Genomic DNA, 57,110 nt, shown 5'->3' on the forward strand with positions numbered 1-57,110 from the left:
CGTTGCCGGCGGTGTCGAGAATCAACGCATCGCCATAACCGAACAGACCCACGATCTGGTGGAAGAAGCTGTCGTAGCGAGCGGCTGCGGCGGCCCAGGCGCTGGTGTCTGGAGATGGAGGGGGCGACCCGGGCGGTTGTGCGGCTGCGACCGTGTAACGGGCTTGGAGGTACTTCGCCGCATTCGAGGTCGGTAAGAGCACGTCGAGATTGAGTTTGGCTCCGGTAGTTCGTTCAATCGGCGTGATCAGGTTGTCGGTGTAGTAGTTGACGAGCGCCCGTTGCTGGTCGGGATCGACCGGGACGGCATTCAATTCGTTGAATGCGAGGGTGAAGGTCTGCAGCGCATCGGACATCGCTGGTCCGCTGGTGTAGACCAGCAGCGCCTTCTTCAAGTCGGCGATTTGGGCCGTCAACTGTCGCGACTGCGTCTCGCGAATCTGGGTCAGCCGGTCGAAGGCTGCGTTGCGCAAAGACGTTCGTCCAGATTGGTACCCGATGAGCCCGATAATCCCGGCCGAGATGATGCTGGCGGCCAAGAGCATCGCGATGAGCTTCGATTGGATGCTGAACCGGCCGCGCACCCGTCGCCGTACCGGCGCTTCGGGCTCTGGTGTATCGCTTGCCTCAGGCCGGCTATCGGTAGATGTCGTCATGACCGTTCCTCGGGTGCAGGGTGAAGCGTGGGCTTCGAGCCGTCGGTTAGTACACCACGACAAGCCACGTCCGACACGGCATCGCGGCTGGCTTGCCTTCCACGCGTGTGCTGCTCACTGCTGCCCAACCCATCGCGGTCGGCGCCGATGGACTTGCGGCAGCCGAAGCCTGCATCCCCGAAGCGCTGAGTACCGCCGGTGCCAGCACCGACGGTCTACGAGAAACCGTGGCGGCGAGCCTGTTCACCACCGGATCCACGGGACTTCGGTAGCCGAACGGTATATAAGTATACGTATACGTTTACTTATTGTGGCGGGCCCGACAGTTGACCCGCGCCCACCGAGGAGGAGCAAATGAGTTCAGCGATCGAGCGGCTGATGGCGCTCAACGGGGCGACGGACTGCTACGACATCGCGCCCGGCGACCTGTTGGCTGATCAGATTGCCGCGGCGGGTGAACGGCTGGAAAGCCAGGCGAGTTCGATTGGACTGCTGCGCAACCGGATCGAATCCGGAGGCATCAGCGCGATCACCACACCTGCTGATCTGGTGCCGTTGCTTTTCGCTCACACCACGTACAAGAGCTATTCGGAAGGTTGGCTCACCGGCGAGGACTGGGCGCGGATGGGCCGCTGGCTCAACACCGTGTCGACCCGACCGGTGGAGGACATCAGCTATGCGGGAGTGTCGAGTTTGGACGGCTGGATCGACCGAGTGCAGAGCATCGGGCACTACCTGTCTTGCTCGAGCGGTACCACCGGCAAGCCGGCCATCCTCAGCGGAACCGAAGGCGATATCGACTTCTCCGCCAAAGCCAATGCCGCGGCCATCGTTTGGGCACTGGGCCTCAAGCCCGATCCGGAGCGCAAGTTCTTCGGCGTCGGCCCGCAGTTCGCCGCGCCACGGGAGAACGCGATCAAGGACGCGCTGATCGCCGCCATCGCCCCGGACGTGCCGGCGTACCAGTTCGGTTCGGCGCCCATCACTGTCGGCGGCATGGTCGAGATGATCGTGTTGCGCCGCAAGATCTCCGACGGCACAGCCAAACCGTCGGAGATCGCCGAATTCGAGAAGATCGCCGCCGAGCGCGGCGCGGAGATGACTGCGGCCTCCGACGACACGATCAACGCGCTGATCGAGGCCCGCAACCGCCCGATCATGGTCAGCGGGATGTTCGGTCAGCTCCATCCGATCGCCGAGGGTGTACGGGCAAAAGGATTCAGCGGCAACGATTTTGCTGCGGGCAACTCCATGTTCGTCGCCGGCGGCCTCAAAGGTGCTGTGCTACCTGAGAATTACCGCGAGTACATCCTGGAGACGTTCAACGTCACCGAGGAACGGATGGCGCACATCTACAGCATGCGGGAGATCAACTCCACGTTCCCGCTCTGTGAAGCGGGCCGCTACCACGTCTCGCCGTGGGTGATCGCGCTACCGCTCGATGTCAGCGGAGAACAACTTCTCGACGCCGGAAGCGGTGAGATCGAAGCCCGCGCCGCATTCATGGACCTCTCGATCGAGGGCCGCTGGGGCGGAATCATCAGCGGCGACAAGGTCGGCATCAGCTTCGGCAAATGCGCCTGCGGGCACCAGGGGCCGACGGTGGCGCGGGACATTCTGCGCTTCGCCGACCTTCCCGACGGCGACAAGATCAGCTGCGCCGGAAGCATCGACGCCTACGTGCGGGGTGTGTCATGAGTTCTGCTGCTGAACAGACCTTTTCGGCGCCGCACTTCATCCGGGGGCACCTGGTCGAAGGGGATCAGGTTCGACACCGGTCACGCGATCTGGGTGCGGATTTCACCACGCCGGCCATGGATCTGGATGCCATCGTGACACCGCGTTCACAGCTGCCGCCGCTTCTGGACACCAAGCTCGACGAGATCATCGACTTCCTCGTCGAGGTCGGCGAACGCCTGCACCTGGACTGCAATCCCTATCTGCAGGAATGTCTCGAGCGCATCGCCGCCACCAACCCGTTGCCGCGCCGCGTGGTGGAGAACCTCTACCGCGAAGCACCGCTTTACCTGAGTCGCCCACTGTTGGAGAGCATGGTGGAGTCCAACTTCGCCAACCGCGACGCGCTCGACGGCTGGGTCCAGAAAACCGACCTGTTCGGTAGCAAGCTGGCCATCCGCGCCTTCCCACCGCGGATCGTGCACATGCTCGCCGGTAACGCCCCGGCCGGTTGCGTGGCGTCGATAGCTCAGGGTGCAATCATCAAGGCAGTCAACCTGTTCAAGATGCCCTCGAGCGACCCATTCACCACGGTCGCGGTGCTGCGCACCATGGCCGACATCGATCCGGCGCACCCGCTGGTGCAGTCGATGACGGCGGTGTACTGGCAGGGCGGCGATGAAGCCATCGAGCGCACGCTCTACCGGCCGCAGTATTTCGACAAGATCGTCGCCTGGGGCGGCGGTCCAGCGATCAACAATGTCATCCGCTACCTCGGACCGGGCATCCAACTGGTGTCATTCGACCCGAAGTCCTCCATCTCCATGATCGGGCGCGAGGCGTTCGTATCGGAACAAACCATGGACGAAGTCGCCGAGAAGTTGGCCCTGGATACCACGGTGTTCAACCAGGAAGCCTGTCTGGCAAGCCGATTCGTGTTCGCCGAAGGCGACCGCGCCCAACTGGAGGCGTTCTGCGCGAAGCTTGTGCAACGCCTTGGCGTTGACCGCACCTACGCGTCGGCCAAAGCGATGCCGCTGCCGGCCGAGGTTCGCGACGAAGTCGAAATCATGTCGGCCATGGGCGAACTCAAATCCTGGGGCACCTTCGACGGTAAGGGATTGGTGATCCTGTCTGAGGAGCCGGTCAACTTCCACCCGTCCAACAAGACCTCCAACGTCGTGATGGTCGACTCCCTCGAGGACGCGGTCAAGTACGTCAACGTGGCGACCCAAACCGTCGGCGTGTACCCGTATGAGCGCAAGGCGCTATTGCGCGACCGGATGGCAGCCGCCGGCGCCCAACGCCTGTGCCGCCTGGGGACCGCCAACGCCCACGCGCTCGGCAGTCCGCACGATGCGATGTATCCGCTGCAGCGCCTGGTGCATTGGATGGCCGATGATGACGTGGACCTCGATCGACCGGCGGGTCCGTGACGACCCGACGTGGCCGGCCGACACAGGCCGAAGCGAAGAAGCTCGACCTTGCCGTGCGCAAGGCCGCGGTTGCGACGTTCGTCGAGCACGGCTACGACGGTGCCACGATGGAAGCCATCGCAACGGCCGCCGGGATCACCAAACGCTCGCTGTATGCCCGCTACCCGGACAAACGATCGGTCTTCGTCGACGTGATCCCTTGGGCGCTATCGCGTTTCGAAGACGACGGGTCGTCGACGATTTTGGAGGAGGAGGACCTGCAGACGGCGCTGTTCGCCGTCGGCCGGGTGTCACTGAAGCGGGCGGTCGATCCACAAGCGGTGCGGCTCAAGCGGATTGCGATGAACGAGATCGGCCGCTTCCCGGAGTTCTCGGTCACCTCCGAGTCGATGATGTGGTCGGGTCGTCAGCGCATGCTGACCGAGCTGCTACGCCGCCACGAAGCCAAAGGCGCCATCAAGGTCGATGACATCGAGTTGGCCGCAGAGCATTTCCTGGCGATGGTCGAGGCGATGCCCGGCCGGTTCGCTGACTTCGCTATCTACCGCAGCGCCAAAGAGAACGAGCGCCACTTGCAACAGGCTGTCAAGCTCTTCTTGAATGGCATACTCGTTCGCTGACGCCGGTGGCCGCAGTGGGCGCCTAGGAGCGGCCGTCGACGATGACCCCGGCGGCCGATTCGATCGGTTTGATCACTGTGGTGAAATCCGATTCAGCGCCTTGTTCACGCAGCGTCGTCTCCCATTGTTCGGCAATGGCTGCGGCGATGGGACTCGGCGTCTGCAACCGCATGGCTTCGTCGAGATAGAGCCGGACGTCTTTGACCATCAGTCCGGTGGCGAAGCCGTAGTCGAAAGTCCTTGGCAGCACAGCGCGAGGGAACTTGTCCCGACTGGCGTGGGTACCACCGGAGCCCGCGTTGAGCACGTCGATCATCACCTGGGGGTCCAGGCCCGCCTTGACGCCCATCACGACGACTTCGGCGGTCGCCGCCAGCGCTGTCGCCGCCATGAGGTTATTGACCAGCTTCATGGTCTGACCGGCACCAGGCTTGTCGCTGACATAGAAGGGACGGCCCAGCGTTTCCAGTATGGGCTCGACCGTGTCGAAGTCGGCCTGGGGTCCCGACACCATGATGGCCAGGGTGCCGTTGGTCGCTCCGGTGACGCCGCCGCTGACCGGAGCGTCCCAGGTCGCGATACCCTGGCTGGTCAGCGCGGCGTTGATACGTTGCGCCACTTCACTTCCCACGGTGGACAGGTCGATGAACCGCTGCACCCGACTGCCCTCGACAACGCCGTGTTCACCGGTGGCAACGTCGATGGACGCCTGCAGCGACGGCAGGCTGGCGAGCACCGTTTCCGCCCGGTCGGCGACATCCTTGGCCGACGTCGCCGCGTGTGCCCCCAACTCGATGGCCTGCTCGACGACGTCCGGGCGGGTGTCAAAGACGGTCACCTCGAAACCGGCATCGATGAGCCGTGCGGCCATGGGAAACCCCATGTGCCCGAGGCCGATGAAACCGATCGTCACGGTGCATCCTGTCCGAGGGCGCCGGCTTCGGTGAGGGTCTCGCGGGCGATGCGGAAACTGTCTACCGCGGCGGGTATTCCGGCATACACACCGACCTGAAGCAGGACTTCGCGGATCTCCTCAACACTGACGCCATTGTTTAGTGCACCGCGCAAGTGCGTGCGTAATTCGTTGGGCCGGTTGAGAACCGAGAGCATTGCGATGTTGAGCATGCTGCGTGTCTTGAGTGGCAGTTCCTCCCGGCCCCACACTGCACCCCAGCAGTACTCGGTGACCAAGTCCTGCAGTGGCTGATTGAAATCATCAACGTTGGCCGTAGCCTTCGCCACGTACTGTTCGCCGAGGACCGTAGTGCGGATCTGCCGGCCCTTGTCGTATGTCTGTTGATCCATGGCTTCTTCCGTATGTTCTTTAACCGCTTGATTTCATTGGAATCCCGTTGGCATCAGTGTGGGCTATCACGGTCTGCCTTTCCGGTCCATTGGCGAAGTGGTTGCTTGGTCGGCCGCGGTCGCGACTAGAGGGCCACCACGACGGTCTTGGTCGCGGTGACGGCATCGAGGGCCTCATAACCCTTTTCGCGGCCATAGCCTGATTTCTTGAACCCGCCGAAGGGCAATTCGACGCCGCCGCCCGCGCCGTAGGTGTTCACATAGACCTGCCCGGCGACAAGGTCCGCAGCCAGTCGGTGGGCGCGGGACAGGTCGCGCGTCCACACCGCGGCCAGCAGCGCGTAGTCGGTGCCGTTGGCCAGCGCGAGAGCCTCGTCTTCATCGTCGAAGGTGTTGACGGTGATCACCGGCCCGAAGATTTCTTCCTGCGCGATCGGTGCGGTCGGATCGACCCCATTGATGAGAGTAGGGGAGAAGTAGCTGCCGCCGGCCAGCTTGTCATCGACGGGTACTGTTCCACCACAGAGGATTTCACCACTCGTGCAGTCATGTAGGAACTGTTGCACCCGGGCCTGTTGTTTGTGGGAGATCAGCGGTCCAAGATCGAGATCGTCGAGGCCGGGACCGATGCGAACCCGGCTGAACCGGTCGATGACCATTGCGACGAGTTCGTCGTGGACAGCCGCATGCACCAGCAGGCGCGAACCTGCAGAGCACGTCTGCCCGGCGTTCTGCAGGATTGCTTTGCAGATGAAATCCGCCGCGCGGGTCAGGTCTGCATCTGGAAAGACGAGCTGGGGTGACTTGCCGCCCAACTCCAACACGGCCGGTACCACGCGGTCGGCCGCCGCGTGCGCGATTTGTGAACCGACCTGGGTGGAGCCGACGAAACCGATGGCGGCCACACCCTGATGTGCCGCCAGCGCCGCGCCGGCTTCGGCGCCGATGCCGGTTACCACGTTGAACACCCCGGCCGGTAAGCCGGCGTCGACCGCTAATCGGGCGAATTCCACTGCGGTGCGCGGTGTTTCATCGGCAGGTTTGACCACGGTGGCGTTGCCGGTGGCGATTGCCGGTGCTACCGCGCGCGACAGCAACTGCATCGGATAGTTCCACGCGACAACGTGACCGGTGACCCCCAGCGGCTCGCGCCGCGTGTACACATGCAAGTCAGGGGTAAGCGGGATCGACTGCCCGTAATAGGTGTCGATCGCGTGGGCGTAGAAACGGAAATACCGGGCCGCGACGACGGCGTCGCTGCGGGCCTGGCTCAAGGGCTTGCCGGTGTCCTCGGATTCCAGCCGGGCAAGGTGTTCGCGGTGCTGGTCGATCCGGTCGGCGATCGCGCTCAGAATGGTCGAGCGCTCAGCCGGCGCGGTCCGCTGCCAGCCGCGCAGGGCCGCCTGTGCGGCCTGCGCCGCCTGGTCGACCTCGTCGGCACCGCCGCGACCGACCGGGCCCAACGTCTCACCAGTCGACGGGTTGATGTTGTCGTAGCTCGATGGCGAGGTGACGGTATGCCCGTCGATGTACGACTGGGTTACCGCCACGGCGACTCCACGTTGGAGGTATGTCGCTGGATGACATCGATTCTCCGAGAGACGATCTCGCCCTCCTTCGGATCAGATGCATGGGCAACGGGGCGCATTTGCGGATGCGTCCACCACCTCATAAGTACCCCTGAACGTATACTTTGTCAAAGCTCCCTCTGCCGCAGCGTCGCCACGGCCCGCATCAGTAGTTCACATGTGGGCCACCCAGTCGACTTTGGAGGCTGCTCAACGAGCCGCACACGTCGGGATTCGGCGGTAGCCTTAGGCCCGACGCGTCGAGGACAGGATGACCATGGTGGTAGCCACATTGCACGCACGTCTTTTCGCGGTCGGCGCGCTGTGCGCGGTGGCATTGACGAGTGGAGCTCCAGCGGCGTTGGCGGACAACACGATCGTGTGCGAACCGGGGCAGATTGTCATTGACGGTCAGTGCTCCTCTCCGCCCCAGCAGGGCAGCGGACATTCGGCCGATACGGGTGGTAGCGGTGCTGGGGCGGGTGGCCAAAGCGGTGGCGCCGGCCACGGGCACTGAACGAGTGCATCTTTCAGCGAACTCCCAGTCGCCTTCGGGCGCTGATCGGGCAATCCCGGTTCAGTCGAAGTTTGACCCCCGGTTACCGACATAGGCACTCAGCGTTGCGTCGTCGGAGCGCAGTACATCGACCTGTTCACCGCCGTCGCACTGGAACAGTCCGATGGTCACGTCGTGCCCGCGGCGCCCGATGACCCGCCACAAGCCGCCCGCTAGCTCCCAGCGTCGCAGGACTTCGATCGGATCGTCGGCCACACAACGATTGTTCCGGATGTTGGTGGGGTGCTTGATGCCGTGCGGTAACGCAATTGGCGGCCGTCAGGTCAGCACCGGAAAGCCCGGGCCGACCCGACGGCCGCCAATATTGTTGAACGCCAGTCGAATCAGATGGTCGAGGCGTCGATCACAAACCGGTACCGCACATCACTGGCGACCACCCGCTCATACGCCTCATTGACGTAGGAGGCTTCGATGACCTCGATCTCCGGGGTCACGTCATGCTCGGCGCAGAAGTCCAGCATCTCCTGGGTCTCCGGGATGCCGCCGATCATGGAGCCCGAGATGCTGCGGCGCCCGCCGGCCAACGGGAAGGCCGGAACCTCGAGCGGGTGCTCGGGGATGCCCAGCTCGACCAGGGTGCCGTCGACCTTCAGCAGTCCCAGATAGGCGCCCATCGGGAGGTTGGCTGAGACGGTGTTGAGGATCAGGTCGAACTTGCCCGCGAGCTTGGTGAAGGTGTCCCGGTCGGAGGTGGCGTAGTACTCGTCTGCGCCGAGGCTCAGGCCGTCTTCCATCTTTTTCAGCGACTGGCTCAGCACCGTGACATGTGCACCCATCGCGTGGGCCAGCTTGACGCCCATGTGGCCGAGCCCGCCCAGGCCGATGATCGCGACCTGCTTGCCGGGGCCGGCGTTCCAGTGCCGCAGCGGCGAGAACAGGGTGATGCCGGCGCACAGCAGGGGAGCGGCCTTGTCCAGCGGGATGCTGTCCGGGATGCGCAGCACGTAGTTCTCGTCGACGACGATGGCGGTGCTGTAACCGCCGAAGGTCGGGGTGCCATCGCGTTCGGTGGAGTTGTAGGTGCCGTGCATGCCGAAGTCGCCGGTGCAGTACTGCTGCAGACCGGCCTGGCAGTTGTCGCATTCGCGGCAGGAGTCGATGAAGCAGCCCACGCCGACGTGGTCGCCGACCTTGTACTTGGTCACCTCCGAGCCGACCGCGGTGACCACACCGGCGATCTCATGGCCGGGTACTACGGGGTAGTTGGCGGGACCCCACTCGGACTTGACGGTGTGGATGTCGGAATGACAGATACCTGCGAACTTGATGTTGAAGGCGACGTCATGCGGACCGACCTCGCGGCGCTCGATGGTGGTCTTGGTCAGCGGGCTGGTCGCTGACGTCGCGGCGTAGGCGGAAACGGTGGTCGTCATAGCTTTGGTGTCCTCTTGGTTCTCTTCTTGCGTGGAGAATTGCGCGTTCGCTCGCCAAAAACATTAGCGAAGTTAATGAACTGGGCGCGACGTTGCCCGTGAACAATCAACAGCGAATCGGCCCGAACTAGTCCCGGGTTCCGTTGTGACTGGCTGTGAAGTGGCTCCGATTCAGCTCACAGGCCGGCAGCACGGAAACCGGCGTTGAAGCTGACCCGCTGGTAGCTGGCCACCCCGGCTGCAACGTACGGATCGCTCGCGGTCAGCGCGTCGGCCTCCGCAACGGACATGTCCGAGGCGATGAGCACCGCGCCGCCCTGCGATTCCAACCGGCCGGCCAGCAGAATCCGGCCTTTGTCGACCAGGTTGCCGAGCCATTCCAGATGCGCGGGACGCGCTTGGTCGACGACCTCGAGAGGCTGGGTGTAGGTGATATTCAGGACGTGAAACACGAGTGTTGAGACTAGTTGATCGGCGCGTTCAGCCAATGCAGGTCATCGAGCATGCCGCGGGCCGCGACGATGCCCTGGCCGCTCTGCCACACCTCGTTGTTCACCACGAACACCCGGTTGTCCCGGGTGGCGGCCAGCTTCTTCCAGGCCGGGCTGTCCAGCAGTGCCTCGCCCCGATCCTTGGCGGCGGGCGAGTCGAACGACATGTAGACGATGTCGCCGTCAGCAGTTGAAAAATCGGTGCCGGGACCCACCTTCGAGATGTCGATCTCGTGATAGGGCTTGTCGGTAAACCGTTGGGGCGCAGGGCGATCCGCCTTTAGCGCGGCCAGTACACTGCCGGTGAAGTTGTTCACACCCCAGACCCGCATGGTGCTGTCGGTCAGCTGGACCACTGACACCTGGAAATGGTTCGCGTCGTTCTGGGCGCTGACTTTGGTGGCGTCAGCGTTGAACCCGTCGATCAGGGCGCCGGCCGCCCCGTTGCGGCCGGTGGCCGCGCCCACAGTCCGCAGGTTGTCCTGCCACTGCGCTCCGGCAGGCCCGGTGAACACCGTCGGCGCGATCGCCGACAACGCGCCGAAGGCGTCGGGTGTCAGTGCCGCAGAACCGAGGATCAGATCCGGGTTGGTGGCCTTGATGGCCGCGGTGTCAGGAGTTTCGCGCGAGCCGACGACCGGCACATTGTGCACGACGGTGCCCAGATAGGAAGGCTGAGCCGCGGCGCCCTTGGGTACGGCCGCGGCGACGACGCGCGACTGCAGTCCGAGTGCACACAGCGTGTCCAGGGCATCGGCGGAGAGCGCGACAATCCGCTGCGGGTCGGCCTTCACTTCGGTGGTCCCGGCGGTATGGTGCACCTCCCGGGTGGTCGGACCGCCAGCGGCTGAGCCGCTAATCAGGTCGGGGTCGAGCGCCGCCGGGTCCGGAGCACACGAGTCATCGGGCCGGCGCTGATTACCGAGGACGCCCGCAGTGGCGATCTGGGTGATGCTGGTGATCGGTGCCGCGCCCTTGGAGGACGCACTGTCGGGGTCGCCCGAGCAACCGGTGAGCACCGTTACGGCGACTGCGGCCATGACCGCGGCGCCCGACGCGACAAGCCGGATGCGAGGGGTGCGAGAGGGCGGAAACTGCACGTCGCCGACGGTAACATTCGCGGCCCGTGGATAGCTCGAGGCGCCGTGGCGGCCGTCGGTTATTCCGGTGAACCCCACCAATTACGACAGTTTGTAGGACCCTCGCCGCGTCGCGTGCCGATGGAGGATAAGATCACCGCATACAGCAGTCGGGATGCCCCGAATGCCCGAATATTCGTGCAGAACATTTGGAGGAACTGGTGGTAGCCGAAGCGCCCCCAATTGGAGAACTCGAGGCACGGCGTCCCTTCCCGGAGCGGATGGGCCCCAAGGGCAATCTGATCTACAACCTGGTGACCACCACCGATCACAAGCTGATCGGCATCATGTACTGCGTCGCCTGCTTCATCTTCTTCTTCATCGGCGGCTTGATGGCGCTGTTCATGCGCACCGAGCTGGCCATGCCGGGGCTGCAGTTCCTGTCCAACGAGCAGTTCAACCAGCTGTTCACCATGCACGGCACAGTGATGCTGCTGTTCTACGCCACCCCGATCGTGTTCGGCTTCGCCAACCTGGTCCTGCCGCTGCAGATCGGTGCACCGGACGTCGCGTTCCCGCGACTGAACGCGTTCTCGTTCTGGCTGTTCCTGTTCGGCGCGACCATCGCCCTCGCGGGCTTCATCACCCCCGGTGGCGCGGCTGACTTCGGCTGGACCGCCTACTCGCCGCTGACCGACGCGATCCACTCGCCGGGTGCCGGCGGTGACCTGTGGATCGTCGGCTTGGCCGTCGGTGGTCTGGGCACCATCCTCGGTGGCGTCAACATGATCACCACGGTGGTCTGCATGCGTGCCCCGGGCATGACCATGTTCCGGATGCCGATCTTCACCTGGAACATCATGGTGACCTCGATCCTGGTGCTGCTGGCCTTCCCGCTGCTGACCGCGGCGCTGTTCGGCCTGGCCGCCGACCGTCACCTCGGTGCGCACATCTACGACCCGGCCAACGGCGGCGTCCTGCTGTGGCAGCACCTGTTCTGGTTCTTCGGGCACCCCGAGGTGTACATCATCGCGCTGCCGTTCTTCGGCATCGTGACGGAGATCTTCCCGGTGTTCAGCCGCAAGCCGGTCTTCGGTTACACCACTCTGATCTACGCCACCATCAGTATCGCCGCCCTGTCGGTCGCGGTGTGGGCGCACCACATGTACGCCACCGGCGCAGTGCTGCTGCCGTTCTTCTCCTTCATGACGTTCCTGATCGCGGTCCCCACCGGTATCAAGTTCTTCAACTGGATCGGCACCATGTGGAAGGGGCAGTTGACCTTCGAGACACCCATGCTGTTCTCGGTGGGCTTCCTGATCACCTTCCTGCTCGGTGGTCTGTCGGGTGTGCTGCTGGCCAGCCCGCCGCTGGACTTCCACGTGACGGACAGCTACTTCGTCATCGCGCACTTCCACTACGTGCTCTTCGGCACCATCGTGTTCGCCACCTACGCAGGCATCTACTTCTGGTTCCCGAAGATGACCGGCCGGTTGCTGGACGAGCGCCTGGGCAAGCTGCACTTCTGGCTGACCTTCATCGGTTTCCACACCACCTTCCTGGTGCAGCACTGGCTGGGTGACCAGGGCATGCCGCGTCGGTACGCGGACTACCTGGAGTCCGACGGCTTCACCACACTGAACGTCATCTCCACCATCGGCGCCTTCATCCTGGGTCTGTCCACGCTGCCGTTCGTCTGGAACGTGTTCAAGAGCTGGCGTTACGGCGAGCCGGTCGTGGTCGATGACCCGTGGGGCTACGGCAACTCCCTGGAGTGGGCCACCAGCTGCCCGCCGCCGCGGCACAACTTCACCGAGTTGCCCCGGATCCGTTCGGAGCGCCCGGCGTTCGAGCTGCACTACCCGCACATGGTCGAGCGGATGCGCAACGAAGCGCACGTCGGCCGGTCGCACCACTAACAAATCAGCCGATCCGCCCGTGCCCTGTGCGCGGGCGGTTCTGCGTTAGGGGACGAAACGAAGATGACCACGGCGAAAACGTCGAGGGTGTCGGTCCTGATCACGGTCACCGGAATCGATCAGCCGGGCGTGACCTCCACCCTGTTCGGCGTGCTTTCGGAGCACAAAGTCGAGCTGCTGAACGTCGAACAGGTCGTGATACGTGGCCGGCTCACGCTCGGCGTGCTGGTCGCGGTCCCGCCCGGGGTCCAAGACGACGTGTTGCGTAACGACGTCCGGCAGGCCATCCGCGGTTTGGGCCTGGACGTCACCATCGATCGCAGCGACGATCAGCCGGTACTGCGTGAGCCGTCGACCCACACCATCGTGGTGCTGGGGCGGCCCATCACCGCCGAGGCGTTCACCGTGGTGGCTCGGGAGATGGCCGAGCTCGGGGTGAACATCGACTTCATCCGCGGCGTGTCCGATTATCCGGTCACCGGCCTGGAACTGCGAGTTTCGGTGCCGTCCGCGGACGCATATACCGATCTGCAGGCTGCGCTGGCCCGAGTCGCGGCTGACGAGCGCGTTGACATCGCGCTCGAGGATTACAGCCTGGCCCGTCGGGCCAAGAGACTCATCGTGTTCGACGTCGACTCGACGCTGATCCAGGGCGAGGTCATCGAGATGCTGGCCGCACGGGCCGGTGCCGCGGAGAAGGTTGCCGCTATCACCGAAGCTGCAATGCGCGGCGAGTTGGATTTCGAAGAGTCGCTGCGGGAGCGGGTTGCAACTCTGGAGGGTCTGCCCGCCGAGGTAGTAGACGAGGTCGCCGATCAGCTCGAGCTGACCCCTGGCGCTCGGACCACGCTGCGCACTCTGCGGCGCCTCGGCTACCACTGCGGAGTGGTCTCCGGTGGGTTCCGGCAGGTGATCGAACCGTTGGCCGAGGAACTGATGCTGGACTTCGTGGCGGCCAACCACCTGGAGATCGTCGACGGCAAGCTGACCGGCCGGGTCACCGGGCCGATCGTGGACCGGCCGGGCAAGGCAAAGGCATTGCGCGACTTCGCCACTCAGGCCGGCGTACCGATGGATCAGACGGTGGCTGTCGGCGACGGTGCCAACGACATCGACATGCTGTCCGCGGCCGGACTCGGCGTGGCCTTCAATGCAAAGCCCGCATTGCGCGCTGTGGCTGATGCCTCGTTGAGTCACCCGTATTTGGACACCGTGCTGTTCATCCTGGGTTTCACCCGTGCCGAGATCGAGGCTGCAGATGCCGCTGACGGCGGGGTCCGGCGGGTCGAGATTCCCGAGAACTGATCGGCGACGGGGTCGACCGCGCGATACCACGGGTTACAGTGGTACGAGAGAGGTTTGCTGACGATCTGGGAGATGGTGACGTGAAGCGTGCGGTTCTGATCGGTGGTTCTGCGGTCGCATTGGTCATGGGTCCGCTATCGGTTGTGTCGTTGTCCGCCGCTGCCCCGGCATTTGCCTGCCCTTACGGCACAGTGGCCAGCCATTTCGACGGTGTGTGCGTGAGCGGACAGTCAAGCAATGGGCCGCAGTCTGTAAACCCGCAAACCAGTGCGGGTCACGGTGCTCAGATCACCCAGATGCCCGGTGCCGGGGGAATGCAGTCGGTGAACGGCATTCCGTGCACCCCGCAGCACATGGGCACCTGCATCGGGATGATCCAGAGCAACCAGTAGCTACACCACCAGAGCACGGGCCTCGGGCGCGCCGACGCCGGTGACACTGCGCCAAGCCTGAGCCAGCACCTCTATCGATTCGTGGAGACGGTCCTCGGGCTGGGTGTAGGGCACCCGGATGAATCGCTCGAGGGTGCCGTCGACCCCGAACCGCGGTCCGGCCGGAATCACCAGCCCCAGCCGGGAGGCGGCGGCCGATAGCGCCGAACTCATCGGCACGGGCAACCGCATCCACAGCGACATGCCGCCCAGCCCGGGCCCGGCAGTCCAGTCCGGAAGCTGTTCCTGCAGAAGCGATTTGACCAGACTGCGACGCGCCAGCAACAGCTCGCGGCGCTCCGGAAGCAGTTCGTCGGCCCGGGATAGCAGGTACGCCGAGGCCAGTTGATCGATGATGGCAGTGCCCATGTCGACGGAGGGTCGTACCGCCGCGATGGAGGCCAGTGTGGACCGCTCGGCCCTGATCCAGCCGACGCGCAACCCACCCCAGAACGACTTCGACACCGAGCCGACGGTGATCACCAGGTCTTTACGGCTCCGCAGGTAAGCCGCCAGCGGCGGCGGTAGCGGCTGGTCGAGCCAGAGGTCGCACATGGTCTCGTCGATGACGGTCCGGGTCCGCGTCTCGGTGATGACCTGTGCCAACCGTTCGCGTCCGGCCGCCGGCAGGCTCAGGCCGGTCGGGTTGTGGTTGTCGACGATGAGGTAGGCCAGCGACGGTGCCAGTTGGCGAAGTGCTGACTGCGCGGCGTCCAGTTCCCAGCCGTCCTCGGTCATACCCACCGGAACCAGGCGCGCCCCAGCGGCCGCGATCGCGGCGATGGCGCCGTGATACGTCGGTTGTTCGGTGAGCACCCGGTCGCCCGGCTGGGTGTAGGTGGCCAGGATCAGGCCGATCCCGTGCAGTGCCCCGCTGGTTACCATGATCTCGTCGGGTTCGGTGGGAAGCCCTCTGGCGCAATATCTTTCGGCAATGGCCTGACGAAGTTCGAGGACGCCGGTCAACTCGATGCCGATCTCGTGCAGGTGCGGTGCAACCTGCCGCGCGGCGTGGGTGAATGCCTCCATCGTCGCGGCCGCCGGTGCGGACAGCGCCGCCTCGGCCAGGCTCAGCGGCGCGGAAACCGGGTGATCGTGGGCGTGCTCGTTCAGCGGAAGGGACGTGGTGCTGCGGGCCCCGCGGCGGGCCTGCAGGTAGCCGTCGTCGCGTAGTTGGGTGTAGGCGGCGGTGACGGTGGTTCGCGACACCCGCAGGGCGTCGGCCAGGGCGCGTTCGCTGGGCAGCTGAGCGCCGACCGGGACCCGGCCGTCGACCACCAGCAGCCGCAGTCCGCTGGCCAGGCCGAGATAGGCGGGCCCACTGCTGTTGGCGGTACGCCACTGGCCCAGTTCGCGGGCCAGTAGGTCCACATTGAGCTTTCGGTCACTGATGTCCTCGGACATAGATGCCAGTTTGGTCGAACTGGATATGGATATACAAGCCACTTGGCCGCTTTAATCGCTCCATGTTGAGAAACTGGACCTCGAAATTGGCCCAGCTCGGAGTCACCCCGGGCCGCAGCGTGGCATTACTGGTCGGGCTGAGCGGGTACGGACTGTCGATGGCCTTGATGGTGCGTGTCGGGCTCGGCCTCGATCCGTGGGACGTCTTCCACCAGGGGCTGGCCGGTCGTACCGGTCTGACCATCGGAACCGTGTCGGCCATCGTCGGCGCGGTCGTGCTACTGGGCTGGATCCCGCTGCGCAACCGACCCGGCGTCGGCACCGTCGCCAATGTCATCGTCATCGCGGTCACCGTTGATGCGGGTCTGGCGGTGCTGCCGCATCCCGGGTCGCTGCCGGTGCGGGCGGCGATGATGGTCGGTGCGGTGGTGCTCAATGCGCTGAGCACCGTGCTGTACATCGGGGCCGGCATGGGGCCGGGTCCGCGGGACGGTTTGATGACCGGTCTGGTGGCTCGTACCGGATGGTCGGTCCGCCTGGTGCGCACCGGCATCGAGACCACGGTGCTGTCGGTCGGCTGGCTGTTGGGTGGCACCGTCGGAGTCGGAACCGTGGTGTACGCCATGGGGATCGGGCCGCTGGTGCAACTGATGTTGCGCTGCACTCCCCGCCGTTGGTTGGCGGCCAGCGGGTGGGCACAGGTGGTGGGCGACCGGGTGGGCGGACCGGCCGTGACTACGATGAGCGAGTGCCCGGCGCCCCCCGCGATTCCCCCGCAGAACACGACGTTGAGCCCGACCCCGACCTGCTGATCGATTTCAAGCGGGTCACTTTGCGCCGCGGTGGCGCCACCCTGGTCGGCCCGGTCAGTTGGTCGGTTGAACTTGACGAACGCTGGGTGGTGATCGGACCCAACGGAGCCGGCAAGACTTCACTTTTGCGGATAGCCGCGGCCGTGGAGCACCCCTCGTCGGGCAAGGCATTCGTGTTGTCCGAACGGCTGGGCCGCACCGACATGTCCGAGTTGCGGTCCCGCATCGGGTTGAGCAGTTCGGCTCTGTCCCAACGGATTCCAGAGGACGAGCTGGTCCGGGATCTGGTGGTTTCGGCTGGGTACGCGGTGCTGGGCAGGTGGCGCGAAAAGTACGACGACGTCGACTACCACCAGGCCGTCGACACTCTGGAGAGCATCGGTGCCGAGCACCTGGCCGACCGGGTCTACGGCACCCTGTCCGAGGGGGAGCGCAAGCGGGTGCTGATCGCGCGGTCACTGATGACCGACCCCGAATTGCTGTTGCTCGACGAACCGGCGGCCGGACTGGATCTCGGCGGCCGCGAGGAGTTGGTGGCGCGGTTGGCCGACCTGGCCGCCGATCCGGATGCGCCGGCGACGGTGCTGGTCACCCACCACGTCGAAGAGATCCCGGAGGGCTTTACCCACTGCCTGCTGCTCTCCGAAGGGCAGGTGGTGGCTTCCGGTCTGCTGTCCGACGTGTTAACTGCAGAGAACTTGTCGACGGCATTCGGCCAGTCGATAGCGCTGGACCACCTCGAAGGGCGCTACTTCGCCCGTCGGACTCGAAGCCGCGCGGCGCATAGGAGGCGAATATGAACGAAGCAGTAGACCCGCTGCCGGCGGGGCCGGCGATTCAACCGTCGCCGGCGGGGCCGGCGATTCAACCATTGCCGCCCCGGCCGGCGGCCACTGTGATGCTGGTGCGCGACGCTGCGCAGAGCATCGAGGTGTTCCTGATGCGGCGCGTGCAGTCCATGCAATTCGTCGCCGGCGTGACGGTGTTCCCCGGTGGTGGGGTGGACGAACGTGACCGGGACGCCGATATCGCCTGGGCCGGCCCCGACCGCGACTGGTGGGCCGGGAAGTTCGGTGTCGACCCCGTGCTGGCCGGTGCGCTGGTGTGCGCGGCGGCTCGGGAGACCTTCGAGGAATCCGGCGTGCTGTTCGCCGGGCCGGCGGGTGAACCCGAGGGCATCGTGTCCGATGCATCGAAGTACCGCGACGCGCGCGCCGCGTTGGAGAGCCGCGAACTGTCCTTCGGCGAGTTCCTGGCCGGCGAGAACCTGGTGTTGCGAGCCGACCTGCTCCGACCGTGGGCCAACTGGGTGACGCCGAAAGAGGAGCGCAGCCGCCGCTACGACACCTTCTTCTTCGTCGGCGCATTGCCCGCGGGTCAGCGCGCCGATGGGGACAACACCGAAAGCGACAAGGCCGGGTGGTCGGCGCCGCAGGCTGCGCTCGACGAGTTCGAACAAGGCCAGTCGTTCCTGCTGCCGCCGACCTGGACGCAACTGGACTCCCTGAACGGCCGGACCGTCGAGGAGGTGCTGGCCGTCGACCGCAAGATCGTCGCAGTGACCCCCCGGTTGACCGAGGACCAGGGCAACTGGGAAATCGAGTTCTTCGACAGCGACCGGTACAACGCCGCCCGAAACCACCGGGCGCCGTGATGAACATCGGGGAGTTCGTCCAGGTACACGTCACCGACGGGGTCGGCACGCTGCTGCTGGCGCGGCCACCGCGCAACGCCCTGACCCGGCAGATGTGCCGGGAGATCGTCGCTGCCGCCGATGAGCTGAGCAGACGCGACGACGTCGCGGCGATCATCCTGTACGGCGGTCACGAGGTGTTCAGCACCGGTGACGACGACCGAGAGACCCGCACCTTGGACGCCGCCGAGGCGCGCGTGGCCGGGGCCGTCTGCCGCGCCGCGGTCGACGCGGTGGCCGCCATCGGGCGCCCGACCGTCGCGGCCGTCACCGGCTACGCGCTGGGCAGTGGTCTGACCCTGGCATTGGCTGCCGACTGGCGGATCAGCGGTGACAACGTGAAGGTCGGCTCGACCGAGATTCTGTCCGGCCGGGCCCCGGCCGAGGGCGCCGCGGTGCGCCTGGCGGCGGCCGTCGGGAACAGCCGGGCCAAAGACCTGGTGTTCAGCGGCCGGTTCGTCGGCGCGGACGAGGCGTTGGCGCTGGGCCTGGTCGACGAACTCGTTGCTCCCGACCATGTCTACGACAAGGCCCGCGCATGGGCGGGGCGGTTCCTGGACATGCCGGCGGACGCGCTCGCCGCTGCCAAAGCGGCATTCGTCTCGCTCTGAACCTCGGGTGTGAACCCCGGATGGACAGCCGGTTAGGCTGACCTGCATGACGAGTACCGACCACACGTCCGAAGCCGCTCCGGCGGCGATTGTTGACCAGGCTCCCAACCCGCACGCGACCGCCGAGCAGGTCGAGGCGGCGCGCCACGACACCAAGCTGGCTCAGATCCTTTACCACGACTGGGAAGCCGAGAGCTACGACGACAAGTGGTCCATCTCGTACGACCAGCGGTGCATCGACTACGCCCGTGGCCGCTTCGATGCCATCGTGCCCGACGAGGTCCAGCGCGAGCTGCCCTACGACCGCGCCCTGGAGCTGGGCTGTGGCACCGGCTTCTTCCTGCTGAACCTCATCCAGTCCGGCGTGGCCCGTCGTGGCTCGGTCACCGACCTGTCGCCGGGCATGGTCAAGGTGGCTACCCGCAACGGCCAGGCACTGGGTCTGGACGTAGACGGCCGGGTCGCCGACGCCGAGGGCATCCCCTACGAGGACAACACCTTTGACCTGGTGGTCGGTCATGCGGTGCTGCACCACATCCCCGACGTCGAGCTGTCGCTGCGCGAGGTGGTCCGGGTGCTCAAGCCCGGTGGCCGGTTCATCTTCGCCGGCGAGCCGACCACGGTCGGCAACTTCTACGCCCGTCGTCTAGCCGACCTGACGTGGAAGACCACCGTCGCGGCCATGAAGCTGCCCGGGCTGGAGTCGTGGCGGCGGCCGCAGGAGGAACTTGACGAGAACTCCCGCGCTGCGGCGCTGGAATGGATCGTCGACCTGCATACCTTCGAGCCCGCCGACCTGGAGCGCATGGCGACCAACGCCGGTGCGGTCGAAGTTGCCACTGCCAGTGAGGAATTCACCGCCGCCATGCTGGGCTGGCCGGTGCGTACCTTCGAGTCGACCGTGCCCCCGGGCAAGCTCGGCTGGAGCTGGGCCAAGTTCGCCTTCGGCGGTTGGACCACGCTGAGCTGGGTCGATGCCAATATCTGGCGGCACATCGTGCCCAAGGGCTGGTTCTACAACGTAATGATGACCGGGGTCAAGCCCTCGTAAGTTGGCTGTTGCCTTCACGCTCGACGACGTCGCCTACCTGACCGGACCCGGTCGGGAGGCGCTGTCGGAGGTGTCCGCACGGACGTTCTCCGACGCCACTAAGGTTGCCGATATCGCTTGGGCGCGTTCGCATTTCGGCGAGCGCGCAGCGATCCTGGTGGAGACCGTGTTGCTGCGCCGCCGGGCAGTGGCCAAGCTCCCTGATGGCGGGGACTGGCTGTTCACCGACGACGCCGTGCAGCAGGCCACCGCCGCTCCGGTGGCCGCGCACCGAGCGCGTCGGCTGGCCGGCACGGTGGTGCACGACGTGACCTGCTCGATCGGTACCGAGCTTGCGGCCCTGCGCGATTCGGCGTCCGAGGTAATCGGCAGCGACATCGACGCGGTGCGGTTGGCCATGGCGCGGCACAACCTCGGCGACGGGGTGCTGCTATGCCGGGCAGACGCGTTACGGCCGGTCACCCGCGGCACTGTGGTGGTCGTCGATCCGGCGCGCCGCAGTTCCGGGCGGCGTCGTTTCGATCCCCGTGACTACGTGCCGCCGCTGGACGCGTTGTTGCAGGTGTACGCGGACCGCGATCTCGTCGTAAAGTGCGCTCCTGGAATCGATTTCGCGTACCTGGACGAGGCGGGCTTCGCCGGAGAGGTGCAGATCACCTCGTTGGCGGGCAGCGTCCGCGAAGCCTGCCTGTGGTCACCGGGATTGACCGAACCGGGCGTGCGTCGGCGCGCCACGGTGCTGGACCACTCGGGGCAACCGGCCGAAGAGCTCACCGACGCCGACCCCGACGACTGCCCGACGGCGCCGGCGGGTCGGTGGATCGTCGACCCCGACGGCGCGGTGGTGCGGGCAGGACTGGTGCGGCACTACGCTGGCCGACACGGCCTGTGGCAACTGGACCCGGACATCGCCTACCTGTCCGGCGATGAATTACCCAGTGGGGTAAGAGGATTCGAAGTTCTCGAAGAGCTGCCGTACAACGAGAAGCGGCTGCGTCAGGCCTTGTCGTCGCGCGAGGCGGCGGCGGTGGAAATCCTGGTGCGCGGCGTCGACGTCGACCCCGACGCGCTGCGGTCGCGGTTACGGCTCAAGCGTTCCGGCGCTGCGCTTTCGGTGGTGATCACCAGGATCGGTACCGGCAGGGTGGGCCGTGCCGTGGCATTCATCTGCCGGGCGTCCCGCTAGCGTCGTTGGCCCGCCCGCCGTTCACCGGCAACGGTGCGGCCCGGTGGTGTGCCGCAGGTATTCTTTTGGCTACTGGTGCCGCGCCGGTGCCGCACCCACACGTTCCGGAGGAAACTGCCAGATGCGCCTTCCCGTGCTCGCTGCGGTGGTCGCTGCCGTCGGGGCAGTCAGCTTGCCTGCGGCCCCTATCGCGTTAGCGGCCCCGCCGAAATGTTCCGACATGGGCGGTGTCGTCGACAGCCAGCAGATGTGTCAGATCCGCGATACCCAGCCGGGCTACGCGCTCAACATCAGTTACCCGGCGCTGTACCCGGACCAGAAGGCGATGCTCGACTACATCTCCCAAACCCGGGACGGTTTTGTCAACGTTGCCAAGGGATCTGGCCAGCACGACACTCCCTATGAACTCGACACCACGGCCACCACCTACAGCTCGGCCGTGCCGCCGCGGGGCTCCCAGTCGGTGGTGTTCAAGACCTTCCAGGATGTCGGCGGGGCGCACCCGCAGACGTTCTACAAGTCGTTCAACTGGGACGAGGGGCTGCGCAAGCCGATCACCATCGACAACCTCTTTTCCCCTGGTACACAACCATTTCCGGTGATCCTGCCGCTGGTTCAGAGCGAGCTGGTCAAGCAGTCCGGTCAGCCGGTGGTGATCCCGTCGGGTGTCGGACTGGATCCGACCACGTACAAGAACTTCGCCATCACCAACGATTCGTTGATCTTCTTCTTCAGTCAGGGTGAGGTGCTGCCGGAATCGGCAGGGGCGCTACAGGTGACGGTGCCGCGGGCCCCGATCGACTCGATGATCGCTTAGCGATTTGTGCACGAAACGGGCGGTCAGCGCCCCAAATCGTGCACACATCGCGAAAGCTCAGGCCGGCGCGAACGCGTAGACCTGGCCGTCGCTGGTGGCGGTGACCACCCGCTTGTCGTGACCCACTGACACCCCAACCGGCCAACCGGTGGCACCTGGCAACGGATAGCTGCTGAGCGTATGGCCGTCGCCGGGCGCGAAGACGAGCAGCGCCTGACCGTGATCGCCGTCGCGCACCACTGCGTACCCCACGCTGGTGCCGGCGCGCGTCGATGTCGTCAATGGTTCGACGTCGTCACGTGACCAGGCCTGCTCGCCGTGGTCGCCCTTGTCTCTGACCGCAGTGAGCTTGGTGTGCGGTCCGCCGCCGGCGACAATCAGCCCGTCTGGGCTCACCGATGGCGGAGTCTGCGGCTGAAAGCCCAGGTCGATAGACCACTTGGCCTTGCCGTCGGCCGAATTCAGCGCCCACAGATGCTGGTCGCGGCCATTGACGTAGACAGTCTTCCCGTCAGCCGACAGCACTGGGCTGGCGATGGGGCCGCCGCCGACCGCGGTACTGGTCCATTCCCGGCTCAGCAATGGCGTCTGGCCGGGGCGGTAGCGCAACCCGAGCATGGTGGGGGCATCGGCGCCCGGCTGCCAGATGCCGATCACCACGATGCCGGTCGACGCGGAGAACGCCGGCGCGGCCGATATTGGGCAACCCGCCCGGGCGGGTTGGCAATCGGCCAGTCCACGTTCGGAATCCGTCGGGTCAATCCCGCCGACCAGGTCCAGGGGAGTCCCGACGACGTCGCCGCGGTTTGCGTTGAAAACCAGAACCTGGCCCAGGTGCGTCACCATCAGCAGCTGGCCGGGAGCCAGAATGCGCGGGGTGGTCGGCATGCCGATCACCGGCTTGCGCCACCGGATCCACTGGGTTGGCGGGAAGGCCAAAATGGCCCCGGGCTGACCGACATAAAGATTGTCGAAGCCGTCGAACAGCGGACTGGACATGGCGCCGCCTTGCCAGAGGCGAGTGCACCACCGTTGGCGGCCGTGCTCGTCGCTCTGCCACACCATCAGCGAGCAGCCGGCCGGCGACTGGGCATTGACCGCCAGATAGTTGGTCGAGCCGAGAATGACCTGTGAGCCCAGGCTGCCTTTGACCGGCCGGGCCCAGTCCTGCCGGAGCGTGCTCGCTCCGGAGAGGGCGGTGAAACTGCTGTTGGCGGCGTTGCCGTACTGAGCCGGCCAGCCGTCTGACGGGTGGGCCAGAACCCAGTCATCGGTGTTGCCACAGCCGGCGACGGTGAGCGTGACCGCTGCCACCGCAGCAGCGGCACGTCGGCGCAATCCATGTACAAGCATCGGGTCTAGAGACTATCCGTTGCCGCGATTGGCCTCGCGTAGGCTTTCCGGCCATGACGACGATGTGGGGCGCACCGATTCACAAACGATGGCGGGGGTCGCGGCTGCGCGATTCGCGGCAGGCGCGCTTCCTGACTCGCGAATCGCTGCAGTGGGTGCTGGACAACAAGGCCTACACACCGTGGTACCTGGTTCGCTATTTCCGGCTGCTGAAGTTCAAGCTGGCCAACCCGCACATCATCACCCGCGGCATGGTGTTCCTGGGCAAGGGCGTCGAGATTCAGTGCACCCCGGAACTTGCCCAGATGGAAATCGGCCGGTGGGTCCACATCGGCGACAAGAACACCATCCGCTGCCATGAAGGTTCGCTGCGCATCGGCGACAAAGTGGTACTGGGCCGCGACAACGTGATCAACACCTATCTGGACATCGAACTCGGTGAGTCCGCTCTGATGGCCGATTGGTGCTACGTCTGCGACTTTGACCACAAGATGGACAGCATCGAGCTGCCCATCAAGGACCAGGGCATCATCAAAGGTCCGGTGCGCATCGGCCCCGACACCTGGATCGCTGCGAAGGTGACGGTGCTGCGCAACACCAGCGTCGGCCGTGGCTGCGTGCTGGGTGCCCACGCGGTGGTCAAGGGTGAGATTCCGGACTTCTCCATCGCGGTCGGGGCACCGGCCAAGGTGGTCAAGAACCGCAAGCTGGACTGGGAAACCACGGCGGCCGAGCGGGCCGCGCTGGCCGCGGCGCTGGCCGACATCGAGCGCAAAAAGAGCGCTACCTAGGCCTTTTCACCGTTTCTCCGCCCAAATGTCCGTTTGGGCGGAGGAACGTCAGCCGCGGTCGGGGAGGGGCCGCTCGACGATCGGACGCCGGGCGTGTGGCAGGCGCTCGCCGCGCTTGGCCGCCAGGTAGACATCGGAGGTCTCGGCGGCCACGGTCTGCCACGAGAAGTCCGAATTCAGCCGTTCGCGGGCGGTGACTGCGCGCTGCTGGGCGGCGGCCGGATCGTCAAGCACCTTGCGCACCGCGGAGGCCAGTGCCCCGATGTTGCGTGGTGGGAACGACACTCCGGTCTTGCCGTTGATCACGGCCTCACCCAAGCCGCCGACGTTGGAGGTCACCAGCGGGGTGCCGGCCGCGGCGGCCTCGAGTGCGACGATGCCGAACGGTTCGTAGTGGCTGGGCAGCACCGCGGCGTCGGCCCGGTGCAGCAGCTCGAGCAAACCTGAATGATCAACCCGGCCAACGAAATTCACAGCCTTGGTGACCTTGTGCTTGCGAGCCTCTTCGGCCAGCCAGTCGTACTGGGTGCCGTCGCCGGCGACGGTCAGCGTGGTCCCCGGATGGGTGCGACGGATCCGGGGAAGTGCGGCGATCGCGTCGTGCACGCCCTTCTCATACTCCAGCCGGCCGACGAACAGCAGCTCGGCCGGGCCGGAGTGCTTGCGCCGCATGGCAAATGGCCAGCCGTTGGTGTCGATGCCGTTGCAGATCACCTTGACGTCGGGCAGTTCCGGCCCGAACAACTCGGTGATCTCCTCGCTCATGGACAGCGAGCAGGTGATCAGTGAGTCCGATTCGTGCACCAGCCAGGACTCCTGCGAATGCACCTGCCGGCTGACGGCCCCGGACACCCAGCCGGAATGCCGACCGGCCTCGGTGGCATGGATGGTGGAAACCAGTGGTACATCAAAGTATTCAGCCAGGGTGACGGCCGGATGGGCAACCAGCCAGTCGTGCGCGTGCACCACGTCGGGAGTCCAGTCCCGCAGACCCAGTCCGGCGCGGATCATGGCGTGGCCCATGGCCAGGGTCCAAGCCATCATGTCGGTGCCGAAGGTGAATTCGTGCGGGTCCAGCGCCGCCGAGATGACCCAGACACCCTCGTGCACCTCGTTGGTGGTGGGGTGGGTGCTGGGATCGGTGTCCGCTGGGCGGCGGCACAGCACGACCACCTGGTGCCCGAGAGCGGCCAACTCGACGGCCAGGTGGTGCACATGGCGACCGAGACCACCGATGACCACCGGTGGGTACTCCCACGAGACCATGAGGATTTTCATCGGGGCAACCGCCTGGCGTCCAGGGCACCGAACAGTCCGTCGGCGCAATTCCAGCCCTCCGCTAGCCGCTGGGCCTGATCACGTCGTCCAGACGCGAGGGCCCCGGCGATCTCGCGGGTGGCATGCGCGTGTAAGTGCGCGCGGTACCGAGCATATTCGGCCGCCGTGTCCTTGCTCACCATGAAGGGCCAATCGCTCGACACGGTCAGCAGTGCCTCGCGCAGGATCTGGTCTGCCACCCTGTTCCGGGTGCCCGGCGCGGCGTCCAACGCCTTGTCCACCGCGATGAGCGCGGTGTCCACGACTTCGGTGTTGAGCTGCACAAAGTCGGCCACCTGCTCGCCCGACCAGACCTGCCAGTCCTTGCCCGAACCCCAGGAGCTGGGCGGCAGCTGGACCGGGGCGCCGACGAAATCTGCGTCGATGGCGTCCGACAGGGTGCCTACTTGCACGCCCGCCTCGGGCAACGCGCGCAGCACCTTGCCCAGCCACTGCGGGCCTTCATGCCACCAGTGGCCGTACAGCTCGGTGTCGAACGCGGCCACCACGTGCGCCGGTCGGCCGATTCGTTCGGACTCCGAGACCAGTCGTCGCCGAACGACATCCACGAAGTCACTGACGTGCGTGTCGACGGCCGCCGCCGCCCGCTCCGGGTCGTACGGGGCCTTGGCGTCGGACGGGACGGTCCGGCCGGTCACCCGCGCCGGCTTGAGGCCCGTCAGATGGTCATAGGTGTGGAAGTCGCGGTACGCCGCATTTCCGGGATAACCGGACTTGGGTGACCACACCCGGTAGCTCACCTGCAGGTCTCGTCCGAAGGCGATGACGTCCGATGCGCCGACCGGGCGGCCCAGTGTGGTGTTGCCGTGCAGCGACGGGCCGTCGACCATGAAATGAGTGACTCCTGCTGCGGCATAACCGATTTCCATGCCGGGCGCGTAAGCGCACTCGGGGGCCCAGATGCCGCCGGGAGGGTGAGCGAAGCGCTGGCCGGCGTCGGCAAGTCCTTCACGCAGCGCGAACTCACGCAGACGCGGGTTCAGCAGCGGTTGAAACGGATGCGACAGCGGGCCGCCGAGCAATTCGATGGTGCCGGCCTCGATCAGCTGGCGCAGCACCGGGCTGCCGCCGTGCTGCCAGTTGTCGGCAAACTCCTCAAGTGCCAGACCGGCCTGCTCATGCTCATGAAAACCGAAGGCGCGCAATGCTTCGGGGGAGTTGAAGACATCGGTGGAACCACCGGCAGTGCCATTGCCACGGACCGTCGTTGCCTCCAGCGCGCGCAGTTGCCAGTTGGACAACCACTGCTGCATGCCGGCCAGGCAGTACGGGTCATCGAGTTGAGCGGTGACTACCGGCGTCATGCCCAGGGTCAGCAACCGGCCGCGGTCTTCACCGGCGAGTTCGCGCAGCACTTTGATCAGGGGCAGGTACGCCGTGGCCCACGACTGGTACAGCCATTCTTCGCCCACCGGCCAGCGCCCGTGATGGGCCAGCCATGGCAGGTGCGTATGCAGCACCAGCGTGAACATGCCGGGCACACGCGCCGGCGGGCAGGAGCGCAGCGACCCAGGGTGTGGCTCAGCGCTCACGGCCGCACCGCGATTGCCACCAGGTCTAGGCTGTCGTCAATATCGGGGCCATTGGGGCGGCCGGATTCCAACAGGTCGAAGTCGGCGGTGGTCACTGCGGCGACGTCGGCCAGCAGGTCAGCCGGCCAGGGAGCATCGGCCACTGCCCGGTCGATCTGGGCCTGGATGATGGAACCCCCGTGCCGGGCGTCCAACTCGCGCAGCGTCGCGCTGTGGTAGACGCCGTGCATGCCCTCCATCGCGAACCCCTGATCGGTCAGCAGTTCGGTCAGTTCGGCGGCATTGAGTTCGCGGGTGTGGAACGGGTTCAGCGGGGTGTCGCTGCCGGGGGTGAAGGTGATCCGGTTCGGCGTCGACATCAGCAGCACACCGCCGGGCCGCAGTACCCGCAGGCATTCGGCGACGAACTGGCCCTGGTCCCACAGGTGCTCGATCACCTGGAAGTTGACCACGACATCGACCGAGGCGTCCGGCAACGGCAGGGCGGCCAGGTTGCCGTGATGCATCTCGACCCGGGGGTAGCGGGCCCGGACGTGTTCGACGGCGGATTCGTCGTAATCGAGGCCGATGACCCGGCGAGCGACGTTCGCGATCAGATCGGCGCCGTAACCTTCGCCACAGCCGGCTTCCAGCACGTCACGGTCGCGGCAACGTTCGGCCAGCTGCTGGTACACCACCTCGTGACGGCGGAACCAGTAATTCTCCTCGGCCAGGCCGGGAACCGTGCGCTCGCCGGTCAGTGGCATGACCGAGTCCGGGTCTGAAGAGGTAAAAGTGCTCATTAGATAGCCAGGCTAGTGCAGGCAGACCTGTTGAGTTTTCATGCCCGAGCGCTTCGACCGATCACCGGGTCCCTCGGCCCGCCACGATGTCGGCTCGAGTGTGGCCGAGAAAACAAAAGGTGGGGCAATTTGGGCATCGCGCGACCAGCTATTGTGTTCGTGCGCATGCCGCACAAGTTACCGGCTAGTAACATGCTGGTCGATGCGTGAATCGTGAATGCCAGGCCGACCGCCGGCCTCATCGAGGAGGACGAACCACACCCATGACGAACATCGTGGTCCTGATCAAACAGGTCCCTGACTATGAGTCGGAGCGCAAGCTCAACGACGGCGACTTCACCCTCGACCGCGAAGCCGCGGACGCGGTGCTCGACGAGATCAACGAGCGCGCCGTCGAGGCTGCGCTGCAGATCAAGGAGAAGGAAGAGGCTGCCGGGGGCGCCGGCACCGTCACCGTGCTGACGGTCGGACCCGAGCGCGCGACCGAGGCCATCCGTAAGGCTCTGTCCATGGGCGCCGACAACGCGGTGCACGTGAAGGACGACCAGCTTCGTGGCTCGGACATCGTCCAGACCGGCTGGACCTTGGCCCGCGCGCTGGGCACCATCGAGGGCGCCGAGCTGGTCATCGGTGGCAATGAGTCCACCGACGGTGTCGGTGGCGCGGTTCCGGCGGTCATCGCCGAGCTGCTGGGCCTGCCGCAGCTGACCTCTGTGCGGAACATCTCCGTCGAGGGCGGCAAGGTGACCGGTGAACGTGAGACCGATGACGGCATCTTCGGCCTGGAAGCCGCACTGCCGGCCGTCGTCAGCGTCAACGAGCGCATCGGCGAAGCCCGCTTCCCGTCGTTCAAGGGCATCATGGCCGCCAAGAAGAAGCCGGTCACCGTGCTGACGCTGGCTGAGATCGGGGTCGAGGCCGACGAGGTCGGTGTCGCCAACGCCAGCAGCAAGGTGCTGTCGTCGACGCCGAAGCCGGCCAAGGCCGCGGGCGAGAAGATCACCGACGAGGGCGAGGGCGGCAACAAGATCGCCGAGTTCCTGGTCGCCCAGAAATTGGTCTAGCAGCTCGTCCCTATAGAAACTTCCACGAAAGACACAGAGGCAAATACGCATGGCTGAAGTACTCGTGCTCGTCGAGCACGCCGATGGTGCCCTCAAGAAGGTGAGCACCGAACTGATCACCGCTGCCCGCGTGCTCGGTGAGCCGGCTGCTGTGGTGGTGGGTGCCCCCGGCACCGCCGCCCCGCTGACCGACGCCCTGAAGGCCGCCGGCGCGGCCAAGATCTACGTCGCCGAGTCGGCTGACGCGGACAACTTCCTGGTCACCCCCAAGGTCGACGTGCTGGAGGCTCTCGTCGAGTCCGCCGGCCCGGCCGCGGTTCTGGCTGTCGCGAGCACCGAGGGCAAAGAGGTCGCCGGCCGGCTGGCCGCGCGCCTGGGTGCCGGCCTGCTGGTCGACGTCGTCGACGTCAAGGCTGGCGGCGTGGGTGTGCACAGCATCTTCGGTGGCGCTTACACCGTCGAGGCGCAGGCCAACGACGTGCTGCCGGTGATCACCGTCCGTCCGGGTGCCATCGAGGCTGCTCCGGCCGACGGCGCCGGTGAGGTCGTCAACGTCGAGGTTCCGGCCCAGGCCGAGAACGCCACGAAGATCACCTCGCGTCAGCCCGCTGTCGCCGGTGACCGTCCGGAGCTCACCGAGGCCAGCGTTGTGGTCGCCGGTGGCCGCGGTGTGGGTAGCGCCGAGAACTTCGCAGTGGTCGAGGCTCTGGCCGACTCGCTCGGCGCTGCCGTCGGTGCCTCGCGTGCCGCGGTCGACTCGGGTTACTACGGCGGTCAGTTCCAGGTCGGCCAGACCGGTAAGACCGTTGCCCCGCAGCTGTACATCGCCCTGGGCATCTCGGGCGCCATCCAGCACCGCGCCGGCATGCAGACCTCGAAGACCATCGTTGCGGTCAACAAGGACGAAGAGGCGCCGATCTTCGAGATCGCCGACCTTGGCATCGTGGGCGACCTGTTCAAGGTTGCCCCGCAGCTGACCGACGCGATCAAGGCTCGCAAGGGCTAGTTCTCGCTGCGCAAGCTGACGCGGAACTGCCCCAAATCCTCGGATTTGGGGCAGTTTTGCGTCTGCTCGGCCAAGTAACGTTCACAGGAACTAGACGCGGTGGTGCCAATGTCGAGCCGGGGTCGGGAGCAGGGTCTGCGCGGTCGCGACAGCGAATGCGCGACGCTTCGCCGACTCCTGTCGACCGTCCAGTCGGGCACCAGCCAGGTGCTGGTGCTACGCGGCGAGGCCGGCGTCGGGAAGACCGCGCTGTTGCGACATATCTCGGATGTCGCCGACGGATTTCGCTGTATCCGGGTGACCGGCGTCGAGTCCGAGATGGAGCTTGCCTACGCAGGCCTGCAGCAGCTGTGCGCCCCGATGCTGCATCATCTCGACGAGTTGCCGAAGCCTCAGCGCGAGGCGCTGGACGTGGCCTTTGGCCAGGGTGTCGGGCCGACGCCAGACCGATTTCTGGTGGGGTTGGCAGTGCTCAGCCTGATGGCCCTGGCTACCAGCGACCAGCCCTTGATCTGCCTGGTCGATGATGCGCAGTGGCTCGACCAGGTGTCGGTGCAGACGCTGGCGTTCGTCGCCCGGCGGTTCCTGGCGGAACCGGTTGCCTTGCTGTTCGCGGCGCGCGATGGCGGCGCTGAGGCCCTGGCAGGTCTGCCGGAACTGACCATCACCGGGCTGTCCAACGTCGATGCCCGGGACCTGCTGGACTCGGTGGTGCTGGGACGGATCGACGAGCGGGTCCGCGACCGCGTCGTCGCCGAAACGCGCGGGATTCCGCTGGCCCTGCTCGAGGTGCCGCGAAGTGTTTCTGCGGCAGAGCTCGCCGGCGGATTCTGGAACATCGGCGGTGCGCGCAGCTCGGTTGGACAGGTCGAGGAAAGCTATATACATCGCCTCCGGTCGCTACCACCAGATACGCAGCTGCTGTTGTTCGTAGCCGCTGCCGAACCGGTGGGCGACGCAGCGCTGTTTCTCCGTGCGGCGGCAAATCTGGGTCTGCCCGTCGATGTGCTGGCGCCGGCTGAGGCGGCGGGGTTCATCGAGTTGGGACCGCGGATGCACTTCTGTCATCCGCTGATGCGTTCGGCCGCCTATCGCGCCGCAAACCTCAATCAGCGCAGGGCCGTACACCGGGCACTGGCCGAAGCAACCGATCCGCGGCACGACCCTGACCGTCGGGCCTGGCATGCCGCCAACGCTGCGTCAGGACCTGACGATGCGGTCGCCGCGGACCTGGTGCAATCCGCCGACCGCGCGCAGAGCAGGGGCGGAATCGCTGCCGCGGCAGCGTTTTTGGAACGTGCGACCGCGCTCACTTCGGACCCGGCCCTCCGTGCGGGCAGGGCACTGGCTGCAGCTCAGGCCAAGCGCGACGCGGCAGCACCGGCTGCCGCGTACGAACTTCTGGCGGTTGCCGAGCTCGGATCACTCACCGATCTTCAACGAGCACAAGTGGATCGACTGCGCGCCCAGATGGAGTTCGCTCGCAGTCGTGGGGGCGGTGCGGGGGCCGCGCAGCTCAGCGACGTCGTCCCGAAACTGCTTGCTGCAGCGAAACACCTTGAGGCGCTTGATGATGGCCTCGCGAGGGAGACGTACCTCGAGGCTCTTGCCGCTGCCATGTATGCCGGGAGGCTCGGTGAACCGGGCGCACCGGTGCGGGTGGCCGAGGCTGCCGGTGCCGCGCTCGGCGCGCAGGAGAACCTACGTCGGCCGATCGACCTCTTGTTGAGCGGCGTCACGAGTCGAATCACCACCGGCGGTGGGAGCGAACTGATGCGCACCGCATTGGAGCTCATGCGCACTCAGGCGCAGGACGGCGACGGCCAAGCCCTTCGGTGGATGTCGCTTGGCCTGGCCATTGTGCAGGAGTCGGCGCTCGGCGAAGTCTGGGACGACGTTGCCTATCGGGAACTGGCCACCGCTGCGGTTCGGCAAGCGCGGGAGGCCGGTGCCCTGGCCGTACTCCCGCCCGCACTCGCCTACCGGGCCGGCGTCCATGTCTTGGCCGGCGAATTCGCCATGGCGGCAACACTTATCGAGGAGGCAGCCTCGATAACCGCCGCAACGGACTACGCGCCGTTGCGGTATCACTCGCTTTCCCTGGCGGCATTTCGGGGCATCCCGGGTGAAGCGATCGGACTGATCGAGGCGGCTGCGGCCGAGGCCAGAGCCAGTGGTGAGGGCCGACTACTGAGCGTGACGGGGTTGCTGTCTGCCGTCCTGTACAACGGGCTCGGCCGATATTCGGACGCTTTCGCCGCCGCCCGGGACTGCTGTGAATACGACGACCTCGGCTTCCACGGTTGGGGCCTGTTCGAACTGACAGAAGCGGCAATTCGCATCGGAGACAAGGAGACTGCGGCGCGCGCGGTGCAGCGGCTGGCAGATCGTGCGGGCTCCAGCGGCACCGACTGGGGTCTTGGTGCGCTCGCAAATGCGCGAGCCCTGGTGGCCGACGACGAACATGCCGACGGTCTCTATTCCGAGGCCATCGAGCGGCTCGAGCGCACCGCTATCGCCATCCATCTTGCCCGGGCCCACCTGTGTTACGGGGAATGGCTGCGCCGCATGAACCGGCGCGTGGCCGCGCGCGAACATCTCGGTGCCGCCTACGAGATGTTCCACCGAATGGGTGCCGAGGCCTTCGCCGAACGGGCTCGCCGCGAGCTGGTCGCCGCCGGGAGGAAGGTCCGCAAAGAACCGGTCAGCTCCGGTGACGAGCTGACGGCGCAAGAGGAGCAGATCGCCCGGCTTGCCGGCGAAGGTCTGACCAACCAGGAGATCGGTGCCCAGCTGTTCATCAGTACGCACACCGTCGAATGGCATCTCAGGAAAGTCTTCGTCAAGCTCGGCGTCACCTCGCGGCGGCAGCTGCGCAAAATCTTCCCGGCGAGTTAGTCGGATCCGGGTCACGAGACTACGAACTTTCAAGGGTTCATCGCGGTTCACCGAACGGCCATCCTGATATTCGTCCGCGAAACCTCTTGCAGCGAAGTGAGTTCGCGTGCAGAGGCGCGCTGTCACCCCGATGGTCCGATTCAAATCCAACTGAGGAGCAACGATGTTCGACACCGCCGACTTGATGAAGGCCATCACGACCATACAGGCGGTCAACCCGCCGTTCATTCCCGCCGATGCCCATGTGATGACATCGATTATCGAGTGGCCGGCCGGCAGCACTGGAGCTCCACCCCATCGCCACCCGGGCGGACCGTCGTTCGGCTACGTGCTGGAGGGTGAGATGCTCTTCGAACTGGAGGGTGAACCGCCGCGGGTGATCAAGGCCGGGGAAGCGTTCTGGGAGCCCGGTGGTGACGTCATCCACTATTCGGATGCCAATAATTGCGCCGATGTACCGCTGCGGTTTTTGGTCACGATGATCTGCACGCCGGGCGTCCCGATGCTCGTGGTCGTCGACGAGGACGAGCTCGAAGCGCGAAAGGACCGGCGGGTTCGTTGATGACTACGGACTTTCCGTGGTCCACCCGTCCTTGACCGGTGTCAGTGTTATAGCTGCACAATAGAAATCAACGACGGAAGGGTGTGTCAGATGAAGATCACCGTGATGGGTGCCAGCGGCCAGATCGGTTCGAAGGTTGTTGCATTGCTCAAAGCCGCCGGCCATGACACTGTGGCCGCCTCCCGTGAATCGGGCGCCGATGTCATCACCGGTGCCGGCCTGACCGAGGCACTGACGGGCTCCGACGTGCTGGTTGACGTCGTCAACTCGCCGGACTTCTCGGACGGGCCGGTGCTGGACTTTTTCACCACGTCTGCGACCAACTTGGTGGCCGCGGCCAAGGCGGCTGGCGTCGGACACTATGTCGCGCTGTCGATCGTGGGCTGCGACGCACTGCCCGACAGTGGGTACATGCGCGCCAAGGTCGCTCAGGAACGGATCATCACCGAATCGGGGCTGCCGTACACGATCGTGCGCGCCACGCAGTTTCACGAGTTCGCCGAAGCGATCACGGCTTCGCTGACCGTCGACGGAGAGGTCCGGGTGCCCGAAGGGCTGATCCAACCGATTGCCGGCGTGGAGGTCGCGGCCGAAGTTGCTCGTGCCGCGCAGGCCGCGCCGGCCGACGGGATCGTCAACATCGGCGGGCCGGAGAAGCTGACCTTTGCGCGACTGGCGGAGCTGGCGTTGGCCCACCGCGGCGAGAACATGCCGATCGTGGTCGACCCGGCTGCTGTGTACTTCGGTACCAAGGTCGGCACAACAGGCCTGGTCACGGGCCCCGGCGCCACTGTCGCCAGCACGCGACTGGATGACTGGCTGGCAGCGCAGTGACCGAACTGGGCGGCTGACCCGCCGAGAACGCCCCCCGGACATCTCCGGGGGGCGTCTTCATGCTGAATCAGTGCAGCGGTCAGTAATCCCAGACGGCCGGCACGCACCGAAAGGCGTCGCCGACGGCCGCCACGTGGCAGACGGACGGGAACGGCAGGTGGGTGGCCACCAACGCCTCGCCCGTCGCCGCCAGTTCTCGTAGGAGACGAATCCGGACGCGGGCTGCCTCCGCGGGATCATGTTCGAAGCCGTTGTGCCACTCAGGGTTGTCGAATCCGGGTGCGAACACGGCGTCGCCGGCGAAGGTGAGTTTTTCGCTGCGCGATTCCAGGCGGACCACGCTGTGTCCGGGGGTGTGGCCGCCGGTGCGAGACAGGAGTACTCCCGGCGCCACTTCATACTCCGATTCGAAAGTCTTCAGCTGGCCGCGGTACTCGTCCAGGAACTGTGTCGCGACCCGCTGAAGCACGTCCGGGATCGGCTGCGGCATGACCGTGCGCGAGAAATCAGGTGACTCCCAGAACTCGGCCTCCGCGGCTGCGGCGTGGACGCGCAGATCCGAACGCAGTCGCTCCTTCACGCCGTCGGTGATCAACCCGCCGACATGGTCCATATGCATGTGGGTGAGCACCACGTCGGTCACGGATGCAAGATCGACTCCTGCCGCCTCCAGCCGCTGGACTGTCTGACCGGCCCGCGGAAAGTCCGGGAACTCCAGCCCCAGCCCAGCGTCGACCAGAATCGTCCGGTCTCCGGTACGCACCACGACCACATTCAGCGGCCAGTCGACGATCTCGGGCGGCAGGAAGTTGTCGTCCAGCCAACCGGCCAGCGCAGCCGAGTCCGCATTGGTGGCCAACGTCGAGGCCGTGATCGGCAGTACGCCATCACTGATCACCAGTACGTCGATGTCGCCGACCTGTACCGCGTAGCGCGACGGAACCAACTCGTCCAGCACCGACTGACCGAGGTGGGAAATGTTGTCCAAGCTCACGTTGTCTCCTTCTGACCGAATCCTTCGGCAGCATCGTGGAATTGACCCTGCTCGGGGTTGAACGCGAGCGGGACCGCGAACTCATCCATGGGGCCGCTCACTACGGATTTGGCTCCGTAGACCACGTACTTCCAATGGTCCGCTGGGGCGGCCACGCGAGCACTCTGAATTCGGCGGCGCGACTTGCACTGTCACCAGCAAGGGGAGGTTTCGATCGTGACGGCAGTGCCCGCGCCGGACTCTGAACTCGCTGCCCGCTTCATGGCGGGGGCCGAGCCGCTGCTCGACGCACTCGGGCGCGGTGCTCGCCGACTCACCCAGTCCGAGGTCGATGCCGAAGATCTGTTGCAGGACACGCTGTTACACGCCTATCAGGGCTACGCTTCGTTTCGGCACGGCACCAACCTCAACGCCTGGCTCTTTCGGATTCTGCATAACCGGTGGGTCAGCAGGCACCGCTATCGGGAGTGTCGTCCAGCCGAGGTCCCACTCGACATGTTCAGCCACGGAGCCACCCGATTGGCGGCCGTCCGCCGCTCCGCCGAGGTGGAGTTGCTCGACGTCATGCCGGATGCTGACGTCGAGGCTGCGCTGGCGGAGCTGCCCGAGGGGATCCGAACGGCCATGTACTACGTCGTAGTCGAGGGACATACCTACGTCGAGGCCGCCGCGTTGATGGGCGTGCCGATGGGGACGGTGATGTCGCGGGTATCGCGTGGCCGGCAGCGGCTGCGCATGGCCTTGTCTCATTTGGACCACCGCCGCAGGGGGCTTGGCAATGCAGAGGAACGCAGCGCATGACGGATTCATAGCGACTTATGGGGAAACCTTGCCAGGAACTGAAACGTGTTCCAGTATGCACCGATGGTGCATGACAGGAGTCTGGACGGCGGCGGCACGGCGTTCGACCCGGACGCACTGCGGCAGCGGTACTCCGAGGAGCGCGAGCGACGGCTGCGCGCCGACGGCATCGGCCAGTATGTCGAGATCGCGGGCCGGTTTGCTTCGTTCGGCGAAGACCCCTGGGCTGAGCCGGGTTTCGCCCGGGATCCGCTGACCGACGAGGTCGATGTCGCGATCATCGGGGCTGGATTCGGCGGGCTGCTCACCGGCGCCCGGCTGCGTGAGCTGGGCGTGCAGAATCTGCGGCTGATCGACAAGGCCGCCGACGTGGGCGGCACCTGGTACTGGAACCGGTACCCCGGGATCGCCTGCGATGTCGAGTCGTACGTGTACCTGCCACTGTTGGAAGAACTGGGCTACCTGCCGACCGAGAAATACGCCAAGGGCGCCGAAATCTTCGCGCACTGCCAGGCCATCGCCGAACACTACGATCTGTACCGCAACGCCTGCCTGCAGACCGAGGTGCAGGAAATCCGTTGGGACCCGGCTGATTCGCGCTGGGTGATCCGCACCAACCGGGGTGATGCGATGCGGGCCCGGTTTGTCTCGATGGCCAACGGGTACCTGCAGAAGCCGAAACTGCCTGGCATCGACGGCATCACGTCGTTTGCGGGCCATGCCTTCCACACCAGCAGATGGGACTACGGCTACACCGGCGCCGGTCTGGAAAACCTCGCCGACAAACGGGTCGGCATCATCGGCACCGGAGCCACCGCCATCCAGTGCGTGCCGAAGCTTGCCCAGGCGGTAGGCGAGTTGTTTGTCTTTCAGCGCACCCCGTCCACCGTCGATGTGCGGGCCAATGCCCCCACCGACCCTGTGTGGGCAGCGTCGCTGGCACCGGGTTGGCAGCAACGCCGGATTGAGAACTTCCAGATCCTCACCGCGGGAGGCGAAGCCGACGAAGACCTGGTCAACGATGCTTGGACCAGCCTGGCCAAACAAATGCCGATTGCCAAGGAGGGCACCGATCCGCGGGCATCGGCAGCTGAGTTGGCGGACTTCGCCAAGATGGAGCAGATCCGGGCCCGCGTAGACGCACTGGTGACCGATCGGGCGACCGCCGAGGCACTCAAACCCTGGTACGGCTACTACTGCAAACGGCCGTGCTTCCACGACGAATACCTGCAGGCGTTCAACCGGGACAATGTCACACTGGTCGACACCAATGGCCTCGGAGTCGAGCAGATCAATGCCCGGGGCGTGGTGGTTGCCGGCATCGAATACCCCTTGGACTGCCTGATTTTTGCCACCGGCTTCGAGGTCGGCACCGACTACACCCGCCGTACCGGTTTCGAGGTAATCGGCCGGGATGGAATGACGTTGAGCGACAAGTGGTCCGACGGTGTGCGCACGCTGCATGGCCTACACGTCAACGGTTTTCCGAATTGCTTCATTGCCAGCATCGCGCAGTCCGGCTTCACGGTGAATTTCCCGTATCTGATCGAGACGCAGTCGCGGCACACTGCCTGGGTGATCGCCTGGGCCCTCAAACACGATGCCACCGAACTGGAGGCCACTGCGGCTGCAGAAACGGAGTGGGTCGACACCGTGGTGGCGCGCTCCGGCGTCATCTCCGGTCGGCGTGAAGCCTGCACGCCCGGCTACTACAACCGCGAGGGGCAGGCCAGCGCCCGGCTCAACCAGGACAGCTTCTTCTTCGGCAGCCCGACCGAATATGCCGATATTCTGGCCGCCTGGCGTGATGCGGAAGCCATTGCAGGAATGGTGGTTACGTGAGCACGCCGCTGCTGATCGACGGTGAACTGGTAACCGGCGGGGCCGGGGCTTTCGACACGATCAACCCCGCCACGGAGGACGTGCTGGGCCAGGCCGCTGATGCCGACGCCAACGATTTGGACCGCGCGATCGCGGCCGCTCGCACCGCCTTCGACGACACCGACTGGTCGCGCGACACCGCGCTGCGGGTGCACTGCCTGCGCCAGCTGCAAGCGGCCTTACACGACGAGATCGAGCACCTGCGGGCGATCACCGTGGCCGAGGTCGGCGCCCCGGTTTCACTGACCTACGGCGGTCAGCTGCAGATGCCGGTGGACGGACTGCGCTATGTCGCCGAGCTAGCCGAAAAGTATGTGTGGAAAACCGATCTAGGTGATGCGGCGCCGTTCGGTAAACCCACCAGACGCACCGTGGTGCGCGAGCCCTGCGGGGTGGTCGGAGCAGTGACGCCGTGGAATTTCCCGCACCAGATCAATTTCGCCAAACTCGGGCCTGCGTTGGCCGCGGGCAACACTGTCGTGCTCAAGCCTGCTCCCGACACCCCGTGGTGTGCCGCCGAGGTCGGCCGGATCATCAACGAACGCACGGATTTTCCGGCTGGTGTGGTCAACATCGTCACCGCCAGCGGCCATGCACTCGGTGCGCGACTTACCGAGGACCCTCGCGTTGATCTGGTGTCCTTCACCGGCTCGACCGCGACCGGTCGAGCGGTGATGGCCGCCGCCTCGCAGACCATCAAAAAGGTATTCCTGGAACTCGGCGGCAAGTCGGCCTATATCGTGCTTGACGACGCTGATCTGCCCGCCGCCTGCGCCGCCGCGGCCGCCGGGGTGGCGATGCATGCCGGCCAGGGTTGCGCCTTCACCACCCGATTGCTGGTACCCCGCGCGCGTTATGATGAGGCTGTTGCTGCGGCATCAACAGCCATGTCCGGCTTAGGATTTGGTGACCCGACCGACCCCGCCACGCTGTGCGGCCCGTTGATCTCGGCTCGGCAGCGGGATCGAGTCGAGGGCTACCTGAAGTTGGCCGTCGACGAGGGCGGTTGGTTCGGATGCGGTGGTGGCCGTCCGGCGGACCGCGACCGCGGTTTCTATGTTCAGCCGACGGTGATCGGCGGTCTGACCAATGACGCCCGGGTGGCCCGCGAAGAGATCTTCGGTCCTGTCCTCACCGTGATCTCCCATGACGGTGATGCCGATGCGGTGCGTATTGCCAACGACTCGCCTTATGGCTTGTCCGGTGCGGTGGTCGGTGCTGACCAGAAACGGGTCGACTGGGTGACCTCCCGGCTGCGAACCGGCACAATCAATGTCAACGGTGGGGTCTGGTACTCCGCCGATGCCCCGTTCGGGGGCTATAAGCAGTCCGGTATCGGTCGGGAGATGGGGCTGGCCGGTTTCGAGGAGTACCTCGAAACCAAACTGATCGCCAAAGGAGTGCAGTGACAACAGAACTGAATCCCGGACTGGAGCCGGTGCTGAGTCCGCTGCTGGCCGTGAGTGCTCAGATGGACAAGCCTGCGGTCGGCGATGTTGCGACCCGACGGGCGAGTGCACAGCTCTTGTTCGGGCAGTTGGCCGATGCCCGGCCGCCGGTGCCGCAGGTGCAGACCGAGTCATTCGAGTTGACCGCCGAGGATGGAGCGGTGGTACCGATGCGCTGGTACCGGCCCGCGTCGGCGGCCGGCGCCGCAGTGCTGTACCTACATGGCGGCGGCATGATCTATGGCCTTGATACCGTTGGGGCCCTGTATGATTCAGTGGTCCGCGGCTACGTGGCGGCCTCCGGGGTGCCCATGTTGGTGCCCGACTACCGGGTGGCGCCCGAACATCCGCACCCTGCCCCGGTGCATGACAGCTACGCCGCATTGGTGTGGCTGGCTGAACACGCCGCGGAACTCGGTGTCGACCCCGCCCGGATCGCGGTGATGGGGGACAGTGCAGGTGGCGGTCTGACGGCCGGCGTGGGCCTGCTGGCCCGCGATCGCGGCGGTCCGGCGATCGCCCAGCAGTTGTTGATCTACCCGATGCTCGACGACCGAACGCCGGCCCCGGACTGCGCCGTAGCGCCGCTACTGACGTGGAGCTATGACGACAACCTCACCGGCTGGGGTGCGCTGCTCGGTGCCGGACCTGACCGCTCAACGGTCGGCGGCACCGACGAGGTGTCCGTCTATGCCGCGCCGGCGCGAGCGGAGGATCTGTCCGGACTGCCACCCAGCTATGTGGACACCGGAGATTTGGACCTGTTCCACGCCGAAGTCACCAGTTACGCGAGCGCACTTGAAAAATCCGGCGTGCCAACTGAATTGCACGTCATGCCGGGTTGCCCGCACGCCTTCGAACTGCTGGCGCCCGATGCGCCGGTGTCTCAGCAGGTGGTCGCCGAACGGGTGCGCCGGCTGCGGTCACTGTAGCGAGAAGTCGATGACGCCGCGGATCACCCGGCCGCCCAACAGGTCATCGAACGCATCGTTGATGTCATCGAGCCGGTACCGCCGGGTGATCATCTCGTCGAGCTTGAGCTTGCCGTCCTGGTAAAGCCTTGCCAGTGCCGGGATTTCGGTGGTCGGATTGCATGACCCAAACAGCGTGCCGCACAGGTTCTTGTTCATCAAGATGAAGTCCTGCAGGTCCATCCGGACGGATTCCGTTGCGGGCGAAGCCATACCGGTCAACACGCAGGTGCCGCCCTTACGGGTCAACGCAAGCGCTCCGTCGACGTCATCGGAACCGATGGCAGAAGGCGACAGCACCACGGCGTCGGCCATGACGCCGCGTGTCGACTCGCGAACCAACTCGATGGCCTCGGGGACCGTTGCCGCGATATGGGTGGCGCCGAACTCCAGCGCGGAATCACGTTTGAACGCAACAGGATCGACGGCAACCACCTGCGTAGCGCCCGCGAGCGCCGCACCCTGTAGGGCTGCGGTACCGATCCCACCCACGCCGATGACCACCACAGTGTCGCCGGCGCGCACCCCGGCCCGGTGCGCCGTCGACCCGTAACCGGTTGGCACTGCGCAGGACAACAGCGCACTGGGCACCAGTGGGAGTTCTGGGTCGATCTTCACCAGAGAATCGGCGGCGACCACTGTGTGCTGCGCGAATGCCCCGATCTTGGAAGTGTGTCGCAACTGCTCACCGGACAGGCTGTGATGCCGGAATGTGCCGTCGGTGGGCATACCGGGCACCAGTGTGCCGGCGCCTTTGTCGCACAGATACTCCATACCGTTTGTGCACCAACGGCAGTGCCCGCACACCGCAAGAAACGAGGTCACCACGTGATCGCCGGGGGTGAAGCCGGTGACACCTGCGCCGACCTCGACCACCACGGCAGAGCCTTCGTGGCCGCCGATGGTGGGTGGCATGGGCGGCAGCGCCGAACCGGCCGGTCCGGACAGATAACCCGATCGGATGTGGTCATCAGAGTGGCACAGCCCGGCCGCCGCCATCTGCAGCAGCACCTCACCGGCCCGCGGCGGGTCGAGTTCGAACTCCTCGACAAACCAATCGCCGCCGCGTTCACGCACAATCGCCGCTCGGCTCCTCATACGTACATCACCCGCCGACGCGTGTCTGGGCACGTCAGATGCTCACACATGCGCCGAATCTAACCGACCCCGATGTTTCGCAATCGGTCACGTACACGTCACGCTCCGATTGCCATTGCGCCCAACGACTCGGCGACCGTGCAGGGTATGAGCAACGCATCAGTTCTCATTTCCGCAGATGACACTGACACTACTGACAGCGCGGACACCGGAATTCCGCGTTATACCCTGTTGTTGTCCGCCGATCGCGACATGATCGAGGCCGCTCAGCGGCTACGTCATCAAGTGTTCACCTCCGAGCCTGGTTACACCCTCACCGCCACCAGTCCGGGCTTCGAAACCGGAAGAGACGCTGACCATTTCGATCAGTACTGCGACCACCTGCTGGTCCGCGAGGACAACACGGGCGAGTTCGTCGGCTGCTACCGGATGTTGCCGCCGCCGGGTGCCATTGCGGCCGGAGGCCTTTACACCGCAACAGAATTCGATGTGAGCGAGCTCGATACGCTGCGTCCGTCACTGGTCGAGATGGGCCGCGCAGTGGTGCGGGCCGATCACCGAAACGGAGCTGTGGTGCTGCTGATGTGGGGCGGCATCCTGGCTTACCTGGACCGCAGCGGCTACGACTACGTGACCGGTTGTGTCTCGGTTCCGGTGCAGGGCGGCCCCAACGAGCAGCCCGGTTCCGGCATCCGCGGGGTGCGCGACTTCGTCGCCCGCCGGCACGCTTCGCCGTACACCGTCCGGCCCTACCGACCGGTGGTGATCGACGGCAAGGGCCTCGACGAGATCGAGCCGCCGCAACGGCCCGCCATCCCGCCGTTGATGCGCGGTTATCTGCGTCTTGGTGCGAAAGTCTGCGGCGAGCCTGCACACGACCCGGACTTCGGGGTCGGGGACTTCCCGGCGCTGCTGAACAAGAGCGAGGCCGACGTGCGGTACCTGAAGCGGTTGCGCTCGGCAGCTGCGGCCACCGAGCAGGCGGCAGACCGGTGAACACCATTACTCACCCCTGGCTGCGGCAGGCATCCTGTGACGCCAGCTGCATCCGCGTGGACGCCAGCCAGATCAGCCACCCGGCGGTGGTGGCGGTGCGCACCGCTGCCCGAGTGGCGATGGGCCTGGCGTTGCTGCCTGCGCTGCCGTTGCTGGCCGTCCCGCTGCCCGGCCGGTCGAGGGTTCAACGCCTGTACTGCCGGCTCATGCTGCGCTGCCTGGGCGTGCGGATCACCGCTTCCGGTGGGCCCATCCGCAACCTCAGCGGGGTGCTGGTGGTCAGCGGACACGTTTCCTGGGTCGATATCTTCGTCATCGGCGCGGTGATGCCGGGAGCATTCGTGGCCCGCGCCGACCTGATCGAATGGCCCGCCCTGGGCTTCGTGGCCCGACTGCTCAAGGTGATCCCGATCGAGCGGACCAGCCTGCGCCGACTGCCGGGCGTGGTGCACACCGTCGCTGACCGGCTGCGCGCCGGGCAGACCGTGGTGGCTTTCCCCGAGGGCACCACCTGGTGTGGCCTGGGTCACGGCACCTTCGCGCCCGCGATGTTCCAGGCCGCTGTCGACGCCGCCCGACCTGTGCAGCCGCTACGCCTGAGCTACCGGCACCGGGACGGGGCACTGTCGACGGTGCCCGCCTTCGTCGGCGACGACACGCTGCTGGCCTCCGTACGACGAGTCATCACCGCTCGGCTGACGGTGTGCCACGTACGGGTGCAGTCGTTGCAGTTGCCGGGCACCGATCGGCGTGATCTGGCCGCCCGGTGCCAGGAATCGGTGTACGGGGCCGGGTCGCTTCCCGTTGCCGCTGCTACCGGGCACGCGCTGGCTGCCTGACGGTTTGTGCCTGGCCGGTATCCTGGACAGGCCATGAGCCCCGCATACCTGGATCACGCCGCCACCACCCCGATGCACCCCGCTGCCATCGAGGCCATGACGGCTGTGCTGGCCACGGGCGGAAACGCTTCATCACTGCACACCTCCGGCCGTGCCGCGCGGCGCCGCATGGAGGAGGCTCGCGAGACCCTGGCGCAGAAGCTGGGCGCCAGGCCCTCCGAGGTGATCTTCACCGCAGGCGGCACCGAGAGCGACAACCTGGCCGTGAAGGGCATCTTCTGGGCGCGCCGGGACAGCGGGTCGAAGCTATGCCGCATAGTCACGACGCCGACCGAACACCACGCGGTGCTCGACGCGATCGAGTGGTTGGTCGAGCATGAGGGCGCCGAGGTGACCTGGCTGCCTGTCGACAGCACAGGTGCGGTGTCACCCGGCGCGCTGCGTGAGGTTCTCGAGACCCACGACGACGTTGCTCTGGTCACGGTCATGTGGGCCAACAACGAGGTCGGGACCATTGCGCCCATCGCTGAATTAGCCTCGGTGGCAGCCGAATTCGGTGTTCCGATACACAGCGACGCGATTCAGGCGGTTGGTGCAGTCCCGGTCGATTTCGCTGCCAGCGGGCTGTCCGCGATGAGCGTGGCAGCCCACAAGTTCGGCGGACCCACTGGCGTGGGCGCGCTGCTGCTGCGCCGCGACACCGCGTGCGTGCCGCTGTTGCACGGCGGCGGTCAAGAACGCGACGTGCGTTCGGGCACACCGGATGTCGCCGGTGCGGTTGCCATGGCAGCGGCAGCGGCCGTCGCGGTCGATGAGCTGGGGGCCTACCGAGTGCGGATCACTGCGCTGCGGGACCGTCTGGTCGACGGGGTGCTGTCCGGTATCGATGATGTGGTGCTCAACGGTGCGACCGGAGAGCAGCGGCTGCCGGGCAACGCACACTTCACCTTTCGGGGCTGCGAAGGCGACGCGCTCCTGATGTTGTTGGATGCCAAGGGAATAGAGTGTTCCACTGGCTCCGCGTGTACCGCTGGGGTGGCGCAGCCGTCGCACGTCCTGATCGCCATGGGTTCAGCCAACCCACGCGGGTCTCTGCGATTTTCTTTGGGCCACACCAGTACTGACGCCGATATCGATGCGGTGCTGGCGGTGCTCCCCGCCGCCGTGGACCGCGCCCGTCAGGCCGCATTGGCCAGTGCCGGGCCGAGGAGGTAGCAATGCGGGTTCTGGTTGCAATGAGCGGGGGAGTGGACTCTTCGGTGGCCGCCGCGCGCATGGTCGACGCCGGACATGACGTCGTCGGCGTGCATATGGCGTTGTCCACCGCCCCCGGGACGCTGCGCACGGGCTCCAGGGGCTGCTGCTCCAAGGAGGACGCCGGTGACGCCCGCCGCGTCGCCGACATTCTTGACATCCCGTTCTACGTCTGGGATTTGGCCGATCGCTTCAAAGAAGACGTCATCGACGACTTCGTCGAGTCCTACGCCCGCGGCGAGACCCCGAACCCATGCGTGCGGTGCAACGAGCGGATCAAGTTCTCGGCGCTGTCCGCACGGGCGCTGGCGCTCGGCTTCGACGCAGTCGCCACTGGTCACTACGCCCGGCTGGAAGAAGGCCGACTGCGCCGCGCCGTGGACGCCGGCAAGGACCAGTCGTACGTGCTCGGGGTGCTGACCGCTGAGCAGCTGCAGCACGCACTGTTCCCGATCGGCGACACCCCTAAGCCCCAAATTCGGCAGGAGGCCGAGGACCGCGGCCTGGCAGTGGCCAAGAAGCCGGACAGTCACGACATCTGCTTCATTCCGTCCGGTGACACCCGGGCGTTCCTGGGCGCACGCATCGGGGTGCGCCCCGGCGTGGTGGTCGACGGCGGCGGCTCGGTGCTCGCCGAGCACGATGGTGTGCACGGCTTCACTATCGGCCAGCGCAAGGGTCTGGGGATCGCCGGTCCGGGACCCGACGGCCAGCCGCGCTACGTCACCGGAATCGATGCTGAGACCGGCGTCGTCCAGGTGGGTAGTGCGGCAGACCTCGAGGTGCATTCATTGACCGGCGAGGCGCCGATCTTCACCTCGGGAGTGCCGTTCGATGGGCCGGTGGAATGCGTGATTCAGGTGCGGGCGCACGGCGGCTTGGCCGACGCGGTCGCCGAACTGCGTGACGGAGCGTTGCACGTCGACCTTCGGACCCCGCTGCGCGGCGTGGCCCCGGGACAGACCATGGTGCTGTACCGGCCCGACGCCGACGGTGACGAGGTCATCGCCAGCGCCACGATTGTCCACTGAAGCTCGCCCAAGCACATCGAATAGTGTTGGCCGCGTGAGCATTTTTGCCCAGGCATCCGGAATTGGTTCATGGCCCGGGACGGTGGCCCGCGAAGCCGCGCAGATCGTGGTCGGTGAACTTCATGCCCTGCCGCACCTGGTGGAGCTGCCGGCCCGTGGGGTCGGCGCAGACATCATCGGGCGGGCAGGTGCACTGCTGGTCGACATCGGTATCGACACCGTCCCACGTGGCTATCGCATCGCTTCGGGGCGCAGTGCCGTGGTGCGGCGAGCCACCGGACTGCTCGACGAGGACGTCGACGCGCTCGAGGAAGCGTGGGAGAAGGCCGGCCTGCGCGGGGCCGGCCGGACCATAAAGGTCCAGGTGCCTGGCCCCATCACACTCGCCGCGGAACTGGAGTTGTCCGGTGGCCACCGGGCCATCACTGACCCGGGTGCAATGCGCGATCTCGCCGGGTCACTCGCCGAGGGCGTGGCCCGGCATCGGGCGGAGTTGGCCCGGCGCTGTGAGGCGGAGGTGGTGGTGCAGTTCGACGAGCCGTCATTGCCTGCCGCGCTGGCTGGACGGCTGGCCGGAGTGACCAGTTTTTCGCCCGTCGCTCCGGTGGACGGACCACTGGCGGCGAACCTGGTGGACGAATGTATGGCGACCGTCGGGGGTTCGGCATGCGTGCACGTGTGCGCCGCCGAGATACCGTGGAAGGTGATGGCGCGCACAGCTTTTGAAGCGCTCTCGCTCGACGCGTCGAAATTGACCGCGGCCGATCTCGACGGCATCGGGGAGTGGATCGAGGCCGGCCGGACCGTCATGCTCGGGGTGGTGCCCAGCGTGGCTCCCGGAGCCAAGGTGCCGGTCGAGGAGGTTGCCAAGGCGGCCGCACGGGTCACCGATCGACTGGGCTTTGCCCGTGCCGTGTTGCGCGACCGGGTCGGGTTGACACCGGCGTGCGGACTGGCTGGGGCGACCGCGGCTTGGGCACGAACTGCGCTGGAACTGGTGCAGAAGGCCGCCGATGGGATCGCCGACGATCCCGACGCCGCCTGACTCCCCAGAAGATATTTCTGCTCCGCGGAAGATATTTCTGGCAACGTCGAAGAACGGTCGACTTTCGTGGCGTGACCGTGCGAATATAGCCCAGTCAATTCCGCTGTTGTGTCATTCTGGCTATCGGTTCGACGGGGGTGGATGTGCGCTGCGATCATCCGCAGTTGGCTGCAGCTTCGCTGATTGCTTCCGCATTTGTACTGCTAGTTGCGCCTGTTGAGGCAGTGGCGCTTGCGGACCCCGGCGGCACGCACGGTACCAGCGGTAACGGTCATGGCAACTCCGGCTCAGGAAAGTCGAAGGCTTCCGGGTCCTCGCGTTCCGGTGCTGTATCCCGAGGTTCTGGCAACTCCCAAGGCAACAACGGCAAGGGTTCCAGCAGCGCGCATGGCGATTCGGATAGCAGCGGCAACGGCAATTCGAACGGCAACGGCAACGCCAATTCGAACGGCAACGGCAATTCGAACGGCAACGGTAATTCCAGCGGCAACGGCAGTTCGGGTAACAACGGCAACGGTAATAGCAACAACGGTAATAGCAACAACGGCAACAGCAACAACGGCAACAGCAATGGGGGAGCAACCGGCAACGATTCGCCACCGGCTCAGACCGCCCCCTCAACGAGCGCGCCATCTGGGCAGCCGTCGTCGGGCGGTTCAAGCCCGGTAACGAGCGTTGGCGTAATCCAGTCGCCTGCGCCGCCGCTGATCGGTGACGCACGTACCGGTACGCCGCGCGCTGCCGGATCAACTCCGGTCGCTGCCATTGACGTTCCGGCCGCCTACCGGGTGGCCGAGCCGACTGTGCCATCCGACCCGGTCATTGAACCGGCACCGGATTGGATGGGTCCGTGGAACACGATGGCAATCGATCGCGCTGTGCTGCCCGCGTGGGTCGGCGCGCAATCCGGTGGTATGCACGGCATCTCGTTCGGGCTCGCCGGACTCGTACTGATGCCGTTGGCAGGAATGTGGCTCGGCTATCGACAAGCCCGCGCTCAGCGGAACGCCCCGGTTACTAATCTCCGCGCAATTCCCGACGCAGAATCTTCCCGGACGCGGACTTCGGAATCGAGTCCGTGAATTCGACCTGACGCACCTTTTTGTACGGTGCCACTTGGCCGGCCACGAAGTCCATGACCTCCTGCCCGCTGACCGGCGAGTTCGGTTGCCGGACCACGAATGCTTTGGGCACCTCTTCGCCCGTTTCCATGTCGCGAACCCCGATGACGGTGGCACCGGCCCGCAAAATGCCATGAAACGCCACGGCGAACGCGGCACTGTTCGGGGCCAGCAGGCCGACGACATCGCCTGCACCGATACCGCGTGCGGCCAGGGCCCCGGCAAACGCCTCGATCTGCTGAGTCAGGTCGCGGTAGGTCAGCGTGAGCCCGGTGGCGACCTCGATGAGGGCGATCCGATCGGCGTCGTCATCGGTGAGATCGTCGAACAGGAACTCGTACACCGACGTCGTCGGTAGCTGGACCACGGGAAAAGGGCTGGCGATAGTCATGACGCCTTTGATCGAACCACGACGAGGTTACTGACGCGTCGCCATAGTCGGTTACTGAAGTTTGCCGGCCGCTGCGAACCGCAACGCTGCGGTCGGACAGGCTGACCCGGATGTGGCGCTACTGCGCGAGCACCTCGTCGTCCTGGTGGAAGCCCGGCACCCATTTGTCGACGATGGCCGCGTAATCGATCGTCGCATCGAGTTGTGCGGCGATGCCGACCAGACCGCCGAGCACCCGGAAGATCATCAGGTAGTTGGGCGGCAAGTTAAGTTGACGGCTGGTCTTGAACGTCGCTGCGAACTGCTCGCCGCGGATGTCCGTGGCGGTGGCCGCAATTCCCTGGAGCCATTTGCGACTGAAATGGAACCTCTTCTGACGCAACGGCTCGATATATGGCCGGAGATAGGTATTGATCTCTTCGTGGGACACGGTGGCGCCTGGGGGAACGAAGCCTTCCGTCCTCAGATAGGCGGTCAGTTGTTCCCATTTCTCATCACGGGCCAGCCGCAGGATGGGCCCGATCGCAGCTGGTAGCCCACCCTCGTGGACCGCAACCGCGCCGAAATCCATGACGCCGAATCGCCCGTCGTCGAGCAGCATGAAGTTGCCGGGATGGGTGTCGACATGCAGCAGCCCGCAGCGATACGACGCGCTGATGGTGACCTCCAGCAGCAGGTGCGCACAGTCGTTGCGCTCTTCTTCGGTGCCGCCCGCGATGATCTCCGAGAGCTTGCGGCCCTCCATCCATTCGGTGATGACCACCTTCGGGGAGGACGCGACGACCGGCGGGATGTAGAACTGAGGGTCGCCGGCGAACGCCTTGGCGAACGTTCGTTGATTGGCGGCCTCGATCCGGTAGTCGAGTTCTTCCTCGGTGCGCTCGATCAGTTCGTCGATGATGCTCTTGACGTCGGCTCCCGGCACCACCTGCTTGAACAATGAAGTGAGCAGCCGCAGCGTCTTGAGGTCAGCACGCACCGCCTCGTCGGCGCCCGGATACTGCACCTTGACGGCCACCCTCCGGCCGTCACTCCACACGGCACTGTGCACCTGCCCGATGCTCGCGGAGGCGACGGGATTGTCGTCGAAGGATTGGAAGCGTTCGCGCCACTTGGTCCCCAACTGCGCGTCGAGCACCCGGTGCACCTTGGCCGCGGGGAGCGGTGGGGCATCGCTTTGCAGCTTGGTCAATGCGTCGCGGTACGGCTCGGCGAGCGCGGGCGGGATGGCTGCTTCCATTACCGAGAGCGCTTGGCCGAGCTTCATCGCTGCACCTTTGAGCTCCCCGAGCACCTGAAAGAGTTGCTCAGCCGCCTTCTCGACCAGTTCGGCGTTGACGTCCTCTTTTGACTTGCCGGCGATTCGCTTGCCGACGCCCAGGGCGGCGCGACCTGCAATACCCGCAGGGAGGGATGCGAGCTTGGCGGCGCGTACGGTGCGGCCACGGCGGATCTCAGCCAAGGTGGTCATCCTGTCTGTCAGTGCCGCTGATGATAGACAGCCACGAAATTCGTTTGGCCGACGCCTCGGTAAATTTACAGTCTTCGATGGCCGTGGCTGCGCGAACTACGCGGGGTCGAGGGTGCCGTCCTTGGCGTGCGTCGCGCTGACGGACACGGTGACCGTGTCGGCTACCTTGAGCGTGCCCATCATCAGCGAATAGGGCTTGACGCGGAAGTCCGATTGCCGCACATCGGCATTGGCCGACATCTGCCATGTATCGCCACGATCTTCGACGTGTAATGCCACTTCGAGGTGTTTGGTCACGCCGTGGATGGTCAACTGGCCGGCTAGTCGGTAGCCGTCAGACGATTTGGCGATGTCACTGGTTCGAAAGTTGATTTCCGGAAAGCGTTGTACCTCAAGTGATTTGAGTGCGTTATTCCGGATAATCGCCTTTTCCGGACCCGACAGCGGAGTGACGCCGCCTTCGCCGGCCAATACTTCCAGCGAGGATACGTCGGCGGTCAGGTCCAGTGCCGACGGTTCACCGCCGGCCCACGTGACGGTCGCTTGCCAGGACGCCATCGAAAGCGTCAGCCGGTGACCCATTTTGGCTGCCGGCCCGGCCACGGCAGTCCGGATCTGCAACTCCGAATTGGACGGGCCGAACCGCCAGTTCGTCACGAGAAGTCCCCTATCAAATTGCGCTGCCAGGCGCCGGCGAGGGCATCGGCGGTCTTGGTGATGCCGTCGTTGGCGACGTGAGCGAGAACCTGGGGGCCTGTGAAGGGCCGCAGCCTTCTGGAAACCGAGTCCAATAGGTCCACAGACGCAAGCATAGAAGCCGCGGTGCTCGGAGTCAGGGATAAGGAAGGGGAACGGCCGCGCGGCACGGCGTCGTATTTCTTCCGCAACCGCAAGGCGCTGCTACAGGCGACGGCCGAACGGGTCAGCGAGCTCGGTGCGGCGGACCTGTCGATGATGATCGAGCTCGCCGACGCTGATGCTGCAAAGTACTCTGGAACAAAAGGGTTGGCGCAGTTGGTGATTCTGTCCAGCACCGAGCCATGGCTAACGCGCACCCGAGCGCGTTACGAGCTGATGCTGGCGGCCCGACGTGAACCCGAGCTCGCAACGTCCATGTTGGAGTTCGGCGCAAGTTCTATGGTTTGGCCCGTGAAGTGATCACCAAATGGCATGAGGCGCCGGTGGATGCAGCGGTGATCGACGAGCAGGCCGTCACCGTCTTGACGTACGTCAACGGCGTCATGATGACTTTTGTGCACGGGTTCCCAGTGGTGAGCGACGCTGACCAGTTGGATCGACGAATTCAGGCGATCCTGCGCAGCGTGGATGGCCGCTGAACCGAGTTTGTCCTCCCAAAGGGGCATTTGGGCCGGGTTGTGCGAGTGGAACCGGCCAATTCGTCGGTTTCGATGCGGGTGGTTTGGTGTTTGTCGCAACGGTGGAACATGTTGTCCAGCAACAGCTTTAGACTCATCTGTCACTTGCTGCTCAGTTGCCCCAACTCTTGAATCTTGACTTTATTCGAACTAATGTTCGAATATGGCCGGAAGTTCTCCCACCACCATCTTCGCTGCGCTCGACGCGCTGGATGCGGCGATAGACGCAGTCAACGGCTTGGCCTTGAATGCGTTGGGTTGCGGTGAGCTGCTTGCGGTGCTGTCCCGGTTGGAACGCGCGGCTCGCCGTGCCCCGATTGCGGGGCAGGCGATCACCGCGCGACTGGGGCGCGAAGCCACTCCGGGGGAGTTGGGTGGGTTGTCGCTGCCGCAGGCCTTGGCGCAGCGGTTGCTCGTGTCGGTGGCAGAAGCCCGCCGGCGGATCGGAGACGCTGCAGTGCTGGCGCCGCGGGTGGGTCTGACGGGCGAACCGCTGGCACCTGTGTTTGTGCAGACCGCTGCGGCACAGGCCCGGGGCGAGGTCGGTGCTGACCAGGTAGCGATCGTGCGTGGCGTGATGGACAAGGTGCCGCACGCCACCGCACCGGATGTGGTTGCCAGCGCTGAAGCTCAGATGGCGGAGTATGCCGGCCAGTTCCGCCCCGAGGCGCTGCGCAAGCTCGGCGCGCGTTTGCTTGCGCAGCTGAACCCCGACGGCGATTTTGACGAGAAGGACCGAGCCCGGCGTCGGGGGTTCCGGATCGGGCCGCAGCAGGTCGATGGGATGAGCCAGGTCAATGGCTGGATCACCCCAGAGCTACGCGCCATGCTCGAACCCGGTCTACACAAACTGGGTGCTCCGGGAATAGCCAATCCCGATGATGATCAGCCGTGTATATCGGGCACGCCCACCGAGGCGCAGATTCACGCCGACGGTCGAAGCGGTGCGCAACGCAATCACGATGCGCTGCTGGCGATCTGTCGCAGCGTCCTGTCTTCGGGGGAACTCGGCCAGCATCACGGTCTGCCGGTCACAGTCATTGTCTCGACCACTCTGCAGGAACTGCATGCCGCGGCCGGCCATGGTGTTACCTCTGGTGGCACGCTGCTGCCGATGCGAGATCTGATCCGCCTGGTCTCGAGCGCCTACCACTACCTCTGCATCTTCGACAAAGCCACCGAGAAACCTTTGAACCTGTTTCGGACAAAACGGTGTGCCTCTGATTCGCAGCGGGTCGCATTGCAGGCGATTCATCGAGGGTGCACGTTCCCCGATTGCACGGCCCCGGCGTATCTCACTGAGGTGCATCATCTCGATGAATATGCCGCCGGTGGCAACACCAACATCGACGACATGACCTTGGCGTGCCGGCCGCACCACAAGCTGGTCAAACCCGGCGGTTGGCACACCCGCCGCGGCCCCGGCGGCCGCACCGAATGGATTCCACCACCAGAGCTCGACGTCGGGCAGGCTCGGAGCAATGACTTCCACCACCCGGAAAGGCTTCTGGGCAAAGCTGATTAGCGACGCCAGTATCTGGTCATCATCAAATAGCTTGAGGCTGAGCCTGATTGGATGAGACGGCAGCGAAACTCACTGCGCGTCGAGCAGCTTGACCAACCGCTTCGCCGCGACCAGCCGGAACGATGCGTCGACCAGTTCGCCGACCTCTTCCCAGTCGACCTTGGCGGCAGTGAAATCCAGCCCAAGCCAGCCGAACGGCCCCATGTAGGCCGGGTAGAAAAAGCGCTTGTCCTGCTCCAGCGCCGCACGCTCGGACTCGTCGACCTTCACAAGCAGCGAATGCGGATACCCGACCATCTCGCCCGAATCCTTAGAGTTACCGCCGTACATCGCGAACATCTTCGGCGCACAGAACACTGGCCGCCCCCAGGACACCTTCTCGAACGCTTCCGGGAAGCGCAGCGCCACCGCACGTAGTTCTGCCAGGCCAGGATCGTCGTCGCTGAACATGATCGGATGCGGCATGTGGCCAGAGTATCTGCGGCTGCCGACGTCGTCGGTGTCCTTCGATAGCCTTGGTCGGTGAGCTCACCCGATCCCGATGTGCGCCGACACTGGCAGGAACTGGCCGAAGATGTCCGCGGCCACCAGTTCCGCTACTACGTCAAGGACGCGCCGACCATCTCCGACGGCGAGTTCGACAAGATGCTCGGCGAGCTCCAGCAGCTGGAAGAGCAGTATCCGGAGCTGAAAGTCCCGGATTCACCGACTCAGCTGGTCGGCGGCGCGGGGTTCGCTACCGAGTTCGGCGAGGCCCAGCACCTGGAACGCATGCTGTCCCTGGACAACGCGTTCAATACCGACGAGCTGACTGCCTGGGCGGCCCGACTGACCAACGAGCTTGGTGACGATCTCGAGTACCTGTGCGAGCTCAAGATCGATGGGGTCGCGCTGGCGCTGGTGTACCGCGACGGCAAGCTGGTCCGCGGCGCCACCCGCGGCGACGGCCGTACCGGCGAGGACGTCACGCTCAATGCGCGCACCATCACCGACGTCCCCGAGGTACTGACGGGTACGGACGAGTTCCCCGTTCCCCCGGTGCTCGAGGTACGTGGCGAGGTGTTCTTCCGGGTCGAGGATTTCGAGGAACTCAACGCCGGTTTGGTGGGCGAGGGCAAGGCGCCGTTTGCCAACCCACGCAACAGCGCTGCCGGTTCGCTGCGGCAGAAGAATCCCGCGGTAACAGCACGACGGCGCTTACGGATGATCTGCCACGGCCTCGGTTACGCCGAAGGTTTTGATCCGGCCACCTTGCACGACGCTTACCGGGCACTGCAGGCCTGGGGACTGCCGGTTTCCACACACACCACCCGAGTCAAAGGCATTGCCGCGGTGGCCGAGCGCGTCGCCTACTGGGGTGAGCATCGGCACGACGTCGAGCACGAAATCGACGGTCTGGTGGTCAAACTCAACGATCGGGCGCTGCAGCGCAGGCTCGGCGCCACCAGTCGAGCGCCGCGCTGGGCCATCGCCTACAAGTACCCGCCCGAAGAGGTCACCACCAAGCTGCTCGACATCCGCGTCAGTGTCGGGCGTACCGGCCGGGTCACCCCGTTCGCGTACATGGAGCCGGTGACAGTGGCCGGGTCCACTGTTGGGCTGGCCACTCTGCACAACGCCACCGAGGTCAAGCGCAAGGGCGTGCTGATCGGCGACACCGTGGTTATCCGCAAGGCCGGTGACGTCATCCCCGAGGTGCTCGGCCCGGTGGTCGACCTACGCGACGGCACCGAGCGCGAATTCGTCATGCCCACAACATGTCCCGAGTGCGGCAGCACCTTGGCGCCGTCCAAGGAGGGCGATGCCGACATTCGCTGTCCCAACACCCGATCCTGCCCAGCACAGTTGCGGGAGCGCGTTTTCCATGTCGCAGGCCGCGGTGCCTTCGACATCGAGGGCCTTGGCTATGAGGCCGCTACTGCGCTACTGGCTGCTGATGTGATCACCGACGAGGGCGACGTTTTCGACCTCACCGCAGAAGATCTGTTGCGCACCAATCTGTTCAAGACGCAGAAGGGCGAGCTGTCGGCGAACGGCGCCAGGCTGTTGGCCAACCTCGGCAAGGCCAAGCAGCAGCCGCTGTGGCGGGTGCTGGTCGCGTTGTCCATCCGGCACGTCGGGCCGACCGCTGCCCGCGCGCTGGCAGGCGAATTCGGTGACCTGCAGGCCATCGAGGACGCCTCCGAGGAGCAGCTCGCTGCAGTCGAAGGGGTCGGCCCGACCATTGCCGCCGCCGTCATCGACTGGTTCACAGTGGATTGGCACAGGGCCATCGTGGACAAGTGGCGGGCTGCCGGGGTGCGGATGGCCGATGAGCGCGACGCCGGCATCGAACGCAATCTTGAAGGTCTGTCCATCGTAGTGACGGGCTCGCTTACCGGGTTTTCCCGCGATGGGGCCAAGGAAGCGATTCTGGCCCGCGGCGGCAAGGCCGCCGGTTCGGTGTCGAAGAAGACTGCCTACGTGGTGGCCGGTGACGCACCGGGTTCCAAGTATGACAAGGCCGTTGAGCTCGGAGTGCCGATCCTTGACGAGGACGGCTTCCGGCGGCTGCTGCGGGACGGTCCGGTAGTCGAGGAAGCTGATTGAGGTGCTGTTACGGCGTGCGGTCGTGACGCCGTACCAATACGTTCAACCTGCGGTTATGGTGCCGACTGATGTCACATAATTGCGCATGGCTGAAAGCAGCACACTCAAAAATGTGAGCCTCATCGTCACAATCATCGCTGGTGTTGTCGGCATCATCATCACCGTTTCGCAATTTCTTGACCACGACGGCGGGTCTCACTCCAATCCGCCGACGGAAACCAATGCTCATACCGTCAGTCCCCCTACCGATCCGTCTGGTTGCGGCCTCGCGGCTCCGGCCGAGGTCACGCTGTCAGCTGGTAAAGCGCCGCGGACAGCCCAAGTCACGGTGTACGGATCCTGCTTCCAACCTGGTGAGAGGGTGGTGATCCGGGTTCATGCTACCGAGGTGGGATCGGCTACCGCTGACTCCAAAGGCGGTTTTACCCAAAGGATTACGATCCCTGATTCAGCGCCGCCCCCTGGCTTTCCGACTGAGATCAGTGCGACTGGTAGACAGTCCGTCAAGACCGGGTCTGCGTCATTCCAAACGGATTGACCTCGCTGTGCAGCCGTTTACCGATACCCGCGCCGCATGTCGTCGACGATCAGTGGGTGCTCCAACGTCGACGGTTCGAGGCGCCGCGGCGCGACGTCGGGGGCGAACACGGTGGCCGCGTCGAGCACCTGCTGATTCAGAAACCGCAAGGGTGGAGCATCTTTCGGCACTCTGGCGGCGGGGGTCTCGGTACCGCGGCGGGCCAGGGTGAAGCCCCAGTCGCCGAAGGTCGGCACCTGGATGTGATAGGGCGTCACGGCGAAACCCGTCGAGGCAATAGTGGACACCGTGCGCCAGAAGACCATCGGGGTGGAATACGGGCTGCCGGACTGCACCACCATCAGTCCCTGCGGTGCCAGCGCATGCCGGACGAGCAGGTAAAACTCGGCTGAATAGAGCCGGCCTAGCACCGGGTTGTCCGGGTCTGGAAGGTCGACGATCACGGCATCAAATCCGCCCGGAGGCAATAGATCCGGGTGCGGTGTCCGCAGCCAGGTCATTGCGTCGTCGATCACCAGATGCACCCGTGGGTCGTCGAGCGCATCGGAATTGGCTTCCCGCAACGTGGTTCGTGCCACCGCAACCACCGCCGGGTCCAGCTCTACCTGCATGATGCGATCGATTCCCGGCTGGCGCAACAACTCCCGTGCGGCCAGACCGTCGCCGCCACCGATCACCAGTACCGAGCGGGCGCCGTCACCCAGCGCGGGGTACACCAGTGACTCGGTGTACCGGTACTCATCGCGGGTGGAGAACTGCAGCCCGCCATCAAGATACAGCCGGGTATCGTCACCGTTGCGCGTGACGACGATCTCCTGATATGCCGAATGTTGGTAGGTGACAATAGGATCGGCGTACAGGCGCTGGCGGGCAGTGGTCTCGATCCCGGAGGCGGTCGCGAGTAGTGTGGCCAGCACCGCGAACGCCAGCACCAATACACCCAGCGCGCCCCAGAGCTCGTGACGCGACAAGATCTGCCGCAGCAGGAACACCGAAACCACTGCGGCTGCAGCTAGATTGATCATCCCGGTCGCCGCGGCACCGCGGATCATGCCGAGGTGGGGTAGCACCAGAAACGGCCACGCCAGACCACCGAGTAGGGCACCCAGATAATCGGCGGCATTCAGATTGGCCAGCACCCGCCCAGCATCGGTCGCCCCGGCGACCCGCCCGCGCTGCAGGAGCGTCATCAACAGCGGCACTTCGGCACCGACCAGTCCGCCGATCATGGCGGTCGCGATACCCAGCACCCAACCGGAGTCCCCGACGAATGCGAACGTCACGTACAGCGCCGTCGCGGACAGTCCGCCGATCACACCCAGCAGCGTCTCGACGGCAACGAAACCGACGGCCGCGCGCGACAACAGGGCCTTGGCCAACAGTCCGCCCACCCCGAGCGCGGCCACGTATCCCGCCACGATCAAGGACGTCGCCACGATGCTGCCACCGTTGAGGCTCGTCGAAAGCGTCAGCAGCGCAAGCTCATAGACGATGCCGCACGCGGCGCATGCCGCCACTGCGGCCAATAGCAGGGCACGCCAGCGTACGTCGGGAGCGGTGGTGGTAATCGT

At 65.5% G+C, this 57,110-nt stretch carries 55 protein-coding genes and 1 pseudogene (2 of these 56 running past the window's edge); 33 read left to right on the forward strand and 23 right to left on the reverse strand.

The features are described 5' to 3' along the window. Positions 1-655 carry the start of an adenylate/guanylate cyclase domain-containing protein gene (locus M2432_RS02485; RefSeq protein ID WP_280825144.1) on the reverse strand. Its footprint begins 1,520 nt before the window's first position, so 655 of the gene's 2,175 nt are visible here — the first part of the coding sequence; its start codon is at positions 653-655; the stop codon falls past the left edge of the window. Between the two features lie 95 nt (positions 656-750). On the opposite strand from M2432_RS02485, the pseudogene M2432_RS02490 reads away from it, so the two are divergent. The 4 genes and pseudogenes from M2432_RS02490 to M2432_RS02505 form a co-directional block, all read left to right on the forward strand. Then, positions 751-927 (forward strand): annotated as a pseudogene (locus tag M2432_RS02490) (CbbQ/NirQ/NorQ C-terminal domain-containing protein); the annotation flags it as partial. A gap of 82 nt (positions 928-1,009) precedes the next feature. Then, positions 1,010-2,353 carry a hypothetical protein gene (locus M2432_RS02495; protein ID WP_280825145.1) on the forward strand — a complete coding sequence of 448 codons (1,344 nt, stop codon included), beginning with the start codon at positions 1,010-1,012 and terminating at the stop codon, positions 2,351-2,353. Beyond that, positions 2,350-3,768 carry an acyl-CoA reductase gene (locus M2432_RS02500; protein ID WP_280825146.1) on the forward strand — a complete coding sequence of 473 codons (1,419 nt, stop codon included), beginning with the start codon at positions 2,350-2,352 and terminating at the stop codon, positions 3,766-3,768. Before M2432_RS02495 ends, M2432_RS02500 begins: the two co-directional genes overlap by 4 nt. Continuing rightward, the gene (locus M2432_RS02505; RefSeq protein ID WP_280825147.1) at positions 3,765-4,388 is read left to right on the forward strand and encodes a TetR/AcrR family transcriptional regulator; all 624 of its coding nucleotides are present in this window, start codon (positions 3,765-3,767) and stop codon (positions 4,386-4,388) included. The genes M2432_RS02500 and M2432_RS02505 overlap by 4 nt, the downstream gene beginning before the upstream one ends. A 22-nt stretch (positions 4,389-4,410) precedes the next feature. Here the strand turns inward: M2432_RS02505 and M2432_RS02510 are convergent, their stop codons facing one another. From M2432_RS02510 to M2432_RS02545, 8 genes are all read right to left on the reverse strand, one after another. Further along, positions 4,411-5,301: an NAD(P)-dependent oxidoreductase gene (locus M2432_RS02510; protein ID WP_280825148.1), complete on the reverse strand. Its 891-nt coding sequence runs from the start codon at positions 5,299-5,301 to the stop codon at positions 4,411-4,413. Next, the gene (locus M2432_RS02515) at positions 5,298-5,693 is read right to left on the reverse strand and encodes a carboxymuconolactone decarboxylase family protein (protein WP_280825149.1); all 396 of its coding nucleotides are present in this window, start codon (positions 5,691-5,693) and stop codon (positions 5,298-5,300) included. The genes M2432_RS02510 and M2432_RS02515 overlap by 4 nt, the downstream gene beginning before the upstream one ends. A gap of 125 nt (positions 5,694-5,818) precedes the next feature. Next, a complete protein-coding gene (locus M2432_RS02520; protein WP_280825150.1) occupies positions 5,819-7,243 on the reverse strand; it encodes an aldehyde dehydrogenase family protein in 1,425 nt (474 codons plus the stop codon). 264 nt (positions 7,244-7,507) lie between these two features. Beyond that, positions 7,508-7,666, reverse strand: a complete 159-nt coding sequence (locus tag M2432_RS02525; RefSeq protein ID WP_280825151.1) for a hypothetical protein — start codon at positions 7,664-7,666, stop codon at positions 7,508-7,510. Between the two features lie 172 nt (positions 7,667-7,838). Then, positions 7,839-8,033: a hypothetical protein gene (locus M2432_RS02530; protein ID WP_280825152.1), complete on the reverse strand. Its 195-nt coding sequence runs from the start codon at positions 8,031-8,033 to the stop codon at positions 7,839-7,841. Positions 8,034-8,161: 128 nt separating this feature from the next. Next, positions 8,162-9,211, reverse strand: a complete 1,050-nt coding sequence (locus M2432_RS02535) for an NAD(P)-dependent alcohol dehydrogenase (RefSeq protein WP_280825153.1) — start codon at positions 9,209-9,211, stop codon at positions 8,162-8,164. 176 nt (positions 9,212-9,387) lie between these two features. Continuing rightward, complete coding sequence (locus M2432_RS02540; protein ID WP_280825154.1) at positions 9,388-9,663, reverse strand: YciI family protein; 276 nt, start codon at positions 9,661-9,663, stop codon at positions 9,388-9,390. A gap of 11 nt (positions 9,664-9,674) precedes the next feature. Further along, positions 9,675-10,802, reverse strand: coding sequence for an iron-siderophore ABC transporter substrate-binding protein (locus M2432_RS02545; protein ID WP_280825155.1), 1,128 nt, complete (start codon positions 10,800-10,802; stop codon positions 9,675-9,677). A 200-nt stretch (positions 10,803-11,002) separates the two neighbouring features. Between M2432_RS02545 and ctaD the strand changes: the two genes are divergently transcribed. The 3 genes from ctaD (at position 11,003) to M2432_RS02560 (ending at position 14,397) form a co-directional block, all read left to right on the forward strand. Then, complete coding sequence (gene ctaD, locus M2432_RS02550) at positions 11,003-12,700, forward strand: cytochrome c oxidase subunit I (protein ID WP_280825156.1); 1,698 nt, start codon at positions 11,003-11,005, stop codon at positions 12,698-12,700. A 63-nt stretch (positions 12,701-12,763) separates the two neighbouring features. Further along, the gene (serB, locus tag M2432_RS02555; RefSeq protein ID WP_280825157.1) at positions 12,764-14,005 is read left to right on the forward strand and encodes a phosphoserine phosphatase SerB; all 1,242 of its coding nucleotides are present in this window, start codon (positions 12,764-12,766) and stop codon (positions 14,003-14,005) included. Between the two features lie 80 nt (positions 14,006-14,085). Beyond that, positions 14,086-14,397, forward strand: coding sequence for a hypothetical protein (locus tag M2432_RS02560; protein WP_280825158.1), 312 nt, complete (start codon positions 14,086-14,088; stop codon positions 14,395-14,397). Here the strand turns inward: M2432_RS02560 and M2432_RS02565 are convergent, their stop codons facing one another. After that, a complete protein-coding gene (locus M2432_RS02565) occupies positions 14,398-15,840 on the reverse strand; it encodes a PLP-dependent aminotransferase family protein (RefSeq protein ID WP_280825159.1) in 1,443 nt (480 codons plus the stop codon). It lies immediately after the preceding gene. Between the two features lie 62 nt (positions 15,841-15,902). Here M2432_RS02565 and M2432_RS02570 point away from each other — a divergent pair, with 62 nt between their 5' ends. From M2432_RS02570 to M2432_RS02600, 7 genes are all read left to right on the forward strand, one after another. Next, positions 15,903-16,652, forward strand: a complete 750-nt coding sequence (locus M2432_RS02570; RefSeq protein ID WP_280825160.1) for a hypothetical protein — start codon at positions 15,903-15,905, stop codon at positions 16,650-16,652. Next, positions 16,589-17,452, forward strand: a complete 864-nt coding sequence (locus tag M2432_RS02575; protein ID WP_280825161.1) for an ABC transporter ATP-binding protein — start codon at positions 16,589-16,591, stop codon at positions 17,450-17,452. The genes M2432_RS02570 and M2432_RS02575 overlap by 64 nt, the downstream gene beginning before the upstream one ends. A gap of 98 nt (positions 17,453-17,550) precedes the next feature. After that, positions 17,551-18,306: an NUDIX hydrolase gene (locus tag M2432_RS02580; protein WP_280825299.1), complete on the forward strand. Its 756-nt coding sequence runs from the start codon at positions 17,551-17,553 to the stop codon at positions 18,304-18,306. Next, a complete protein-coding gene (locus tag M2432_RS02585) occupies positions 18,306-18,956 on the forward strand; it encodes an enoyl-CoA hydratase (protein ID WP_280825162.1) in 651 nt (216 codons plus the stop codon). Before M2432_RS02580 ends, M2432_RS02585 begins: the two co-directional genes overlap by 1 nt. Positions 18,957-19,002: 46 nt before the next feature. After that, complete coding sequence (locus tag M2432_RS02590; RefSeq protein ID WP_280825163.1) at positions 19,003-20,007, forward strand: class I SAM-dependent methyltransferase; 1,005 nt, start codon at positions 19,003-19,005, stop codon at positions 20,005-20,007. A gap of 1 nt (position 20,008) precedes the next feature. Further along, positions 20,009-21,193 (forward strand): class I SAM-dependent methyltransferase, encoded by a 1,185-nt coding sequence (locus M2432_RS02595; protein WP_280825164.1) that lies wholly within the window; start codon positions 20,009-20,011, stop codon positions 21,191-21,193. 121 nt (positions 21,194-21,314) lie between these two features. Next, entirely contained in the window at positions 21,315-22,010 is a 696-nt protein-coding gene (locus tag M2432_RS02600) for an esterase (RefSeq protein ID WP_280825165.1), read from the forward strand. Positions 22,011-22,067: 57 nt separating this feature from the next. Here the strand turns inward: M2432_RS02600 and M2432_RS02605 are convergent, their stop codons facing one another. Further along, positions 22,068-23,363, reverse strand: coding sequence for a PQQ-binding-like beta-propeller repeat protein (locus tag M2432_RS02605; protein WP_280825166.1), 1,296 nt, complete (start codon positions 23,361-23,363; stop codon positions 22,068-22,070). Positions 23,364-23,416: 53 nt separating this feature from the next. On the opposite strand from M2432_RS02605, the gene M2432_RS02610 reads away from it, so the two are divergent. Then, positions 23,417-24,154, forward strand: coding sequence for an acyltransferase (locus M2432_RS02610; protein WP_280825167.1), 738 nt, complete (start codon positions 23,417-23,419; stop codon positions 24,152-24,154). A gap of 48 nt (positions 24,155-24,202) precedes the next feature. Here the strand turns inward: M2432_RS02610 and M2432_RS02615 are convergent, their stop codons facing one another. Genes M2432_RS02615 through M2432_RS02625 form a run of 3 tightly spaced genes read right to left on the reverse strand, consistent with a single transcriptional unit; the run spans position 24,203 to position 27,806 of the window. Continuing rightward, on the reverse strand, positions 24,203-25,432 hold the full coding sequence (locus M2432_RS02615; protein ID WP_280825168.1) for a glycosyltransferase family 4 protein: 1,230 nt from the start codon (positions 25,430-25,432) through the stop codon (positions 24,203-24,205). Continuing rightward, entirely contained in the window at positions 25,429-26,964 is a 1,536-nt protein-coding gene (locus tag M2432_RS02620) for a glycoside hydrolase family 57 protein (RefSeq protein ID WP_280825300.1), read from the reverse strand. Before M2432_RS02620 ends, M2432_RS02615 begins: the two co-directional genes overlap by 4 nt. A 56-nt stretch (positions 26,965-27,020) precedes the next feature. Next, the gene (locus M2432_RS02625) at positions 27,021-27,806 is read right to left on the reverse strand and encodes a class I SAM-dependent methyltransferase (RefSeq protein WP_280825169.1); all 786 of its coding nucleotides are present in this window, start codon (positions 27,804-27,806) and stop codon (positions 27,021-27,023) included. A 263-nt stretch (positions 27,807-28,069) separates the two neighbouring features. On the opposite strand from M2432_RS02625, the gene M2432_RS02630 reads away from it, so the two are divergent. The 5 genes from M2432_RS02630 to M2432_RS02650 all read left to right on the forward strand — a co-directional run bounded on the left by M2432_RS02630 (position 28,070) and on the right by M2432_RS02650 (position 34,170). Beyond that, complete coding sequence (locus M2432_RS02630; protein ID WP_280825170.1) at positions 28,070-28,870, forward strand: electron transfer flavoprotein subunit beta/FixA family protein; 801 nt, start codon at positions 28,070-28,072, stop codon at positions 28,868-28,870. A 49-nt stretch (positions 28,871-28,919) separates the two neighbouring features. Further along, on the forward strand, positions 28,920-29,876 hold the full coding sequence (locus M2432_RS02635) for an electron transfer flavoprotein subunit alpha/FixB family protein (protein ID WP_280825171.1): 957 nt from the start codon (positions 28,920-28,922) through the stop codon (positions 29,874-29,876). A gap of 108 nt (positions 29,877-29,984) precedes the next feature. Further along, the gene (locus M2432_RS02640; RefSeq protein ID WP_280825172.1) at positions 29,985-32,774 is read left to right on the forward strand and encodes a LuxR family transcriptional regulator; all 2,790 of its coding nucleotides are present in this window, start codon (positions 29,985-29,987) and stop codon (positions 32,772-32,774) included. Positions 32,775-32,937: 163 nt separating this feature from the next. Further along, positions 32,938-33,336 (forward strand): cupin domain-containing protein, encoded by a 399-nt coding sequence (locus tag M2432_RS02645; RefSeq protein ID WP_280825173.1) that lies wholly within the window; start codon positions 32,938-32,940, stop codon positions 33,334-33,336. A 90-nt stretch (positions 33,337-33,426) separates the two neighbouring features. After that, entirely contained in the window at positions 33,427-34,170 is a 744-nt protein-coding gene (locus M2432_RS02650; RefSeq protein WP_280825174.1) for an SDR family oxidoreductase, read from the forward strand. A gap of 79 nt (positions 34,171-34,249) precedes the next feature. On the opposite strand, the gene M2432_RS02655 is transcribed toward M2432_RS02650, so the two are convergent. Both M2432_RS02655 and M2432_RS02660 read right to left on the reverse strand, forming a co-directional pair. Then, a complete protein-coding gene (locus tag M2432_RS02655; RefSeq protein ID WP_280825175.1) occupies positions 34,250-35,164 on the reverse strand; it encodes an MBL fold metallo-hydrolase in 915 nt (304 codons plus the stop codon). Next, positions 35,161-35,319: a hypothetical protein gene (locus M2432_RS02660; RefSeq protein WP_280825176.1), complete on the reverse strand. Its 159-nt coding sequence runs from the start codon at positions 35,317-35,319 to the stop codon at positions 35,161-35,163. Before M2432_RS02660 ends, M2432_RS02655 begins: the two co-directional genes overlap by 4 nt. Before the next feature lie 61 nt (positions 35,320-35,380). On the opposite strand from M2432_RS02660, the gene M2432_RS02665 reads away from it, so the two are divergent. The 4 genes from M2432_RS02665 to M2432_RS02680 all read left to right on the forward strand — a co-directional run bounded on the left by M2432_RS02665 (position 35,381) and on the right by M2432_RS02680 (position 40,226). Then, positions 35,381-35,965 (forward strand): sigma-70 family RNA polymerase sigma factor, encoded by a 585-nt coding sequence (locus M2432_RS02665; protein ID WP_280825177.1) that lies wholly within the window; start codon positions 35,381-35,383, stop codon positions 35,963-35,965. A gap of 63 nt (positions 35,966-36,028) precedes the next feature. Further along, positions 36,029-37,807 carry an NAD(P)/FAD-dependent oxidoreductase gene (locus M2432_RS02670; protein WP_280825178.1) on the forward strand — a complete coding sequence of 593 codons (1,779 nt, stop codon included), beginning with the start codon at positions 36,029-36,031 and terminating at the stop codon, positions 37,805-37,807. Beyond that, positions 37,804-39,255 carry an aldehyde dehydrogenase gene (locus M2432_RS02675; RefSeq protein ID WP_280825179.1) on the forward strand — a complete coding sequence of 484 codons (1,452 nt, stop codon included), beginning with the start codon at positions 37,804-37,806 and terminating at the stop codon, positions 39,253-39,255. The genes M2432_RS02670 and M2432_RS02675 overlap by 4 nt, the downstream gene beginning before the upstream one ends. Next, on the forward strand, positions 39,252-40,226 hold the full coding sequence (locus M2432_RS02680) for an alpha/beta hydrolase (protein ID WP_280825180.1): 975 nt from the start codon (positions 39,252-39,254) through the stop codon (positions 40,224-40,226). The genes M2432_RS02675 and M2432_RS02680 overlap by 4 nt, the downstream gene beginning before the upstream one ends. Here M2432_RS02680 and M2432_RS02685 read toward each other — a convergent pair. Continuing rightward, positions 40,218-41,363 (reverse strand): NDMA-dependent alcohol dehydrogenase, encoded by a 1,146-nt coding sequence (locus M2432_RS02685; RefSeq protein ID WP_280825181.1) that lies wholly within the window; start codon positions 41,361-41,363, stop codon positions 40,218-40,220. The genes M2432_RS02680 and M2432_RS02685 overlap by 9 nt on opposite strands. A 147-nt stretch (positions 41,364-41,510) precedes the next feature. Here M2432_RS02685 and M2432_RS02690 point away from each other — a divergent pair, with 147 nt between their 5' ends. The 5 genes from M2432_RS02690 to M2432_RS02710 are packed head-to-tail and all read left to right on the forward strand — an operon-like array spanning position 41,511 to position 46,528. Then, positions 41,511-42,359 carry a GNAT family N-acyltransferase gene (locus M2432_RS02690; RefSeq protein ID WP_280825182.1) on the forward strand — a complete coding sequence of 283 codons (849 nt, stop codon included), beginning with the start codon at positions 41,511-41,513 and terminating at the stop codon, positions 42,357-42,359. Beyond that, entirely contained in the window at positions 42,356-43,198 is an 843-nt protein-coding gene (locus tag M2432_RS02695) for a lysophospholipid acyltransferase family protein (protein WP_280825183.1), read from the forward strand. The genes M2432_RS02690 and M2432_RS02695 overlap by 4 nt, the downstream gene beginning before the upstream one ends. Before the next feature lie 33 nt (positions 43,199-43,231). Beyond that, positions 43,232-44,413, forward strand: coding sequence for a cysteine desulfurase family protein (locus M2432_RS02700; RefSeq protein WP_280825184.1), 1,182 nt, complete (start codon positions 43,232-43,234; stop codon positions 44,411-44,413). A 2-nt stretch (positions 44,414-44,415) separates the two neighbouring features. Next, positions 44,416-45,483, forward strand: a complete 1,068-nt coding sequence (mnmA, locus tag M2432_RS02705) for a tRNA 2-thiouridine(34) synthase MnmA (protein ID WP_280825185.1) — start codon at positions 44,416-44,418, stop codon at positions 45,481-45,483. 34 nt (positions 45,484-45,517) lie between these two features. Further along, a complete protein-coding gene (locus tag M2432_RS02710) occupies positions 45,518-46,528 on the forward strand; it encodes a methionine synthase (RefSeq protein ID WP_280825186.1) in 1,011 nt (336 codons plus the stop codon). A 271-nt stretch (positions 46,529-46,799) separates the two neighbouring features. Here M2432_RS02710 and M2432_RS02715 read toward each other — a convergent pair whose 3' ends face one another. The 4 genes from M2432_RS02715 to M2432_RS02730 form a co-directional block, all read right to left on the reverse strand. Continuing rightward, complete coding sequence (locus M2432_RS02715; RefSeq protein WP_280825187.1) at positions 46,800-47,117, reverse strand: hypothetical protein; 318 nt, start codon at positions 47,115-47,117, stop codon at positions 46,800-46,802. A 428-nt stretch (positions 47,118-47,545) separates the two neighbouring features. Beyond that, positions 47,546-48,040 carry an AMP-binding protein gene (locus M2432_RS02720; RefSeq protein WP_280825188.1) on the reverse strand — a complete coding sequence of 165 codons (495 nt, stop codon included), beginning with the start codon at positions 48,038-48,040 and terminating at the stop codon, positions 47,546-47,548. A 118-nt stretch (positions 48,041-48,158) separates the two neighbouring features. Next, on the reverse strand, positions 48,159-49,502 hold the full coding sequence (locus tag M2432_RS02725; RefSeq protein ID WP_280825301.1) for an AarF/UbiB family protein: 1,344 nt from the start codon (positions 49,500-49,502) through the stop codon (positions 48,159-48,161). Positions 49,503-49,607: 105 nt separating this feature from the next. Next, complete coding sequence (locus tag M2432_RS02730) at positions 49,608-50,168, reverse strand: YceI family protein (RefSeq protein WP_280825189.1); 561 nt, start codon at positions 50,166-50,168, stop codon at positions 49,608-49,610. A gap of 99 nt (positions 50,169-50,267) precedes the next feature. Here M2432_RS02730 and M2432_RS02735 point away from each other — a divergent pair, with 99 nt between their 5' ends. From M2432_RS02735 to M2432_RS02745, 3 genes are all read left to right on the forward strand, one after another. After that, the gene (locus M2432_RS02735) at positions 50,268-50,669 is read left to right on the forward strand and encodes a hypothetical protein (protein ID WP_280825190.1); all 402 of its coding nucleotides are present in this window, start codon (positions 50,268-50,270) and stop codon (positions 50,667-50,669) included. Beyond that, a complete protein-coding gene (locus tag M2432_RS02740) occupies positions 50,666-50,848 on the forward strand; it encodes a hypothetical protein (RefSeq protein ID WP_280825191.1) in 183 nt (60 codons plus the stop codon). The genes M2432_RS02735 and M2432_RS02740 overlap by 4 nt, the downstream gene beginning before the upstream one ends. Before the next feature lie 202 nt (positions 50,849-51,050). After that, the gene (locus M2432_RS02745) at positions 51,051-52,412 is read left to right on the forward strand and encodes an HNH endonuclease signature motif containing protein (protein WP_280825192.1); all 1,362 of its coding nucleotides are present in this window, start codon (positions 51,051-51,053) and stop codon (positions 52,410-52,412) included. 69 nt (positions 52,413-52,481) lie between these two features. On the opposite strand, the gene M2432_RS02750 is transcribed toward M2432_RS02745, so the two are convergent. Next, positions 52,482-52,877: an MmcQ/YjbR family DNA-binding protein gene (locus M2432_RS02750; RefSeq protein WP_280825193.1), complete on the reverse strand. Its 396-nt coding sequence runs from the start codon at positions 52,875-52,877 to the stop codon at positions 52,482-52,484. 57 nt (positions 52,878-52,934) lie between these two features. Here M2432_RS02750 and ligA point away from each other — a divergent pair, with 57 nt between their 5' ends. After that, complete coding sequence (gene ligA, locus M2432_RS02755) at positions 52,935-55,001, forward strand: NAD-dependent DNA ligase LigA (RefSeq protein ID WP_280825194.1); 2,067 nt, start codon at positions 52,935-52,937, stop codon at positions 54,999-55,001. Positions 55,002-55,556: 555 nt separating this feature from the next. Here the strand turns inward: ligA and M2432_RS02760 are convergent. Next, positions 55,557-57,110, reverse strand: the 3' portion of a protein-coding gene (locus tag M2432_RS02760) for a polyamine aminopropyltransferase (RefSeq protein ID WP_280825195.1). The gene runs 3 nt beyond the window's last position; the window shows 1,554 of its 1,557 coding nt (coding positions 4-1,557); its start codon lies off the right edge, out of view; its stop codon occupies positions 55,557-55,559.

The sequence above is a fragment of the Mycobacterium sp. OTB74 genome (assembly GCF_029892685.1).
Lineage (GTDB): Bacteria > Actinomycetota > Actinomycetes > Mycobacteriales > Mycobacteriaceae > Mycobacterium.

Excerpts from the sequence above, each read along its gene's own strand:
- M2432_RS02495 (WP_280825145.1), top strand. The coding sequence starts at position 1,010 with ATGAGTTCAGCGATCGAGCGGCTGATGGCGCTCAACGGGGCGACGGAC.
- M2432_RS02500 (WP_280825146.1), top strand. The coding sequence starts at position 2,350 with ATGAGTTCTGCTGCTGAACAGACCTTTTCGGCGCCGCACTTCATCCGG.
- M2432_RS02515 (WP_280825149.1), bottom strand. The coding sequence starts at position 5,693 with ATGGATCAACAGACATACGACAAGGGCCGGCAGATCCGCACTACGGTC.
- M2432_RS02525 (WP_280825151.1), bottom strand. The coding sequence starts at position 7,666 with ATGACAATCTGCCCCGGTTCGCACACGATCGTGTTGTCCGCCAACGCC.
- M2432_RS02535 (WP_280825153.1), bottom strand. The coding sequence starts at position 9,211 with ATGACGACCACCGTTTCCGCCTACGCCGCGACGTCAGCGACCAGCCCG.
- serB (WP_280825157.1), top strand. The coding sequence starts at position 12,764 with ATGACCACGGCGAAAACGTCGAGGGTGTCGGTCCTGATCACGGTCACC.
- M2432_RS02565 (WP_280825159.1), bottom strand. The coding sequence starts at position 15,840 with ATGTCCGAGGACATCAGTGACCGAAAGCTCAATGTGGACCTACTGGCC.
- M2432_RS02570 (WP_280825160.1), top strand. The coding sequence starts at position 15,903 with ATGTTGAGAAACTGGACCTCGAAATTGGCCCAGCTCGGAGTCACCCCG.
- M2432_RS02580 (WP_280825299.1), top strand. The coding sequence starts at position 17,551 with ATGCTGGTGCGCGACGCTGCGCAGAGCATCGAGGTGTTCCTGATGCGG.
- M2432_RS02585 (WP_280825162.1), top strand. The coding sequence starts at position 18,306 with ATGAACATCGGGGAGTTCGTCCAGGTACACGTCACCGACGGGGTCGGC.
- M2432_RS02590 (WP_280825163.1), top strand. The coding sequence starts at position 19,003 with ATGACGAGTACCGACCACACGTCCGAAGCCGCTCCGGCGGCGATTGTT.
- M2432_RS02600 (WP_280825165.1), top strand. The coding sequence starts at position 21,315 with ATGCGCCTTCCCGTGCTCGCTGCGGTGGTCGCTGCCGTCGGGGCAGTC.
- M2432_RS02605 (WP_280825166.1), bottom strand. The coding sequence starts at position 23,363 with ATGCTTGTACATGGATTGCGCCGACGTGCCGCTGCTGCGGTGGCAGCG.
- M2432_RS02610 (WP_280825167.1), top strand. The coding sequence starts at position 23,417 with ATGACGACGATGTGGGGCGCACCGATTCACAAACGATGGCGGGGGTCG.
- M2432_RS02615 (WP_280825168.1), bottom strand. The coding sequence starts at position 25,432 with ATGAAAATCCTCATGGTCTCGTGGGAGTACCCACCGGTGGTCATCGGT.
- M2432_RS02620 (WP_280825300.1), bottom strand. The coding sequence starts at position 26,964 with ATGTTCACGCTGGTGCTGCATACGCACCTGCCATGGCTGGCCCATCAC.
- M2432_RS02625 (WP_280825169.1), bottom strand. The coding sequence starts at position 27,806 with ATGAGCACTTTTACCTCTTCAGACCCGGACTCGGTCATGCCACTGACC.
- M2432_RS02630 (WP_280825170.1), top strand. The coding sequence starts at position 28,070 with ATGACGAACATCGTGGTCCTGATCAAACAGGTCCCTGACTATGAGTCG.
- M2432_RS02635 (WP_280825171.1), top strand. The coding sequence starts at position 28,920 with ATGGCTGAAGTACTCGTGCTCGTCGAGCACGCCGATGGTGCCCTCAAG.
- M2432_RS02640 (WP_280825172.1), top strand. The coding sequence starts at position 29,985 with ATGTCGAGCCGGGGTCGGGAGCAGGGTCTGCGCGGTCGCGACAGCGAA.
- M2432_RS02645 (WP_280825173.1), top strand. The coding sequence starts at position 32,938 with ATGTTCGACACCGCCGACTTGATGAAGGCCATCACGACCATACAGGCG.
- M2432_RS02650 (WP_280825174.1), top strand. The coding sequence starts at position 33,427 with ATGAAGATCACCGTGATGGGTGCCAGCGGCCAGATCGGTTCGAAGGTT.
- M2432_RS02670 (WP_280825178.1), top strand. The coding sequence starts at position 36,029 with ATGGTGCATGACAGGAGTCTGGACGGCGGCGGCACGGCGTTCGACCCG.
- M2432_RS02685 (WP_280825181.1), bottom strand. The coding sequence starts at position 41,363 with ATGAGGAGCCGAGCGGCGATTGTGCGTGAACGCGGCGGCGATTGGTTT.
- M2432_RS02690 (WP_280825182.1), top strand. The coding sequence starts at position 41,511 with ATGAGCAACGCATCAGTTCTCATTTCCGCAGATGACACTGACACTACT.
- M2432_RS02700 (WP_280825184.1), top strand. The coding sequence starts at position 43,232 with ATGAGCCCCGCATACCTGGATCACGCCGCCACCACCCCGATGCACCCC.
- mnmA (WP_280825185.1), top strand. The coding sequence starts at position 44,416 with ATGCGGGTTCTGGTTGCAATGAGCGGGGGAGTGGACTCTTCGGTGGCC.
- M2432_RS02720 (WP_280825188.1), bottom strand. The coding sequence starts at position 48,040 with ATGACTATCGCCAGCCCTTTTCCCGTGGTCCAGCTACCGACGACGTCG.
- M2432_RS02745 (WP_280825192.1), top strand. The coding sequence starts at position 51,051 with ATGGCCGGAAGTTCTCCCACCACCATCTTCGCTGCGCTCGACGCGCTG.
- M2432_RS02750 (WP_280825193.1), bottom strand. The coding sequence starts at position 52,877 with ATGCCGCATCCGATCATGTTCAGCGACGACGATCCTGGCCTGGCAGAA.